At 38.5% G+C, this 57,671-nt stretch carries 47 protein-coding genes (1 of these 47 cut by a window edge); 34 read left to right on the top strand and 13 right to left on the bottom strand.

Going from position 1 to position 57,671, the window contains the following annotated elements; genetic code table 11:
• From G521_RS0115250 to G521_RS0115085, 31 genes are all read left to right on the top strand, one after another.
• On the top strand, positions 1–1,971 hold the 3' portion of the coding sequence (locus tag G521_RS0115250; protein WP_026899290.1) for a SusC/RagA family TonB-linked outer membrane protein. Its footprint begins 1,143 nt before the window's first position; 1,971 of the gene's 3,114 nt are visible here — the last part of the coding sequence; its start codon lies beyond the left edge, outside the window; it ends in the stop codon at positions 1,969–1,971.
• 16 nt (positions 1,972–1,987) lie between these two features.
• Positions 1,988–3,493, top strand: a complete 1,506-nt coding sequence (locus tag G521_RS0115245; protein WP_026899289.1) for a RagB/SusD family nutrient uptake outer membrane protein — start codon at positions 1,988–1,990, stop codon at positions 3,491–3,493.
• A 14-nt stretch (positions 3,494–3,507) separates the two neighbouring features.
• A complete protein-coding gene (locus G521_RS17925) occupies positions 3,508–4,935 on the top strand; it encodes a PKD domain-containing protein (protein WP_026899288.1) in 1,428 nt (475 codons plus the stop codon).
• A gap of 116 nt (positions 4,936–5,051) precedes the next feature.
• A complete protein-coding gene (locus tag G521_RS0115235) occupies positions 5,052–5,921 on the top strand; it encodes a glycoside hydrolase family 16 protein (protein WP_051189792.1) in 870 nt (289 codons plus the stop codon).
• Positions 5,922–5,930: 9 nt separating this feature from the next.
• Complete coding sequence (locus tag G521_RS0115230) at positions 5,931–7,382, top strand: glycoside hydrolase family 30 protein (RefSeq protein WP_026899286.1); 1,452 nt, start codon at positions 5,931–5,933, stop codon at positions 7,380–7,382.
• A gap of 32 nt (positions 7,383–7,414) precedes the next feature.
• A complete protein-coding gene (locus tag G521_RS0115225) occupies positions 7,415–9,169 on the top strand; it encodes a cellulase family glycosylhydrolase (RefSeq protein ID WP_026899285.1) in 1,755 nt (584 codons plus the stop codon).
• Between the two features lie 5 nt (positions 9,170–9,174).
• Positions 9,175–10,395 (top strand): cytochrome c3 family protein, encoded by a 1,221-nt coding sequence (locus G521_RS17470; RefSeq protein WP_051189791.1) that lies wholly within the window; start codon positions 9,175–9,177, stop codon positions 10,393–10,395.
• Between the two features lie 90 nt (positions 10,396–10,485).
• Complete coding sequence (locus tag G521_RS0115215; protein ID WP_026899284.1) at positions 10,486–15,780, top strand: Ig-like domain-containing protein; 5,295 nt, start codon at positions 10,486–10,488, stop codon at positions 15,778–15,780.
• Between the two features lie 255 nt (positions 15,781–16,035).
• Positions 16,036–17,643 carry a peptide chain release factor 3 gene (locus G521_RS0115205; protein ID WP_026899283.1) on the top strand — a complete coding sequence of 536 codons (1,608 nt, stop codon included), beginning with the start codon at positions 16,036–16,038 and terminating at the stop codon, positions 17,641–17,643.
• Positions 17,644–17,863: 220 nt separating this feature from the next.
• Complete coding sequence (locus tag G521_RS17465; protein WP_051189790.1) at positions 17,864–19,114, top strand: MFS transporter; 1,251 nt, start codon at positions 17,864–17,866, stop codon at positions 19,112–19,114.
• Positions 19,115–19,206: 92 nt separating this feature from the next.
• Positions 19,207–19,674, top strand: coding sequence for a DinB family protein (locus G521_RS0115195; protein WP_026899282.1), 468 nt, complete (start codon positions 19,207–19,209; stop codon positions 19,672–19,674).
• 78 nt (positions 19,675–19,752) lie between these two features.
• Entirely contained in the window at positions 19,753–20,847 is a 1,095-nt protein-coding gene (locus G521_RS0115190; RefSeq protein ID WP_026899281.1) for a VIT1/CCC1 transporter family protein, read from the top strand.
• 84 nt (positions 20,848–20,931) lie between these two features.
• The gene (locus G521_RS0115185) at positions 20,932–21,279 is read left to right on the top strand and encodes a hypothetical protein (protein WP_026899280.1); all 348 of its coding nucleotides are present in this window, start codon (positions 20,932–20,934) and stop codon (positions 21,277–21,279) included.
• Between the two features lie 306 nt (positions 21,280–21,585).
• On the top strand, positions 21,586–22,401 hold the full coding sequence (locus G521_RS0115175) for a sulfite exporter TauE/SafE family protein (RefSeq protein WP_026899279.1): 816 nt from the start codon (positions 21,586–21,588) through the stop codon (positions 22,399–22,401).
• Between the two features lie 155 nt (positions 22,402–22,556).
• Complete coding sequence (locus tag G521_RS0115165) at positions 22,557–23,957, top strand: MBL fold metallo-hydrolase (RefSeq protein WP_026899278.1); 1,401 nt, start codon at positions 22,557–22,559, stop codon at positions 23,955–23,957.
• A 118-nt stretch (positions 23,958–24,075) separates the two neighbouring features.
• The gene (locus G521_RS0115160; RefSeq protein ID WP_036679472.1) at positions 24,076–24,375 is read left to right on the top strand and encodes a DUF202 domain-containing protein; all 300 of its coding nucleotides are present in this window, start codon (positions 24,076–24,078) and stop codon (positions 24,373–24,375) included.
• A 202-nt stretch (positions 24,376–24,577) separates the two neighbouring features.
• Positions 24,578–24,814: a hypothetical protein gene (locus G521_RS0115155; protein ID WP_026899276.1), complete on the top strand. Its 237-nt coding sequence runs from the start codon at positions 24,578–24,580 to the stop codon at positions 24,812–24,814.
• Positions 24,798–25,025 (top strand): DUF6132 family protein, encoded by a 228-nt coding sequence (locus tag G521_RS0115150; protein WP_026899275.1) that lies wholly within the window; start codon positions 24,798–24,800, stop codon positions 25,023–25,025. The genes G521_RS0115155 and G521_RS0115150 overlap by 17 nt, the downstream gene beginning before the upstream one ends.
• A gap of 144 nt (positions 25,026–25,169) precedes the next feature.
• The gene (locus tag G521_RS0115145) at positions 25,170–25,481 is read left to right on the top strand and encodes a rhodanese-like domain-containing protein (RefSeq protein ID WP_026899274.1); all 312 of its coding nucleotides are present in this window, start codon (positions 25,170–25,172) and stop codon (positions 25,479–25,481) included.
• 114 nt (positions 25,482–25,595) lie between these two features.
• Positions 25,596–26,438 carry a universal stress protein gene (locus G521_RS0115140; protein ID WP_026899273.1) on the top strand — a complete coding sequence of 281 codons (843 nt, stop codon included), beginning with the start codon at positions 25,596–25,598 and terminating at the stop codon, positions 26,436–26,438.
• A gap of 2 nt (positions 26,439–26,440) precedes the next feature.
• Complete coding sequence (locus G521_RS0115135) at positions 26,441–26,998, top strand: YeeE/YedE family protein (RefSeq protein ID WP_026899272.1); 558 nt, start codon at positions 26,441–26,443, stop codon at positions 26,996–26,998.
• Positions 26,999–27,002: 4 nt separating this feature from the next.
• Complete coding sequence (locus tag G521_RS0115130; protein ID WP_026899271.1) at positions 27,003–27,416, top strand: DUF6691 family protein; 414 nt, start codon at positions 27,003–27,005, stop codon at positions 27,414–27,416.
• 189 nt (positions 27,417–27,605) lie between these two features.
• Positions 27,606–29,030, top strand: a complete 1,425-nt coding sequence (locus G521_RS0115125) for an OprD family outer membrane porin (RefSeq protein ID WP_026899270.1) — start codon at positions 27,606–27,608, stop codon at positions 29,028–29,030.
• Positions 29,031–29,036: 6 nt separating this feature from the next.
• Positions 29,037–29,666, top strand: a complete 630-nt coding sequence (locus G521_RS0115120) for a Crp/Fnr family transcriptional regulator (RefSeq protein WP_026899269.1) — start codon at positions 29,037–29,039, stop codon at positions 29,664–29,666.
• Positions 29,667–30,003: 337 nt separating this feature from the next.
• Positions 30,004–31,089 carry a c-type cytochrome gene (locus G521_RS0115115; protein ID WP_026899268.1) on the top strand — a complete coding sequence of 362 codons (1,086 nt, stop codon included), beginning with the start codon at positions 30,004–30,006 and terminating at the stop codon, positions 31,087–31,089.
• Positions 31,090–31,139: 50 nt separating this feature from the next.
• On the top strand, positions 31,140–32,870 hold the full coding sequence (locus G521_RS0115110) for a bifunctional metallophosphatase/5'-nucleotidase (protein WP_081675097.1): 1,731 nt from the start codon (positions 31,140–31,142) through the stop codon (positions 32,868–32,870).
• A 93-nt stretch (positions 32,871–32,963) separates the two neighbouring features.
• The gene (locus G521_RS0115105; protein ID WP_026899266.1) at positions 32,964–33,419 is read left to right on the top strand and encodes a DsrE family protein; all 456 of its coding nucleotides are present in this window, start codon (positions 32,964–32,966) and stop codon (positions 33,417–33,419) included.
• Positions 33,420–33,665: 246 nt separating this feature from the next.
• Complete coding sequence (locus G521_RS0115100) at positions 33,666–34,508, top strand: restriction endonuclease (protein WP_026899265.1); 843 nt, start codon at positions 33,666–33,668, stop codon at positions 34,506–34,508.
• Between the two features lie 78 nt (positions 34,509–34,586).
• On the top strand, positions 34,587–35,951 hold the full coding sequence (locus G521_RS0115095) for an MBL fold metallo-hydrolase RNA specificity domain-containing protein (RefSeq protein ID WP_026899264.1): 1,365 nt from the start codon (positions 34,587–34,589) through the stop codon (positions 35,949–35,951).
• Positions 35,951–37,450 carry a thymidine phosphorylase family protein gene (locus tag G521_RS0115090; RefSeq protein ID WP_026899263.1) on the top strand — a complete coding sequence of 500 codons (1,500 nt, stop codon included), beginning with the start codon at positions 35,951–35,953 and terminating at the stop codon, positions 37,448–37,450. Before G521_RS0115095 ends, G521_RS0115090 begins: the two co-directional genes overlap by 1 nt.
• Before the next feature lie 56 nt (positions 37,451–37,506).
• Complete coding sequence (locus tag G521_RS0115085; protein WP_026899262.1) at positions 37,507–38,382, top strand: ribose-phosphate pyrophosphokinase; 876 nt, start codon at positions 37,507–37,509, stop codon at positions 38,380–38,382.
• 35 nt (positions 38,383–38,417) lie between these two features.
• Here G521_RS0115085 and G521_RS0115080 read toward each other — a convergent pair whose 3' ends face one another.
• From G521_RS0115080 to G521_RS0115045, 8 genes are all read right to left on the bottom strand, one after another.
• Entirely contained in the window at positions 38,418–42,719 is a 4,302-nt protein-coding gene (locus G521_RS0115080; RefSeq protein ID WP_026899261.1) for a hybrid sensor histidine kinase/response regulator, read from the bottom strand.
• Between the two features lie 343 nt (positions 42,720–43,062).
• A complete protein-coding gene (locus tag G521_RS0115075) occupies positions 43,063–44,307 on the bottom strand; it encodes a hypothetical protein (RefSeq protein WP_026899260.1) in 1,245 nt (414 codons plus the stop codon).
• A 55-nt stretch (positions 44,308–44,362) separates the two neighbouring features.
• Entirely contained in the window at positions 44,363–44,701 is a 339-nt protein-coding gene (locus tag G521_RS0115070; RefSeq protein WP_026899259.1) for a hypothetical protein, read from the bottom strand.
• 83 nt (positions 44,702–44,784) lie between these two features.
• A complete protein-coding gene (locus G521_RS0115065; RefSeq protein WP_026899258.1) occupies positions 44,785–45,093 on the bottom strand; it encodes a winged helix-turn-helix domain-containing protein in 309 nt (102 codons plus the stop codon).
• 7 nt (positions 45,094–45,100) lie between these two features.
• Entirely contained in the window at positions 45,101–45,724 is a 624-nt protein-coding gene (locus tag G521_RS0115060; RefSeq protein WP_026899257.1) for a hypothetical protein, read from the bottom strand.
• Between the two features lie 154 nt (positions 45,725–45,878).
• Positions 45,879–46,490 (bottom strand): alpha-ketoglutarate-dependent dioxygenase AlkB family protein, encoded by a 612-nt coding sequence (locus G521_RS0115055; RefSeq protein WP_026899256.1) that lies wholly within the window; start codon positions 46,488–46,490, stop codon positions 45,879–45,881.
• Positions 46,491–46,513: 23 nt separating this feature from the next.
• Positions 46,514–47,107, bottom strand: a complete 594-nt coding sequence (locus tag G521_RS0115050) for a hydrolase (RefSeq protein ID WP_026899255.1) — start codon at positions 47,105–47,107, stop codon at positions 46,514–46,516.
• Between the two features lie 102 nt (positions 47,108–47,209).
• On the bottom strand, positions 47,210–47,881 hold the full coding sequence (locus tag G521_RS0115045; RefSeq protein ID WP_026899254.1) for a hypothetical protein: 672 nt from the start codon (positions 47,879–47,881) through the stop codon (positions 47,210–47,212).
• A gap of 235 nt (positions 47,882–48,116) precedes the next feature.
• On the opposite strand from G521_RS0115045, the gene G521_RS17920 reads away from it, so the two are divergent.
• Entirely contained in the window at positions 48,117–48,728 is a 612-nt protein-coding gene (locus G521_RS17920; RefSeq protein WP_026899253.1) for a PAS domain-containing protein, read from the top strand.
• A gap of 137 nt (positions 48,729–48,865) precedes the next feature.
• On the opposite strand, the gene G521_RS0115030 is transcribed toward G521_RS17920, so the two are convergent.
• A complete protein-coding gene (locus tag G521_RS0115030) occupies positions 48,866–50,536 on the bottom strand; it encodes a sodium/sugar symporter (RefSeq protein WP_026899252.1) in 1,671 nt (556 codons plus the stop codon).
• 217 nt (positions 50,537–50,753) lie between these two features.
• Here G521_RS0115030 and G521_RS18200 point away from each other — a divergent pair, with 217 nt between their 5' ends.
• Positions 50,754–50,909, top strand: coding sequence for a lmo0937 family membrane protein (locus G521_RS18200; RefSeq protein WP_155975826.1), 156 nt, complete (start codon positions 50,754–50,756; stop codon positions 50,907–50,909).
• 335 nt (positions 50,910–51,244) lie between these two features.
• A complete protein-coding gene (locus G521_RS0115020) occupies positions 51,245–52,051 on the top strand; it encodes a DUF1206 domain-containing protein (protein WP_036679467.1) in 807 nt (268 codons plus the stop codon).
• A 71-nt stretch (positions 52,052–52,122) separates the two neighbouring features.
• Here the strand turns inward: G521_RS0115020 and G521_RS0115015 are convergent, their stop codons facing one another.
• The 4 genes from G521_RS0115015 to xth all read right to left on the bottom strand — a co-directional run bounded on the left by G521_RS0115015 (position 52,123) and on the right by xth (position 57,390).
• Positions 52,123–52,539 (bottom strand): DUF1801 domain-containing protein, encoded by a 417-nt coding sequence (locus G521_RS0115015; RefSeq protein WP_026899250.1) that lies wholly within the window; start codon positions 52,537–52,539, stop codon positions 52,123–52,125.
• A gap of 71 nt (positions 52,540–52,610) precedes the next feature.
• A complete protein-coding gene (locus tag G521_RS0115010; RefSeq protein WP_026899249.1) occupies positions 52,611–52,979 on the bottom strand; it encodes an iron chaperone in 369 nt (122 codons plus the stop codon).
• A 141-nt stretch (positions 52,980–53,120) separates the two neighbouring features.
• Positions 53,121–56,294, bottom strand: a complete 3,174-nt coding sequence (locus tag G521_RS0115005) for a chemotaxis protein CheB (RefSeq protein WP_026899248.1) — start codon at positions 56,292–56,294, stop codon at positions 53,121–53,123.
• 319 nt (positions 56,295–56,613) lie between these two features.
• The gene (gene xth, locus G521_RS0115000) at positions 56,614–57,390 is read right to left on the bottom strand and encodes an exodeoxyribonuclease III (RefSeq protein WP_026899247.1); all 777 of its coding nucleotides are present in this window, start codon (positions 57,388–57,390) and stop codon (positions 56,614–56,616) included.
• Positions 57,391–57,671: the final 281 nt, after the last annotated feature.

The following is a 57,671-nucleotide window of genomic DNA, read 5'->3' as shown; positions in this document are numbered from 1 at the left end:
CCGTTAAGTTCTGTGATCAACCTTGATCCTATCACTCCAATTGTTATTACTGATCCGGCTGTGGCAGGAGCTTCTCCATACAGTACACAGCGGGTAGTTCGCGATGCCAACGGAAATCCTTATGGAATTTCACAGGCGGTGGGACAGGAAATGACCAATCCTTTTGCTTATATCCAAACACAACTGGGCAATTACGGATGGTCTGATAATATAGTAGGAAACGTATACGCAGAAGTAGAGCCAATTAAAGGTTTAAAGTTCCGTTCAACTGTAGGAGCTAAACTTGCCTATTGGGGAGGTGAAAGTTTCAGACCATTGTATTATTTAAATCCTGCGCAGCAAAGTAGCCAAACTGCTTTTAACCGCGACAGAAACCAGGCATTTAACTGGAATCTTGAAAATACAGCATCCTATACTCAAACTATAGATAAACATAATTTTACTGTATTAGCCGGACAAGGAGCTTATCGAGATAACAATTCAAGCGGAGTATATCTTTCCTTTTCTAATATTGCTGCAAATTCATTTGATGAAGCATCTTTTAACCTGAAAGTTCCAACTGCAAACAGAACTTCTGATGCTTACGAAGGAATTAATCATACTGTAAGTTCATTATTTGGAAGGGTTATTTATGATTACGGGGAAAAATACCTTTTCACAGGTATCATCCGTAGAGATGGTTCATCCCGATTCGGTAGTAATAATAAATACGGTTATTTTCCTTCTGCTTCTGTTGGATGGGTACCTTCACGTGAAGATTTCTGGGTAGAAAATAACGTTGTAAATACGTTGAAAATCAGAGGTTCTTATGGTATTGTAGGAAATGATAACTTAGGTGATTTCCGTTATATTTCTACCGTAGGTGCAAACCGTAATTATGTTTTCGGCTATGATAATTACTACATTGGTTATAGTCCGGATGCTCCGGCAAATCCGGATTTGAAATGGGAAGAAACCAGCCAGTTAAATATTGGTTTAGATGCGATTCTGTTTCAGAATTTCAACTTCACGTTCGACTGGTACAATAAAAAAACAAGCGGAATTCTGCAAACTATTGCACTTCCGGGTTATGTAGGCTCAACCGGTTCTCCATGGGGTAATGTTGCCGATATGGAAAACAGAGGTCTTGAATTCGAACTTGGGTATCAGAAACAACTAGGTAAATTAAACCTGAACGTACGAAGCAATTTATCTTTCCTTCAAAATGAAGTAACTTATTTAGGAGAAGGAAAATCCTTTTTAGATGGCGGTGCCAACATCCAAAACAGCGCATATCCAATCACACGGATCGCTGTTGGCGAAGCTATTGGTTCGTTCTATGGCTTTCAATCTAATGGAATATTCCAGAATCAGGCAGAAATTAATGCCTATACAGGAGCTAATGGTTTAATTCAACCAAATGCAAAGCCTGGTGATTTCCGTTGGTCGGATATTAATTCAGATGGAAAAATAGATCAGGCAGATCGTACTTTCATTGGAGATCCTACTCCAAACATTACTTACGGATTTACAATGAATGCAAACTGGAAAAATCTTGATCTGTTAGTTTTCGGTCAGGGAGTTTCAGGAAATCAAATTTTTCAGGGACTTAGAAGATTAGATATTCCGAATGCAAACTGGCAGTCTAAAGCTTTAAACCGTTGGTCCGGAGAAGGATCATCCAATACTTATCCGAGGTTAACTACCAATGATGAAAACAGAAATTTCTCAAATCCTTCAGATTTCTTCTTAGAGGATGGAGCATATTTCCGGATTAAAACATTGCAACTGGGTTACACCTTACCATCTTCACTTACCAGCAAAGCAGGATTAAGCAAGGCTCGTATCTATGTAAGCAGCAATAACCTGGTTACATTTACAAAATACACCGGTTTTGATCCTGAAATTGGAACCGGAGGAAGTTACGGAATCGACAGAGGTATTTATCCTCAGTCCCGCTCCTTCCTGTTCGGTTTAAATGTTGGATTATAATTTAATGAATAAACAAATGAAAAGATTTAACATTCAAGCAATCACAGCTGTAACAGCCGGTTTGCTAATTATAACGGCCTGTCAAAAAGATTTCCTGGAAGTAGATCCCAAAGGCACACTTCTGGAATCCACCTATTACCAAAATCCGGATCAGGCTTTTGCCGGATTGGTTGCTGCTTATGATCCAATGGGATTTGAAACCGTAAATACCTACCATAATTTCGGTGCATTAAACAGTGCGTCTGATGATCACGTTGCCGGTGGTGGCGGATCAGCCGATATGGAAACCTGGCAGGTTTGGAGTAATTATACTTTAGATCCGTCAAAGGGTCCGCAGGGCGATTACTGGAACAGAAACTTTACAGGGGTTTCACGCACCAATGTGCTGTTGTCTAAAATCGAAACCGGAATTCCCGGTCTTGATGCAGCCACTACAAGCAGATATACTGCTGAAGCAAAATTCCTCCGGGCTTATTACTATTTTGATCTGGTAAGATTATTTAAAAATGTGCCGCTTTTTACCGCACCGGTTTCTACTGATGAAATATACAATGCAACACAGGTAGCCCCGGAACTGATTTATGCGCAGGTTGAAAAGGATTTGGCAGATGCTATTCCAAATCTTCCGCTTACAGTACCGGCTGCAATGGAAGGCGGACGTGTTACGCAGGGAACTGCTAAAGCCTTATTAGGTAAAGTGTTGCTTTACCAGAAAAAATGGACTGCCGCTGCTCAGCAATTTGCTGAAGTAAATGGAACTCCGGGCGGAACAAGCAAGTATGGTTATAAGTTGTTAACTAATTTTGCCGATATCTTCAAACCAAATAATAAATTTAACAGCGAATCAATTCTCGAAATTGTGAAAACTACACAGGCCAATTCAGATTGGGGAAGCTGGGGTAGATTTGAAGGAAACGTAGCTGTAACCATGTTTGGCCCACGGGGTTATTCAGGTCCTATTTATGTTTCCGGATGGAGTTTTAATCCGTTTCTTACTGATTTTGTAAACATCATGAAAAAGGATCCTCGTTATCCGTATACAGTTGCTGATGTAGATAGTCTTGAAAAAATCGGGAAAGCATCTTACGAAAAAGGATACTTAAACAGCGGTTATTTCATTGAAAAATTTGCACCAAAGCTTGAGTATCAATCAAAAGGAGGTGGAATTCCTGAATTAAACTGGCCGAACGATTATATCGAGATTCGTCTTGCGGATACCTATCTGATGGAAGCAGAAGCATTGGTTCAGGGAGGTGGTGATTTAGTTAGAGCTGCCGCTTTATTAAATGCAGTTCGCTCACGTGTGGGTTTGAATCCTACCACAGCAACTCTGGATAATATTTATTTAGAAAGACGTTTGGAACTGGCCTCAGAAGGACATCGCTGGTATGACCTGGTAAGAACCGGAAGAGCAGCCTCTGTTTTAGCCTCAAGAGGATTTAAAGCAGGTAAACACGAAATTCTTCCTGTTCCGCTTTCAGAATTAACAAACACTAAACTGGTTCAAAACCCTGGATATTAAATCTATAAAGTATTATGAAATCTATAATCAAAATTTCAAGATTATATTATCTGGTCGCTGCTTTCGCAGGATTATTACTCGCTTCATGCAGTCCGGAGGAATTTAATGGCTCTTTAGGGCCGGTCCCTACTTCAGATCTTGTGAAGTTTAGCGTGAAGCCGGATGCAAGCAATCCAAACGTAGTTTCATTTGTGAATGAAACTCCCGGAACTATAACAGCAGTTTGGGATCTGGGTAATGGCAATACCGGCGACGGCGGACAAATAAACGGATCGTATCCTTTAAAAGGAACGTACACCGTTAAATTAACCGTATTTACCAAAGGTGGTTATACCTCCAATACACAAACTATCACCATCGCACAAACAAATGTTGCAATGCTTAATCGCGATGATTATAACATGCTTACCGGCGGAGCAGCTGCTGCAAATGGTAAAACATGGCGTATTGAAGGGGAAACCAAAGGACATCTGGGTGTAGGTCCGGCTGGTGCTTCCACTCCTGAATGGTATCAGGCCGGTGCTAATGATAAAGCCGGCGAAGGTTACTATGATGACCGGGTAACTTTTAACCTGAATGGCTTTAAGTTTACCAATAACAATAATGGTAATACATTTTCTAACTGGGAATTTGTTGGAGATCTTGGCGGTACTGCATCCGGAAGCAATGATTTAACAGTTCCATATACTCCATCAGCCAATTCGGCCTGGAGTATTATTGAAGAAAATGGCAAAAAATTTCTTGTCATTTCCGGAGGTGGTTTCATAGGATATTATTCCGGATCAACCCGTTATGAAATCTTATCATTAACACAAGATGAATTGTACATAAAGGGCAATTCTAAAAAACCTTCTGATGCCTGGTGGCAGCGTTTGGTACGTGAAGGTTATACCAGACCTATTGAAGCCAAGCCGATAAAATCAGAAGACATATTTGATAATTTTGATGTGGATGGAAATGTAACATGGAAAAAAGAGACCCTGACTTTAAATGAAAGTTATGATAATCCGCTTCCGCTTCCCATCAATGCCTCTGCTAAAGCAGCTATGTATATAAAGCAGGAAGGACCAGGCTTTATGTTCGCAAATATGTTTGCAGATTTTAATTACAAGTTTGATCTGACTACACGCAATAAAATCACCCTAAAAGTGTACATCCCGGGTTCGAACGACTTTACAACTGCCGCCGGTGAATCATGGGCTAATCCAAGATTATTAAAGCAGGTTTCTGTAAAGTTGCAGGACGGAACATCTGCGCAGCCATGGTCTAACCAGGTGGAAGTTGTTCAGCAGGTTACTCAAACAGATCGCTGGGTAGAACTTACCTTCGACTTTAGCGGAGCTGTCAGCAGAAAAGATCTGGACAGACTTGTGATTCAAATTGGAGGTGAAGGCAATCACATTGCCGGTCTCTTCTATATTGATGATATTAAATTACAGTAATAAGATTTCTTTCTTAAGCTTGCCGGAAAATTTCCGGCAAGCTTAATTGATTTATTAAAATACAATATTTACCCCTTACTCTTACTTCCTGATAAGTTTAATTTCTTTCATGTACCATGAAAACTCAAACCACTATGATTCCTACTTTAATTGCGAGTTGTTGCATACTTCTGTTTAATTCCTGTTCCAAAAGCGATACTCCAAAAGCATCTATCCCACCCCCGGTTACCACAATTCCGGTTGATAAAGGATGGGTTTTCGAAGCCACTCCGGTTTGGGCTGATGAATTTGACTACGCCGGTTTGCCCAATTCAAGCAAATGGGGATATGATATTGGTGGTGATGGATGGGGAAATAACGAGCTCCAGTATTACACAAACAGCTTGAATAATATCGCTGTAGAAAATGGCATTATGACCATCACTGCACGTAAAGAAAACATGAATGGCCGCGAATATACTTCGGCAAGGCTTGTTTCAAAAGGAAAAGGAGATTTCCTTTACGGCCGCTTTGAAGTAAAGGCAAAATTACCTTCAGGCAAGGGCACCTGGCCTGCTATATGGATGCTTCCAACAGAATGGGCTTATGGCGGCTGGCCAAAGTCTGGAGAGATTGACATTATGGAACACGTTGGTTATGATCAGAATAAAGTTCATATCACCGTGCATACCGAAGCTTATAATCATTCCATTGGCACGCAAAAATCCGCTACAAAAATAATTCCCGGTGCAAGTACAGATTTTCATACCTACAGGGTTGACTGGACACCTTATTCGGTTAAAGGGTTTATAGACGGCGAACAAATATATCAGTTCGTAAATGAAGGAAAAGGCTCTGCCGTTTGGCCATTTGACAAAAAATTTCATCTTCTGCTTAATGTTGCTTTCGGTGGAAACTGGGGCGGTGCTCAGGGTGTAGATCCTGCAGTTTTACCGCAAAAAATGGAAGTTGATTACGTTCGTGTTTATAAAATGATCGAGAAATAAGGATTATATATGAATATATTGAGTTGGAGATTTTTAAATCTGATAGTTCTGGTACTGCTAATTGCAGGCTGCACAAAGAAAACAACGGGTGGTGATACTCCCCCGGTAAATCCTCCGAAACCGGAGCCTCTTAAAACGGATGTATTATTTTATCTCACAACCCCCGATCGATCTGTTTTATTCAGTAAGCAAAACACAAGCCTGCTCTTTTCAAGTACTGCGAACCCGCTTCCTACTATTGAAATTGATGAATCAAAATCTTTTCAAACTATTGAAGGTTTCGGCTATACCTTAACTGGAGGAAGTGCATCGCTCATAAACTCATTAAATAGCAGCGCCAAAGATGCATTATTAAAAGAACTGTTCTTAACTGATAGTACTCATATCGGTGTTAGTTACCTGCGTATTAGTATTGGAGCTTCTGATCTGAGTTCTGTTCCATTTACATACAATGACATGTCGGCTGGCCAAACCGACGAAACGCTTAAAACCTTTTCACTTGACCGTGAAAGAACCGAACTGATACCTGTTCTGAAGCAAATAATTGCACTAAATCCGGATATTAAAATTATGGGATCGCCATGGACCGCTCCTGCCTGGATGAAAACAAACGGCAGTTTTATCGGCGGCAAGCTGAAACCCGAATATTACACAGTGTATGCAAATTATCTTGTAAAGTATATCCTGGAAATGAAAAAGGAAGGGATTATAATTGATGCAATAACCCCTCAAAACGAACCATTGCATGGTGGGAATAATCCTAGTATGCTCATGCTGGCTAATGAACAGGCTGCCTTTATTAAAGATCATTTAGGGCCGGCATTCGAAGCAGCAACTATTAAAACGAAAATAATAATCTACGACCATAATGCCGATAAGCCGGATTACCCGATCTCTGTTTTGAATGATCCGCAGGCTAAAAAATATATAAGCGGTTCTGCATTTCATTTATACGGCGGTGATATCAGCGCCTTAAGTACGGTGCATAACGCTCATCCCGATAAGGGCATTTATTTTACTGAACAATGGGTTGGCGGACCAGGCAATTTTGGCGGAGACCTTCAATGGCATATAAGTAATCTGATTATTGGCGCAACCCGAAACTGGAGCCGTAATGTTTTGGAATGGAACCTGGCAGCCGATGCTAATTACCGTCCGCATACAAATGGAGGTTGTACCAACTGTCTTGGCGCCATCAGCATTGATAATAATTCTATAACCCGCAATGTTGCCTATTATATTATTGCACATGCTTCAAAATTTGCCCGGCCCGGTTCTGTGAGAATTGAATCAAACAATATAGCCTCTTTACAAAACGTAGCTTTCAGAAATCCGGAAGGTAAAAAAGTGCTTATTGTGCTTAATTCCGGTAATAGCTCACAAACGTTTAATATAAAATCAGGTGGCAAAATGGTGAGCACAACCCTATTAAGCGGTGCGGTTGGAACATACGTTTGGTAATTAATTTGAATTAAAAACCTTCTTTCTTCATAATGAGACATTCAGCAAAACTATCTATTGGCGTTATAGCATGTTTACTTATTTTCTTTAATATAATCAATGCACATGCGCAGGGCTTTTTAGATGTTAAAGGAAAATATATTGTAAATGATAAAGGCGAAAAAGTACTTCTGAGAGGAATGGGATTGGGCGGATGGATGCTTCAGGAGGGTTATATGCTTCGCTTTCCTAAAGAAGGACAACAGCATCGCATTAAAGCCAGCATAGAAGAGCTCATAGGAAAATATAAAACCAACGAGTTTTATGCTGCATGGCTAAATAATCATACCCGCAAAGCAGATATAGATTCAATGAAGGCTTGGGGTTTCAATTCGGTTAGATTGCCGATGCATTTTAACCTGTACACCTTAGCCATAGAAGAAGAACCGGTCAAGGGTCAAAATACCTGGAAGGAAGAAGGTTTTGCCATGACCGACAGTTTGCTGGAATGGTGTAAAGCAAATCAAATGTATCTTATTCTCGATTTGCATGCTGCGCCGGGTGGACAGGGAAATGACAACAATATCTCAGACCGCGATCCGAACAAAGTTTCGTTATGGGATAGCGAAGAGAATAAAAATAAAATGATTGCTTTGTGGCGCAAACTTGCAGAGCGATATGCCAATGAACCATGGATTGGCGCTTATGATATTATCAACGAGCCCAACTGGGGCTTTATGGATCCGGAGGATAAAAACGGGCTCAAAGAATCGCAGAATATACCCTTGAAAAAATTAATGGTCGATGTAACTAATGCCATCCGGGAAGTTGATAAAAAACATATTATCATCATAGAAGGAAATGGCTGGGGAAATAATTACAATGGAATTTTGCCGCCATGGGATGATAAAATGGTGGTTAGTTTCCATAAATACTGGAATTATAACAACCAGGCCTCAATACAGCATTTCTTAGACATCCGCGATAAATATAATGTCCCCGTTTGGTTAGGAGAAACAGGTGAAAATTCAAACGTATGGTTTAACCAAGCAATCAGCTTAATGGAACGTAATGAGATTGGATGGTGCTGGTGGCCGCTTAAAAAAATGGGCATTAACAATCCTCTGGAAATAAAAGTTACTGAAGATTATCAGCAATTATTAAATTTCTGGGCAGGAAAAGGTCCCAAACCATCTGCCGAAGCTGCGTCTAAAACCCTGATGCAAATGTCTGAAAACACCAAAATCGAAAATAACATAATTCATTATGATGTACTGGATGCCATGTTCAGACAGGTAAATAGTTCTGCGGCAATTCCATTTAAAAAACATATCACAGGCAGACTTATTCAGGCTGCAGATTTCGATCTGGGCCGAAGCAATGAAGCTTATTACGATACCGATTCTACAGAATATTATATTTCAACAGGCACCGACCGCACCGGCTGGAACATGGGCAAAGCATATCGAAACGAAGGTGTTGATATTTATCCCGATTCTATTGAAAACAATAGCTTTTATATAGGTAAAATTGAAGATGGAGAATGGCTGAATTATACTGTTTTCTCAACCGAAAATGGCTCTTATTCAATTAAATTTAACGTTGCATCGGATAAAAGCGGAGGAAAACTAACACTTAAGGCAAATGAAACTCCGGCAAAATTTGTTGAAATTCCCGATACCGGAGGATCACAAAAATGGCAGACGGTGAGTTTAAATAATATAATCCTGAATAAAGGAAACAACACAATTCGTATTTACATGGAGAAGGGCGGATTCAACTTGAAATCATTTCTCTTTTCAAAATAATCAACATGTTAAACAGTACTGCCAAACGACCGCTTATAATCATCCTTATGATCGGGATTTTAGTAGTAGCCCTGTCCCAATGTTCCGGATTTAAAGAAGATAGTATTGCTGATAATAGAGGCCCTGCATATGCTGATCCAAAAAGCTGTGTAAAATGCCACAGTACTAAAAAATCCTTTTCTGAAACAGCACATTTTCATACCTCCGCCGAACTGGGCAGCGATCTGAAAGAATTTCCAAAGGCAAATACCACATTCGCTTTTAGCGATAGTTTAAAAGTTGTGATCGAAGAGCGGGATAAGCGCATGTACCAGGTTGCGTATTTCAATAATAAAGAAATTAACGCTCACAGGTTTGATATTGCTTTCGGATCAGGTGAAAAAGCCAGAACTTATGCTTATTGGGAAGATAACAGCCTCTTTCAATTACCACTCAGTTATTACAAACCAATTAACAAATGGATCAACAGTCCCGGATTTCCTGTCGACCGTATATACGATAAACGAGCTATTTTAAGCCGCTGTTTTGAATGTCATGGCTCATTTGCGGAAACAAAAATCGTCAAAACCGGCAGTTTATCGGTATCAGAAGAAATTGTTAAAGGATCGGCCATATATGGAATTGATTGTCAGCGCTGCCATGGTGCGGCAGCAGAACATGTGAATTTTCATACCGATAATCCAACAACAAAAGTTCCGAAATACATTACTGAGATCAATAAATTATCGCGGCAGCAAAAAATTGATATGTGCGCTGTTTGCCATTCCGGAAATGATCAGTTAACGCAGAAAGCCACTTTTACATTTAGTCCCGGAGATACTCTTTCAAATTATTATTATCCCCAATACAGCAGGAACAAATCAGAACCCGATGTACACGGCAATCAATATGGAATGCTTTCATCAAGCGCTTGTTTTATTAAAAGTGATATGGATTGTTCATCCTGTCATAACACGCATGTAACGGAAAAAAATAACCCTGTTCTTTATTCTCAAAAATGCATGAACTGCCATAAGACAGGTGCTCATCCTGAGATTAAAGGACTTGGTGCAAGCGCTTTAAGTACAGATTGCATCGATTGCCATATGCCGGTAGCCTCATCCAAACTGATCACTTTTCAACTTGCCGGAAAAAACGTTAAAACGCCATACTTATTACGAAGCCATCGTATTGCTATATATCCGGCGGAGGCAGAGAAAATTCTTTCCTATTTAAAATTAAAATAATCTGTTAAAACAAAGAGCAGCATTATCCGTAATACCCTTTTCCTATCTTTCCAAAAAAAATGTTTCTGTGGAATTGATGAGTTTTTGACTATGAAAAGAATACAGTTTTTGTTTATTTTGCTGATGCTCTGTTTTCAGGCATATTCACAAAACTGTACGCTTAATGTTAGTATAAATTCTTCAAATAATACAATTTGTTCCGGCATACCGGTAAGCCTGGCAGCAGTGGCCAGCGGAGGAAGTTCTTACACATATTCATGGAATACCGGTGAAACCACTCCAACAATAAGTGTAAACAAAGCAGGAACATACGCAGTAACTGTTATTGATAACGCATCAGGTTGTTCTCCGGGAATTACGCAAATTGAAATTACCAGTGCTGCAATTCCTGATCCACCCACAGTTTCGGGCGCCACAATTTGTATCAATACCACAACAACTTTAACAGCAACTGCACCGGGAGGAACCTACCAATGGTATGATGCGCCAAGTGGTGGAAATCTTTTGTACACAGGCAGCAGCTATACTCCTCCTCTGCTTACAGGGCCTGCTACTTATTTTGTTGAAACTTCTGTATCCGGATGTCCCAGCAGCAGAACTCCTGTAACTATATTCATAGTACCGGGACCAACTGTTTCGGGAGCTACCGTTTGTGCGGGATCTATTGCCAACATCAGTGCCGCAGGTGGTACCTCATATGAATGGTTTGATACCGCTTCGGGCGGAAGCCCAATCGCAACAGGATCAACGTATACGACACCACCCATTTTTGAAAGCAGGCAATATTACGTTCAAGCAATTGTAAATGGCTGCCTGAGCAACCGTCTTCCTGTTCAGGTTGATGTCATTCCGGTTCCGGATGCTCCAACGGCTTCAGGACAAACTATCTGTTCCGGAGAGTCAACCAATTTAACCGCTACCGGTCCCGGAGGAATTTACAGATGGTTTGATGTGCCCGAGGGCGGAAATCCCCTGATCATAAGTCCTGATTTTTCAACCCCGGTATTAACAGCTACTAAAACCTATTATGTTGAAACCAGCTTAAACGGCTGCATAAGTAAAAGAACAGCGGTCATTGTAAGTGTAAACCCAATTCCGGAAGCCCCGATTTCTGAAGGATTAACGATTTGTGCTAACTCTACCGCAACACTTATGGCAAGCGGTTCTGCGGGCAGTTTTGAGTGGTTTAGTAAAGCCAGCGGAGGAACAGCAATAGGTACCGGGGCATCTTTTACTACTCCCCCTTTACTAAGCTCCGCGACTTATTACGTTCAATCGACTGTTAATGGATGTGTAAGTCCTAGAATAGAGGTAATAGTTACTGTTAATCCTGCAACAGCCAACCCGTATGCAGCCGGTGTTCTGATCTGCTCAGGTTCTAATGCAACTTTAACTGCAACATCTCCAGGCGGAACATTTGAATGGTTTGACGAATCATCAGGCGGGAATTTACTTAGCAGTGAGGCCGTCTTCGTAACGCCGGCGCTGAGCAGTGTAACCACTTATTATGTACAAAACACCATAAACGGATGTACTAGTTCACGAACTCCGGTTACGGTTTCTATACTTCCTGTTCCGGAAGCTCCAGCTGCCAGCGGAGTTAATATCTGCGCCGGCAATCAGGCATCTCTTTCAGCTACTTCATCAGGAGGAAAAATAGAATGGTATGATGCAGCAGTGGGCGGAAATCGCTTGATCTCAAATTCGCTTTTTATTACTCCTGTTCTGAATTCAAGTACAACTTATTATGTTCAAACTGTTTTAAACAATTGTGCCAGCAGCAGGACAGCGGTTATTGTTGTGGTAGACCCATTGCCTGCGGTACCAGACGTAACCGGCGCTACCGTTTGTTCCGGATTAACAGCCAGCTTAACCGCAACATCAGCAAGTGGTATTATTGAGTGGTATGATGCTGCGACCGGAGGTACTTTAGTTTCGACCGGCAACTCATTTATAACTCCAGCTTTAAACGCAAACAGAACGTACTATGTACAATCAATTTCGGCGAATTGCACAAGTGCCAGAGTTCCGGTTACAGCTTCAATTTATCCTAAGTTTAATCCGGAATTTAAATATTCTTCAGGGACCTTTTGCAGTACAGCACCTAATGCAATCCCTCTGATAAATAATCCTGCGGGAGGAACTTTTTCTGCCTCTCCGGCGGGATTGCAATTTGTCAATACGTCTACAGGTGAGATTAATATTAGTGCCAGCATCCCCCAAACGTATGTTATCACCTTTAAAAATAATGGCCCTTGCGGAGAGGAAAGCAGCGCAACTCTAACAATAACTACCTTACTGGATGCCAGTTTTTCTTTTAACAATTCCTATTGTCCTGCCGAACCAAATCCGCGTCCCTTTTTTCCTGGTTCAGGTAGTGCGGGTTCCTTTAGTGCCAGCCCCGCAGGCTTAGTTTTCGTGAATACCAGTACCGGCGAAATTGATTTAAAAGCGAGTCAGTCCGGAAATTATACAATTACTAACACCATTGAAGCTAGCGGTACTTGTGGGGGAGATCAGAAAACTGCACTAGTCACAATCGATATTTTACCCGCTGTAAATGCCGGTCCTGATCAAATAGTTCCGGCAGGAAACAGTGCCACCTTAGCAGGTACTACAAGTAATACCGAAAGTTTTTTATGGACGGGAGGATTGGGAACTTTTTCAAATCCTGCATTACTAAATACTACTTACACCCCTGCAGCCGGTGAGACATCTGTTGTATTAACATTAACAAGCAATGATCCGGCGGGAAGTTGCGGACCCCAAACTGATAATGTCATAATTAATTTCAATGCTATCCCTCCCGCACCCACATCCTCAGACCAAACTATTTGCTCCGGCAATTCGGCCACACTTACAGCAGTTCCAGCCGGAGGTTCATATGCATGGTTCGATTCACCGGAAGATGGTAATTTACTTGGCAGAGGAGCAATTTTTAACACTCCTCCTTTAATAAGTAACACCTCATATTATGTTCAAAGTACATTAAACGGTTTAACAAGTGCACGAAAAGAAGTTAAAGTTATTGTAAATTCTATTCCTCCGCCACCAATAAGCGTTAGTACGAATATCTGTACCGGATCTGCAGCAAATTTAGCTGCCAGTGGTTCAACAGGTACATATCAATGGTTTGATGCCGCAAGCGGAGGAAATCTGCTGGCCAATACAGCTAATTTTACTACACCGGTATTAAGCAGTAATATTTCTTATTATGTTCAAACTATCGTAAATGAGTGTGTAAGCGACCGGACCGAAGTACAGGTAACGGTTAACCCATCACCTATAATAACAAGTGCTTCAATAGCTGATTTGTGCAGCAATTCTCCACAGAATTATGAAATTACATCTAACATTCCAGGCAGTTCTTTTAACTGGAGTCGTGCAACAGTCGATGGCATCAGTCAGCCGGGAGTTTCAAATCAAACATCAAACAATATCAATGAAACATTAACAAACACAAGTGCTGATCCCCTTGAAGTTAACTATATCATTATCCCGGAAAGTAATGGCTGTACAGGTACACCGTTTACTTACACACTTACGGTAAATCCAGTTCCGCAACCTCTTAATCTTTCGAGGGATACTATTTGTAATGGAGAGGCATCCAATTTTGCGGTGGAGTTTAACATACCCGAAACGATTTTTTTCTGGAGCAGAAATGCCGTTGAAGGAATCGGAAATCCGTCAATTTCAAATCAAATATCAAGCACAATTAAAGAGAATTTATATAACATAACTGATCGGCCGGTTGATGTCATTTATAATTTTTATTCACGCACCAGCGATTGTGAAGCTTCCGTATTTAATTACACAGTAACCGTTAATCCTTCGGCTTTGGTAACGAGTGCTCCTTTTAGTACCATTTGCAGCAGCGAAGATCTGAATTACAGTATTACTTCAAATATCCCTTCAGCTAGTTTTACATGGAGCAGACCGGCTATTGCCGATATAAGTAATCCGGCAGTATCAGACCAAAATTCATCAACTATTAATGAAAATTTATTAAATACCGGAGCGGCAGGTGTCTATGTTTCATATATTATTACTCCGTTTGTAAATGGCTGCGCAGGAATTCCGTTTACATATGTGGTGCATGTAAAACCAAGTCCGGTTATTCCTCCGATAAACAGTAATTCGCCGGTTTGCATTGGAAATTCCATCCAATTGATGAGTCTTTCCGTTACCGGAGCTACTTACACATGGAATGGGCCCGACAATTTTATATCCACCGAGCAAAATCCATTAATCAGTAGTGTGAGTCAGCGTAATGCCGGAACTTACACGTTAACCATGGAAGTTGACGGCTGTAAAAGCACTGCATCTATACCTGTAGAAGTAAATGAATTTCCTGTAGCCAATGCCGGAAGAAATCAGAGCGTTTGTATCAGTACAGACTCGGTAAGTTTGGCGGGTAGAATAAGCGGTGGCACCACAACCGGCGTTTGGACCAGCAGCGGAACCGGATTATTTTATCCTATAAATAACTTCTTAAATGCAAAGTATATTCCATCTGCAGAAGACAAGGCAGCCGGATCGGTGATCATGACTTTAACCTCAACAAGTAACGATGATTGTATTCCATCAGTTTCTACCATGAGAATCAACTTTCAGGATGTGCCGCTTGTAAGTGCCGGACAAGATCTGGAAGTTTGCGCTCAGGATGAAAACGTTAAACTGAATGGACAGGTAAATTTATCAGGTGCCGGAGTATGGAGCAGTTCAGGTTACGGAACTTTTAGCCCTTCAGAAAATGATTTAAAGGCAGTTTACATTCCTTCTCCTTCTGATGTGGAAAATGGTTCGGTTATCCTCACACTAAGCTCCAATATAAACAGTAGCTGCGATGTAGTTCAGGATGAACTTACAATCAGGTTTATTCCGCCACCAACAGTGGATGCAGGTGAAGATAAAATATTACTGAGAAACACTTCTTATACTTTAAATCCGACAGTTAATGAAACTGATGTACAGTATAGATGGTCGCCGAATATCAACATTAGTAATGCTAATATTAAAAATCCGGTAATAACTGCCAACGAAGAAATTACCTACACATTAACCGTTACAGATAAAAGAGGTTGTGTCACTGAAGATCAGATAAAGATTGAAGTGCTGGAGGCCTTAAAAATCTCGAATACATTTACACCTAACGGCGATGGCTTTAACGATTTCTGGGTTATTAAGGAACTGGTAGATTATCCGGATGTAAAAGTCAGCATATTTAACCGTTACGGCGAAAAAGTTTATTATTCTGACGGCTACGCCATTCCCTGGAATGGTACCAGAAATGGAGAAAACCTTCCGGTTGGAACGTATTATTACATCATTCAAACCCAACTGGAGGGAATGAAATTTTCAGGAAGTATTACCATTCTGCGTTAATTAGTATTTAAAAAACCTGTTTCTAAATACTGATTTCAATGCAATCTTATTGTAATTTGCACCATTTGGCAGCTCTTTTCTAAAATGATATATTTGCCGCAATAAAAACTGCATCTGTTCACTCTTTACCTACACCGCCTTAGATCCTGTTTTTCTTCCTGCGGAAGGCTTACACACAATGAAGAGCCTGATTTTAGAGCAATTTTTTAACATTTATTTATTAACCGGATTATCCTCCGGTCTCAAATTACTTTTATGATCAATCGTTCTGAAATTGACAGACGAAAAACATTCGCGATTATTAGTCACCCGGATGCCGGTAAAACCACCCTGACAGAGAAATTACTTTTGTTTGGTGGTGCCATCAATACTGCCGGTGCGGTAAAACGAAATAAGATAAACCAAACCTCTAAATCCGATTTCATGGAAATCGAAAAGCAGAGAGGTATATCCGTTGCAACTTCAGTAATGGCATTTAATTATGGCGATAAACGCATTAATATTTTAGATACTCCTGGTCACAAGGATTTTGCTGAAGATACTTACAGAACGCTTACTGCGGTGGATAGTGTAATCCTGGTGATTGACTCGGTTAAAGGTGTAGAAGAGCAAACTCAAAAATTAATGGAGGTTTGCCGGATGAGAAACACTCCGGTTATTATTTTTATTAATAAAATGGACCGGGAGGGTAAAGATGTTTACGACATTATGGAAGAAATCGAGAATATTCTTAAAATATCGGTTACTCCCCTAACCTGGCCTATCGGTCAGGGTCATTCATTTAAAGGTGTTTATGATATTTACAATGAGGAATTAAATCTTTTTGAACCAAACAAAACAAAAATTTCTGAACCTAAAATAAAGGTAAAAAATCTGGAAGTAAGCTCCTTATCAGAATTTCTTCCAATACCTTTAATTAATCACTTGCGTGATGACATAGAATTAGTGAAAGGTGTTTTTGATCCGTACAATACAGAACTTTATAATGAAGGACTGCTTGCCCCCGTATTTTTCGGAAGTGCTATCAATAACTTTGGAGTAAGCGAATTACTGGAAACATTTATCAATATTGCTCCCAGCCCTTCGAGTCATGAGGCCGTAGAGCGAACCGTTTTTGCTGATGAAGATACTTTTACCGGATTTGTATTTAAAATTCACGCAAATCTTGATCCCAAGCACCGTGACCGGATCGCTTTTCTAAGAATCTGCTCCGGAAACTTCGAACGTCATAAATTCTACTATCACAGCAGACTGGATAAAAAACTGCGTTTCAGTAACCCTCTTGATTTTATGGCCAATGAAAAAAATATCATTGAGACCGCATGGCCGGGTGATGTAATTGGTTTGTATGACAGTGGCAACTTTAAAATCGGAGATACAATTACTGAAGGTGAACCTTTACATTTTAAAGGAATTCCAAGCTTTTCTCCCGAGATATTTAAAGAAATGGAAAACAAAGATCCATTTAAAGCCAAACAGCTCGAAAAAGGTATTCGTCAGTTAACAGAAGAAGGTCTGGCGCAGCTTTTCATTCAGCAGCCGGGAAATCGAAAAATCATCGGAACTGTCGGAGAACTTCAGTTTGAAGTTATCAGTTTCAGACTGGAACACGAGTACGGCGCAAAATGTGATTTCAGACCATTGAATATCCATAAAGCTACATGGGTAACCGCACAATCCAAAAAAGAACTGGAAAATTTCGCTCAGCGCCGCTCCTCTTATGTGGCCCGCGATAAAGAAAACAGGCTGGTATTTTTAGCTTCAAACGACTGGGATCTGCAATCAACAAGAACTACTTTCCCGGAACTCGATTTTCATTTTACATCAGAATTAGAGAATCAGAAAAACAAAACTGTAAAGTAGCAAACAGATCTTTTAAAAAATTCTAAAAGGCTTTTATCCTTTATATTCAGGAATACCCGATTTTGACTTATGAGCCAGATCGGGTATTTTATTTTCATTAATTTTATTAGAAGGGTTCACTTAAGATTGTATTCACAAACCATATGCTTGCGTAACAATTGTTACCAATCTGATCCTAAAATTTTCCAAGATTTGAACTTATCAGAATAGTACTCAAACTATGGAAATAAAACTGGGACTGAAGGAAAACTGGAAACAGTTTACCATTCTGGTAATAATAAATGGATTTGTTGGAGGAATGATTGGTTTAGAAAGGACCATTTTGCCCCAGCTTGCTGAGCAGGAATTTGCAATGCTGGCAAAATCTGCAATCCTCTCCTTTATTGTTGTTTTTGGATTTACTAAAGCCATCACCAATTATTTTGCCGGAACACTTGCCAACAAAGTCGGAAGGAAAAATCTGCTTATTTACGGCTGGATTATCGCTCTTCCGGTTCCATTTCTGCTCATGTTTGGACCTACCTGGAACTGGATTATTCTGGCTAATATTTTATTGGGAATAAACCAGGGCTTAACATGGTCTTCAACAGTTGTAATGAAAATAGATCTGGTTGGAGAAAAAGACCGCGGCTTTGCCATGGGATTAAACGAGTTTGCGGGTTATTTAGCGGTTGCTTTAGTTGCATTACTGAGCGGATATATTGCCGGTACCTGCGGTCTAAGACCTTACCCTTTTATGATTGGAATAGGATTATCGGTTTTAGGATTACTGGCCACGATATTTCTTGTGAATGACACCCGTAAATTTGTTAGCAGCGAAAGCAATATCTCTCACATAAATCCACTTAAAAATATATTTCTGGACACTTCATTCAGGCATCCAAATCTATCTTCCATTAGTCAGGCCGGATTAATTAATAACCTTAATGATGGAATGATCTGGGGTCTGTTCCCGGTTTTATTAGCAAGCAAAGGATACAGTTTAGCAGAAATAGGCATTACTGTTGCCATTTACCCCGCCGTTTGGGGAATAGGGCAATTATTTACGGGCAAACTTGCCGACTTGATTTGCAAGAAAAAATTATTATTCTGGGGTATGCTGTTGCAGGGAATCGCAATCATTTTATTGGTTTATGCCTCCTCACAAATACACTATGCGTTAATTTCGGTGATTTTAGGCCTGGGAACCGCGGTTGTTTACCCGGCTTTTTTGGCCGCTATCGCGGATGATACTCATCCTGATCAAAGAGCAGAAAGCATCGGAATATTCAGATTGTGGCGTGATTCAGGTTATGCTTTCGGAGCAATCATTTCAGGCATTCTGGCAGATTCTCTGGGCATTAACTTTGCAATTGGGAGTATTGGGTTTTTGACCGTATTTTCAGCTATAGTAATCCAAATTCGCATGCGCTGCGGAATTATTAGTTTTAATTGTGCTTCAAAACTAAAACCAATGGTTGCTGCTCAATAAACTTAAGAATTTTTAAACTAACTTCAGACCCTTCCCGGGAAAAATTATACTTAATTTTAAGAGTACCTGATTTCTGTAATAATTAAAATTAAATGGATACGACACATCAACTGATTGCTTTATGGATAGAAGGCAGAACCCGGTTTTCCAATCAGCTAAATACTATTTCTGAGGCCGATTTACCTAAAACTCTTGCTCCGGCTCCAAATTCAGCGGGCTTTCTCATTCGCCATATCGGAGATGTAGAACTACTCTTTGCTAAAAATGTATTTAACGCTTTGGAGGTACAGGTTCATGCTCAAACAGTGATTTCTCAAAAAGACACCGGCCAATGGACCAATCTGCAGGATTTACTGAATTATGTGCAAAAATCATATGATGTTCTGAAAAACAGCATTCTGATGCAACCCCAAAACTCATGGGAGGAAATTATAACAACCAAAGAGTTTGGTACAAAAACCAAAATAGAAACCTTGGGCCGCATTACTACTCACACGGCTTATCATGCCGGGCAACTGGCGCTCATTGTAAAATACGGGCTAAAAGAACTCAGTATCTGAAACTTTTACCTATTTATATTCAGCACTTAGGTAGTTGTAATTAATTCTGTAATTAAACTTTTTAAACAAGTTATATTAATGAGGAATAAAAATATTCAGACCGAAATAGATGCAAGTTATTTGTACGATAAGCTTGCCGGGCATGAAGAAGATCCAACTATCGCCCATGTGTTTAGTCAGATGAGCGATATTGAAAAAGGTCATGCCGAAGCCTTTGCCAGGAAAGAAAACATCAGTTTAGAAAATTTAATGCAGCCCTCATGGAGAGCAAAAACCCTGAATTTTATTGGTAAAACGTTTGGATATGATTATGTTCTTGGTGTGTTAATGGATACCGAAAAAAGCATTTCTAATGCCATAATCAGTACAAAGCAAAAAAACAAACTCGCTATAACGGGCACTGAAACCACACACGTAAAAATTCTCCGCTCCATTCTTGAAAAAGAAGAAAAAGTAACGGGAATACAGCTTTCGAAATTTGAATCCCGGCATCGCTCTGTTGGAGGTAATGCTATCAGAGCGGCAGTTTTGGGAGGGAATGATGGACTGGTTTCCAATTTCAGTTTGGTGATGGGAATTGCCGGAGCAACTTCGGGCCAGGAAGGAGTTTTGCTGGCCGGAGTAGCAGGTTTATTAGCCGGTGCATTGTCTATGTCATTGGGAGAATGGATTTCGGTAAAAAGTTCGCAGGAGCTTTATGAAAACCAGATGCAGATAGAAATGGAAGAGCTGGAAACCAATCCCGAAGGAGAAATGAAAGAACTTGCCTTAATTTATATTGCCAAAGGTATTCCCACTGATCAGGCACATCAAATGGCTGCCGAAATCATGAAAGATACAACTACCGCACACGAAATCTTAGTAAGAGAGGAATTGGGAATTAATCCCGAGGAACTTAAGGGTTCAGCCCTTGAAGCCGCAGTTTATTCTTTTATTTTATTTGCCATTGGCGCTGTTATACCTGTAATACCTTTCATGTTTACCACAGGAATAAAAGCCGTTCTTATAAGTGTTGCCATAAGTGCGGCGGGGCTTTTTATAATCGGCGCTGCTATTACTTTATTCACCGGAAAGAATGTGTGGTTTTCAGGTTTCCGACAAGTTATATTCGGTCTGGCAGCAGCAGCAATTACTTTTGGAATTGGTAAACTAATTGGTGTTTCACTCAGCTAAGAAATCTGTAATTCAATCATTTATCTTCGTGATTTCTATCAGAGTTTAGTAAATGTGCTGGCTATAACTTTGATAAAAAAAATCATGGATCAAACGCATATTCACTTATTAATAACTCATCTTCCTATTTTCGGTTCGATCTTAGGCGGATTAGTTCTGGCCTATGGACTTTGGGTTAAAAGCAACCATACAAAAATTGCTTCCTATATTTTGCTCATCATTTCAGCTATGGGAGCGGGTATCTCCTACCTAACCGGTGAAGAAGCTGAAGAAACTGTCGAGAGACTTCAGGGGGTTTCAGAAAGTATAATTAAACAGCATGAGGATTTTGCATTATATGCTTTAATCGGGCTGGGTATAACCGGTTTCTTTTCATTAATATCAATGTATCTTACTGCAATCAATAGCTTATTAACAGAACGGCAGCGATAATCACATTAATAATAACATTGATAAGTTTTGGTCTGGTGGCCAGAACGGGTTACCTTGGCGGGCAGATAAGACATTCTGAAATAAGAAGTGGTGTACTAAATGAAACAAATAATCAGGATTATAACGATGATAATGATTAATTATTTATGATGCTGTGACCTCAAATCTTCTGCAATTTTTTTACATCCAAAAATTTTCTAAACCCGCTAAAATTACCATGATAATGATTTCCGGCAATGTAACTTTTGTAACCAATAAGAACTTTAACTTAGGTGACATTTGCATCCATACTAATTAAGAAATTAAATGGAAATTTTAGGTTTTATTCTGGCTGCAATTGTAGGTGTATCATTAGGATTAATAGGAAGCGGAGGTTCTATTTTAACAGTACCTATCCTGGTTTATATTATGGGAATTGATCCGGTTCTGGCTACTGCTTATTCCTTATTTATTGTAGGCTCTACCGCGTTAGTTGGCGGGGTACAAAGTGCAATACAAAAGCGGGTTGATTTTAAAACCGTTTTAATCTTTGGAATTCCTTCAATTGCCGCAGTTTATGCTACGCGAATGTGGCTGGTGCCGATGATTCCTCAGGAACTTTTCTCTATTGGCTCACTCGTTATTACCAAGTCTATTGCATTAATGCTGCTTTTCGCTGTCGTAATGATCCTTGCTTCGGTAAGTATGATCAGGCCGGGAACTACCAAAGAAGCAGATGAAAATACACCAATCACTTATAATTACCCGATGATCTTATTGGAAGGAACGTTGGTTGGTATGCTTACAGGATTAGTAGGCGCCGGCGGCGGATTCCTGATTATTCCGGCTTTGGTAATACTGGCAAGAATGCCTATGAAACTGGCTGTGGGAACTTCCCTTTTTATTATCGCCGTAAAATCATTAATCGGTTTTACCGGAGATTTACAGGGAGCTCAGGTAATAGACTGGAAATTATTAGGCGGTTTTACTGCTTTTGCCGTAATCGGCATATTTATAGGAATTGTATTGTCAAAGAAAATATCGGGTGATAAACTTAAAAAATCATTTGGATGGTTTGTTTTAATAATGGGAATCTACATTATTGTGAAAGAAATATTTTTTCCTTCAATCGGAGGACATTAAAAATAATTACACATAAAATTTTAAAAGCGAACTTGATTTAAGCCTGAAAAATTTGATACAAACCGCCATTTCAATGCAACTAATGTTACCATATTCAGCAAAAAATCATCGCATATTTGTACTATCAATAAATTAAAAAATAAAAAAAAATAATTATGTTTTTTCAACACATTTACGACAAAAGCCTTGCTCAGGCAAGTTATTTCATTGGTTGTCAGAAAGCCGGCGTGGCCGCAGTTATTGATGCTAAGCGGGATGTGGATACCTATCTTGAAATAGCGAAAGCCAATAACATGAAAATCACTCATATTTTAGAAACCCATATTCATGCCGATTTTCTTGCAGGTTCAAGAGAGCTTGCAGAACTCACCGGAGCGGATATGTATCTTTCTGATGAAGGCGGTTCTGGCTGGGAATATGAATTTCCTCATGTAGGATTAAAAGATGGCGATAAAATAAAAGTAGGAAATCTTACTATTGACGTATTGCATACTCCGGGTCATACTCCGGAAAGCATCAGCTTTCTATTAACTGATAATCCGGCAATTAACAAACCGGTTATGCTGTTCACCGGCGACTTTGTTTTTGTTGGAGATATTGGCAGACCTGATTTGCTTGAAAAGGCAGCGGGGATGAAAGGAACCCAGGATATTGGCGCTCAGCAAATGTATCAATCCATCAAAAAATTTGATGCCCTGCCTGATTTCATTCAGGTTTGGCCTGGTCATGGTGCCGGTTCGGCATGTGGTAAAGCCTTAGGTTCTGTACCTAGCACAACCGTAGGATATGAAAAATTAAGGAACTGGGCATTTCAATACGGGCAGGACGAAAAAGGCTTTGTCAAATATTTACTCGAAGATCAACCGGAACCGCCGAAGTATTTTGCGATGATGAAAAAGCTGAATAAAGTAGATCGTCCGCTTTTAACTGAAGTCCCAAAACTTAAAAAACTTAGCGCTGAAGAATTAAAAGCCAATATGGCTAAGGGAATGAAATTACTGGATGCACGCGTTAAAACCGATTTTGCAGCAGGCTTTATTCCGGGAAGTATCAACATTCAGGGAAATAATTCTTTCGCAACCTGGGCCGGATGGTTCTTAAAATACGAAGAGCCGTTTATGCTTTTAGCTGATGAAGGTCAACTAGATGATCTTACCAGGAAGTTAATGCGAATCGGACTGGATAAGATTGAAGGTTATGTACCTTCTACTTCTACATGGACCGAAGCTGGCGGTACATTGCAGAAAGCTAATGTAATATCTCTCGAAGAAACTAAACGACTGATTCAAAATAACGGAGTACAGGTGGTAGATTTAAGAGGCGCTTCTGAATTTAAGGCAGGCCATATAGCTAAAGCCGAAAACATATTTGTTGGAACTTTGCCGGAGAATTTAGATAAAATCAGCAAAGACAAAAAAGTAATTATTCATTGCCAGAGTGGAGACAGAGCAACAATCGGTTATTCCATCTTAGCAAAAAATGGATATACAAATGTTCTTAATTTCTCAGGAAGCATTAATGAATGGGTAAATGCCGGAGAACCGGTAGTTTCCTAAGTAATCAGACCATTGTATTAAAAGCTGCCCACACCCCCGGGCAGCTTTTATATTTATATTTCATCCCGGAGTTTGCAGCGATATGAATAATAAGGAATAAACTTAGTTGAAAATCATAATGAATGACTTAAACAAACAGATTAATAAAGACCTCATTTTGCGGGAACGCCTGGCAATTGAGAGAACTTCAATGGGTAACGACCGAACTCTTCTAGCATTCATCCGCACATCACTATATTTCTCTATTGCCGGAATGTCTGTAAACAATTTAATCGAGATTGATTATGGATTATGGTTTGAAATTGCATTCTGGATTATGGCAGTACTCATTCTGATAACCGGATTTTTTAAATATTTTAAACAGAAAAAAAGCTTAAAAGAAAGCGAAAAACACATTGGGAATTACCGCCTTCACTAGAATTCAAGCTCCCCGATGTTAATTATAAATAGTACCCTTCTGTATAGCTATCAGATTTAAGTGGTTTAATATTAATACTATCGCATAATCTTTCCCTGATTTTAAAAATCCCATTTGTAACCTTTGTTACCAATATTCTTTCTTTAAGCCTGTACTTTTGTTGTACCAAAACAAATTGGGATATATTTAAATCAGGAATACCATGAGACAAACTATTTTAACAAACTGGTCAATTATCCGATTCCTAAGACTGATGATTGGTCTGGCTATAATTGTACAGGCTTTCATTATCAGTGATGTACTTCTGGGTGTTGCGGGTTTATTGTTTAGCAGCATGGCCGTGTTTAATGCGGGTTGTTGCGGAACAGCCGTATGTGCTCCAAAAATTAGAAAGTCTTCGGGAACTATTAAAGATACCACCTATGAAGAAGTGGTTTAATAATAATATTTTATATCTAACAGGAGCAATAATCGGCGCCTTCACAGGATATTTTTACTGGCAGCAGATAGGTTGTACCTCCGGCACTTGCGCCATAACATCTCAACCGCTAAACAGCACAATTTATGGTGCGGCCATGGGAGCTTTATTGCTGGGCATGTTTAAAAAAGAAAACAAAAAGCAGTTTGCAGAAGAAAAAGTACAGGAATAAAATCAGGAAACTGATAATTCAAATCCAGGTAAGATCATAAATAATTTCACTTAATAAACGGCAAAGCCGGATGGATAAAGGGCCTGATTGGATAAACAGCATATATGATATAATTTACAATTCAACAATTTAAATTTTAAAAAAATGAACATATTTAAACAGATATTCGGTGGTTCAGAACCAGTAGATCTAAAAAACATTATTGAAGAAGGAGCATTTTTAGTGGATGTAAGAAGTCGGGGTGAATTTGCCGAAGGCCATGTACCAGGTTCAGTAAATATCCCTCTGGATATTGTACCCGCACAATTAGAGCAATTTAAAGACAAGAAAAACATTGTTGTTTTCTGTCGCAGTGGCAACAGAAGCGGCCAGGCAAAAGCAATTTTAGAACAGAATGGGTTTAAAAATGTAGTGAATGGCGGTACCTGGGAAGATATAAAGCAATTTGTTAAATAATACTCCCCGCTTTAAAAACATTACCGGAATATATTGACATCATCCGGATTTGAAAAAAGTCTGCTTAAGAATTGATGCTAATTTGCCATCAAATAATCTAAATCAACAAATTATATGGAAAGTTTAAAAATACTTATCCCTACCGATTTCTCAGTTCAGGCAGAATTTGCTTACCTGATGGTAAAAAAGCTTGAAGAAAAATCAGACATTGAAATTAACTTTCTACATGTTTTAGAAGTGCCTGACACCGTAACAATTGATGCTAATGGCGAAATCAGAACTTGCGGAGAAATTGACATCAACTACGTTTTAAAGCAAAAAGAAATAGCTGAAAGAAAATTAGCAAATCTGAAGAGCCTGTACGGAGATCAGATTCAAACCCATTTGGTACTTGGAAAAACAACAGATGCTATTTTAAAATTCTCAGAAATAAATCATTTTGATTTAATAGTAATGGGTACAAAAGGCGCATGGGGTTTAAAAGAAAAATTATCAGGATCAGAAACACAGGTGATAGCCCGCAAGTCTAAAACTCCATTGCTTTCCCTGATGTGCGATCGCTCGGATCTTATAATCAGCAATATTTTATTAGTATATAATTTCAGCAATCCGGTAAAAGAAGACATATCTCTTTTGCATAAACTGATCAATGCATTTGGCATCAAGCTACATTTGCTACAAATAACAAGCGGTAGTACACAGGGAGATTTGGCTACGGTTGAATCAAATATGAAAAAATTTGCGGAGCTTAATAATATTACAAATTACGAATGTCATTTGATCAATGATAAGGATGTAGAGAACGGCGTAATTCATTTTAACCAAATGAATAATATGGATCTGATTTGTATCGGTACACACGGAAAAGGTGGAATGTTCCATCAAAGTGCAACCGAAAAATTGATCAATCACTTGTTCAAGCCCATTATTTCATTTCATTTAAATAACACTAAATAATCATGATAGATATCATAACACAAACCTGGTCATGGTGGTTCTCAGGGGCTCTGATAGCCGGAATCATGTTTTTCCTTTTATATTTCGGACAATCATTTGGCTTTTCATCAAACTTAAGAACCATCTGTGCTGCAAGCGGCCTGGGTAAAAAGGTTAAATTTTTTGACTTTAACTGGAAATCACAAATCTGGAACCTGGTATTTCTGGTTGGTGCTATTATCGGTGGCTTTTTAGCCAAACATTATCTCTCTACCGATGCGCCGGTACAAATTTCGCAAGCAACAATAACAGATTTAAATCAGTTAGGCTTTGCTGCTCCTGCTTCATTACAACCGGCAGAATTATTCAGCATGGAGGCTGTTTTTTCACTGAAGGGATTTCTTGTTTTGGCTTTAGGAGGATTAATGGTGGGCTTCGGATCACGTTATGCGGGCGGCTGTACATCAGGGCATGCAATCAGCGGTCTATCTGACCTGCAGGTTCCCTCTCTTATTGCTGTAATCGGATTTTTTGCAGGCGGTTTAATAATGACATTTTTAATATTCCCATTAATATTTTAATACTATGAAATTTTTAAAATTTGGCTTACTCGGTATAGTCTTCGGCATTGCAATGGCTAAATCAGAAGCCATTTCATGGTTCCGGATACAGGAAATGTTCCGTTTTCAATCCTTTCACATGTATGGAATTATTGGTACTGCCGTAATTCTGGGCGTAATTGGCGTTGCGTTAATTAAAAAATATAAAATCAGGGATTTCCACGGTAACCCGATCGTATTTGCTCCAAAGGAAAAATCAGTTACACGCTATCTTTTAGGAGGATCAATCTTTGGACTTGGCTGGGCATTAAGCGGTGCCTGCCCCGGACCCATGGTCGTAAACATCGGCTACGGTTTCCTGTCCATGATTATTGTATTTTTCTTTGCGCTGGTTGGAACATATTTGTATGGATTATTGAGAGATAAATTGCCTCATTAATTTTCAAACTAATCTTTTCAGTCAGGAAATCAGCATCAAATATTGTTTATATATGGGGATCTCAAAAGCCCCATATTCCATTTTATTAACCTCCCGGAATTAATTCTGAAACACGGAGTATTGTTCCGGGATGTTTGTTTTCGGACCATGTTCTGTAAACATTCTTCCCTTTTTCTAAACTCGATAAAAATGAAAAAAATCATGTTAGCAGTAATGCTAATATTATTTACCGGCGGAACTATGCTCTTTGCACAAAATCAGGAAATTGCTGAGCAATCTGAAATTGAGAAAAGCGAAGGGCTTAAAAATGTAGACTCGACTTCTTTACTTTCGGCTTTAAAAAAGGCTCAGATCGATGGCCACTTCAGATACTTTTTTATGGCAACTGATAATAAAAAGGGCCTGACGGATTATTATGCAAATGCGGTTGGTGGCAGCATTCGTTATGAAACCGCACCCTTACATGGCTTTCAGCTTGCTCTAAGCGGATCATACATTTACAATATGGGCTCTTCCGACTTTACCTTAGCCGACTCTGTAACAGGGCAATTAAACCGCTATGAATCTTCTCTTTTTGATATTCAGGATCCGGCTAATAAAAAATTCATCACCCGTTTAGAAGAAGTACATCTCAAATACAATTATAAAAAATCTTCAGCAACTGCAGGCCGGCAGTTAATTAATACTCCTTTCATTAATTTACAGGATGGGCGAATGCGCTCTACAGGAGTAGAAGGTCTGTATATAGAATTCAACGAGATTAAAAATACAAAAATTGAGGGTGGCTGGCTCTACGCTATTTCTCCGAGAGGAACTACAAAATGGTATAACACAGGTGAATCAATGGGAATTTATCCGGCTGGTTTAAATACAGACGGAACAAAATCAGCATACCTAAATTCTATTGAAAGTAAATCTGCTGCTATTTTAGGAATTAGCACAAACATCAATAACTTAAAACTTCAGGCCTGGGACCTATTCTCCGAAAATGTTTTTAACACCGCTATGCTGCAGGCAGATTTGATGTTCCCTATTAAAAACAAAAGTTCAGTATTTGCTTCCGCACAGCTGATCAGACAGGATGCGGTGAATGATGGAGGAAATCCGGATGCTGCCAGAACCTATTTTGAAAAAGGAGGTAAAGCCGTTTCTTTAGGTACAAGAGCCGGTTGGAGAAATAAGATATTTGAAGCCAGCTTAAACTACAATCGGATCACAGCTCATGGACGCTATTTAATGCCCCGTGAATGGGGACGAGAGCCTTTTTTTACCTTTCTTCCAAGGGAACGAAATGAGGGATTTGGTGATGTTCATGCTTTTATGGCAAAAGTGAATTATAATATTCCCCGCTCAGGGATGAACACATCTTTGTCAGCAGGTTATTATCAAATGCCCGACGTAAAAAACTACAAGTTAAATAAGTATGGCTTACCTTCGTATACACAGATTAATGCCGATGCCCGATATTCTTTTACAGGAACGTTTAAAGGCCTTGAAGCTCAATTCCTGATTGCAGGAAAAATTAATAATGGTAAAACGTACGACAACACCCGTTTTGAAATTAATAAAGTAAATATACTTCAATATAATTTTGTGTTAAATTATCATTTCTAAGATCCTATGAATAATACAGCAACTTTCGATTCGACTTTTGAACCTGCGCTTGTTAAAGAAATGCAGGAGTTTGGTGAGTTAAAGCATTATAAAGAAGGTGATATTATCATGGATTATGGTAAATACATCCGTATGATGCCCATCATTGTCAATGGCAATATCAAAGTGCTGCGCATGGATGAAAACGGAAAAGAAATATTACTTTATTATTTGTCGAGCAACGAAAGCTGTTCAATGGCCTATAGTTGCTGCGTAGAAGCCAAAAAAAGTGAAGTAAAGGCAATTGCCGAAGATGATGTGGAACTGATCGCCATTCCGCATACTAAACTGGATGAATGGCTTTGTAAATATCCCAGCTGGAAAAACTACATTATGCGCAGTTTTAATGAACGTTTCTTAGAATTACTTAAATCAATTGAGAGCATTGCTTTTCATAAACTTGATGAACGGCTTATCTCCTATCTCAGAGAAAAACAGCGTCTTTCCGGCTCGAGTGTTATTAAAGTTTCTCATTATTTAATTGCCGATGAATTGGCCACATCAAGAGTAGTTGTTTCCCGTCTGCTAAAACAATTAGAAAATGATGGCAAAATTTTACTTTACCGGAACGAAATAAAACTCCTTAAAGAATTTTAATTAACTATTTTTTCTGTAGAGACCTGGATATGCAGAATTCCTAAGCGTATTTTCTATTCTTTTTCAAAAATCCATTGCTTAAATTTAAGCTAAGAAATTTATTTCTGTTGATTAAAGGCTTCAGTCAATTTTAGCAGAATTAGTTAAACAGATAAACCTATCTTTTAATTTAAAAATGAACATCTTCCGGGTTTGTTCAAATACCTATTCTTCGGTAACCTTTGCTATGTGACTTTTGTTACAAATGATTGTTCACGTGTATTATAACTTTATTTATATAATTCTGCATGAGTAAATAGAAATTTATAAGTGCTTTACATCTTAAGAATAATTCAAAATGCCTCACAATAAGCAAAATGAAGTTGAAAAAGCTATAATCAGCGTATCCCGCTCGGTAATAATCATTTCTGTACTTTTCTTAGTTGTTGCAGGTATTTTTATAAGTATCCTATTTGAGTCAGGAACGGATGAAAGATCAGCAGATCAATTGCAATCCACTCCTCAAGTTCCAGTTACTGAAGCCAGTTCTCCTGCAATAGAGAATACTAAAACTAATGTAGCAAGTGCGTTATGGACCGCCCCGGATGAAAGTACGCTGCCCTCGGGAACAGAAGGGGAAATAATCCTTTATGGTAAGGAATTAATTGCCCATACATCTACATATTTGGGTCCCAAAGGCAAAGTTGCCAGTATCAGCAACGGAATGAATTGTCAAAACTGTCATCTCGATGCAGGAACAAAACCCTGGGGGAATAATTACTCGGCCGTTTATTCTACGTATCCCAAATTCAGGGCCCGCTCCGGCACTAAAGAATCTACTGTAAAAAGAATTAACGACTGTTTTGAACGCAGTTTAAATGGGAAGGCGCTGGATAGTACAAGCAAAGAGATGAAAGCTATGCTTGCTTATATGAAATGGCTTGGAACCGGTATAGAAAAAGGTAAAATTCCGGCAGGTGCCGGCTTAGAAAAGCTTGCCTTTCTTGACCGGGCTGCAGACCCTAAAAAAGGTGCGGTAGTTTATTCCGGTAAATGTCAGTCTTGCCATGGTAAAAATGGTGAAGGCTTAGCCAATCCCGAGCAAACCGGATATCTCTATCCTCCCCTCTGGGGAAAAAATAGTTATAATGATGGCGCAGGTTTATTTCGTTTGTCCGGATTCTCTGGCTACGTGAAAAATAATATGCCATTAGGCGCTACTCACGAAAATCAGCAGCTAAGTGATGAAGAAGCTTGGGATGTGGCTGCCTATGTAAATTCTATGCCGCGGCCTCATAAAGATCAAAGCGGCGACTGGAAAGACACTTCAAAAAAACCGTTCGATTTCCCGTTCGGTCCATACGCTGATAAATTTTCGGCAAAACAACACAAATACGGCCCGTATGACCCGATTGTTAAAGCCTCGAAAACCGGCGGTAAATAATTCTAATTCTTCATGCAAATGCTGGTAATCAAATTTTAAAAAGATTAATTATGACTATGCCTAATTCCGAAACCTGCAATTGCCATACTGAGCGTCGCAATTTTATCAAAACCGTAGGCATGGCCGGCTTAGCCTTAAGCGGGTTACCGCAGGTTGCATCAGCAATAACCGGAGATATAAATCATGAACAGGAAATCCTGAAAAGTAAAACTTTGCAGCAAGGTAAAGCTAAACGCATTACTTTGCTTCATACGGCGGATATACATGCCCAGCTTTATACCCATGATGAATTCTTTTGGGAGAATGAGAAAGAAGTTTATAAAAAAAGAGGCGGATTTGCAGTTCTCAAAACTATGCTGCATACGCTTAAATCACAAAATCCGGATAACACGTTAATTATTGACGGTGGCGATTGCTTTCAGGGTGGCGCCGTTGCAGCATTGAGCGAAGGCAAAGCTATTGTGCCCCTGATAAATAATATTGGGTATGATCTGGTTTTGCCCGGAAACTGGGAAGTTGTATATGGGAAAGAAATAATGCGTGAGGATATGGGATTTTACCAGGCCCAAAAAATTTGCGCCAATATGTTCCACGATACAAAAGATAATGAGAATGGCGACTTAATGTATCCTCCATATTGGACAAGCAATATGGGCAGCTTAAAAATTGGATTTATAGGCTATAACGATCCTTTAACACCAAAACGTCAGTCTCCTGCGTACAGCGAGGGAATTAAATTTACCAAACCGGAATTAAACGTTGCAAAATATGTTCGTATTCTGAGAAAATATGAAAAATGCGAAATGGTTTTTCTTGTAACGCATATGGGTTTGGCTCAGCAGGTAGATCTGGGAAATAATCAGGAGATTGAGGGTGTGGATTATATTTTGGGTGCTGATACGCATGAACGTGTTCGAAAACCTATCGATGCCAGGTACACAAGGGTTACCGAACCGGGTGCTTTTGGCTCATTCATTTCCAAACTGGATATAGTTCTGGAAGACGGGAAAATAAAAGATCATAATTACCAGCTTTTAGATGTTGACCCGGAAATATATAAGCCCGATCAGGAAATGATGGATTTGGTTTTAAAAGCAAGAGATCCTTATAAAAAAGAACTGGATAAAGTAATTGGGAAAAGCAGGGTTCCATTGGTGAGGTATTACGTTTTAGAAAATCCAATGGATAATATGATTACCGATGCGATTATGTGGAAATTCAAACCGGATATAGCATTAAGCAACGGGTTTCGTTTTTGTCCGCCTTTAATTCCGGATGCGAAAACGGGTTTAGCAGAGATCACTTATGAATTTTTATGGAGCATGCTTCCTGTAGAAAGCATTGCAAAAGAAGGTGAAATTTCGGGTCAGCAATTATGGGAATGGCTTGAAAAAGAACTGCACAATGTGTTTGCCGATAATCCTGCGGAACGTTTCGGAGGATGGGTGGTACGATTCTGCGGCATGGAAATAAATTTTACGGCATATAATGAAAAAGGCAAACGGCTGAATTGGGTAAAAGTCAAAGGCAAAAAAATAGATAAGGAAAAAATGTACAGCATTGTGGCCTGCGAAAGAGAGGGCGATCCTGATGATACTTTATGCCGTGTGGAAAATGTAAAGAGTGCCAGAAAGCTAAATTCTTCGCTGCACCAAATCTTAACCGAGTATCTTGCGGTACATTCGCCGGTATCTCCAAAAATTGAAGGAAGAGTTACGGCAACAGATCAGCCGGCTGACTTATTATCTCAGTTAGAAGGTTACGATTATAAATTTATTTAGCATCTTGTGAATAAATAAACCACCTGATTTATTTATTATAACGCATCATTAAAATCATTCCCGTTTTATTAATTCTTACCAAATACTATTCTTATGAAGAAATTATCCATCCTGATAGTAACCGCTTGTTTTTTCATGTTTACTGCACCTGCATCTGCACAGACACAAAATCATGTTTTTACAGGAGCAGAAGCAACCCTTTCTAATTATAAAGCTTTATATGTCCTCAATAACGGTGATGAAAAGAAAATTTCCGGAATACTTAGGAATATTAAAAATGCAATGGCCGATCCCCGGTTGAAAGGTAAACTGGAAATTGAATTAGTTGCCTTTGGCGATGGAGTAAAATTGTTTGAAAAGAGTGGCCCATTTGAAGAGAGACTTACAGATTTGCTTACTAAAGGAGTTATCCTTGCCCAATGTGAAAACACATTAATTCAAAGAAAAATTGAAAAGAGTAGTTTATTCTCATTCATCTCCTACGTTCCCAGTGCTAACGGAGAAATAATTATCAGACACTCCCAGGGATGGGCAATACTGAATCTGTAAAAATCCTTTTTGTTTTAATCTTCATTATTAGTAAAACTCTACTCTTTATAACTATTATTTCTGCATTCGCAGTGATTAATATTTCACAGCGACCTTCGTCATCCCTTTCATTTCGCAGGTAAGGCATATTTATTTATAATCACGTTTTTAAATCATCGCATGTTATGACGATGGTCATCTTAGGCACAGTTTGATATGTAAATATTTGTATACCGGATTCCGCTCCTTTACTAAAGAAGTCTGCCTATGAAATCAAGCGACCTGATCATAACCAAAGCCAGCGGACTGAAAGTCACATTTTCTACCGAAAAATTTAAGCGATCACTGATAAATGCAGGGGCTGATGAAGAACAGGCCCAATTAATTCTAAATGAATTAAAGCCAAAATTGTACGAAGGAATTTCTACAAAAAAAATTTATCGTATTGCTCATAATCTTCTCCGGGAACGCTCGGGTCACCTGGCTGCAAAATATCATTTAAAAGGAGCCATTATGGAACTGGGGCCTTCGGGCTATCCTTTTGAAAAATTTATTGGGGAAATATTAAAACACCAGGGGTACTCCATAAAACTAGGGGAAATTGTAAAAGGCAAATGTGTGTATCATGAGATAGATGTAATAGCTGAAAAAGAAGATCATTATTTTATGATCGAATGCAAATATCATAATCAGCCCGGAATTGTTTGTGACGTAAAAATCCCGCTTTACATTCAGTCAAGGTTTAAGGATGTGGAACAAAAATGGATTCAGATTCCGGGTCATGCCCATAAAATTCATCAGGGCTGGGTGGTTACTAATACCCGGTTCACCCACGATGCAATCCAATATGGAATCTGTGCCGGGCTACAGATGCTTGGATGGGATTATCCCAAAAAAAATAGTTTAAAAGATCAGATTGACATGCTTGAACTATATCCGATTACCTGCCTTACTACGCTTTCCAAATTCGAAAAGCAGCAATTGCTGGATAAAAACATTGTTTTGTGCAAAGAAATCTGTGATCGAGAATATTACCTGAGTGACATCGGAATAAAACCTTCCCGCATTCCCCTGATTCTTGAAGAAGGTCATCAGCTTTGTCATAATTAACTTAAAAGCGGAAATAAAAATTAGGGAACTGATATCCTCAGTTTGTCATCTGTTCTGGGAATAACTAAAATAATATCTATGAATAATAACATTGAGATTAGTTTTTTAGGTGCCGCGGGAACGGTGACAGGCTCAAAATACCTTATTAAAACGCATCAGAAAAATATCCTAGTGGACTGCGGTTTATTTCAGGGAATCAAAAAACTCCGCTTATTAAATTGGGAAGAACTTGAGATAAATCCTTCACTCATTGATGTCATTCTCCTGACTCATGGCCATCTGGATCATGTTGGTTATTTACCAAAACTTGTTAATGCGGGTTATAAAGGTAAGATATGGGGGACTTCTCCAACCCTTGAAGTCGCAGAAATTATATTGCAGGATAGTGCCAGAATCCAGGAAGAGGATGCCAAAAGAGCAAATGAAAATGGATATTCAAAGCATAATCCCGCAAAACCATTATACACATCAGAAGATGTAAAAAATACAGTACCGCATTTTTCTCCTCAGCCTCCGGATGAATGGCTAAAAATAGATGATGACATTCATTGCCGGTTCAGATACAACGGACATATTATTGGATCCACTTTTATTGAATTGAAAATCGGCAAAAAATTACTTGTTTTTTCGGGAGATATTGGCCGGGAGGTTGACCCGCTGATGTATGCTCCCAAAAAACCTGAAGAAGCAACTGTTTTATTCATAGAATCAACCTACGGCGGACGCCTTCACCCCAGAAATTCTGAAGATAATTTAGCCTCGATAATTAATAATTCCTTTGAAAAGAAAGGAATTGTTATTATCCCGAGTTTTGCAGTTGAGCGAACCCAAATGCTCATGTACCTGATCTGGCAATTAAGAAAAACGGGTAAAATAGCAAACATACCGGTGTACATGGATAGCCCGATGGGAAATAAGGTCCTGGATATTTTTCTCAACAATACCAACTGGCACCGCCTCAGCGCCGATCAGTGCAAAGAAATGTGCCGGGAAATACGATGCGTAAAAACAGTTAAGGATTCTGTAAAATTAGTGGCGGATAATAGTTCGAAGATTGTTATTGCAGGCGGAGGAATGGGATCTGGCGGCCGCGTTCTTAATTATTTTCAAAAATATCTGGAAGATCCTTCAGCCACCATATTACTGGTAGGATTCCAGGCCGAAGGTACGCGGGGAAGGCAGTTGCTTGAAGGAGCAAATGAAGTGAAATTATACGGCAAATATTATACAGTAAATGCCAGCATCGAAAACCTGCAGGGTTTATCAGCCCATGCAGATCAAAAAGAGTTAATAGACTGGCTGAGTCTTTTAAAGCAAAAGCCCGAATATATTTTCATCGTTCATGGTGAGCCGCAATCTGCAGATTCATTAAGAGTAAAAATAAAAGATGTATATGGCTGGAACTCTATCATTCCTTCGTTAAATCAAAAAATTGACGTCTAATGAATAAACCGCAGCAATTAAAAGCAAAAAATATTGGGATTGATACCTATCGGGAAAATATCATTTTTATGCGGGCAGATTGCCAGGTATGTCTTTCTGAGGGATTTACCGCATTAAAAAGAATAGTTGTTCACTTTAATTCAAAAAGCATTATCGCAACGCTGAACGTAGTTCATTCTGATTTGCTTTCATCCGGAGAGGCAGGCTTATCTATGGAAGCTATGAAAAGGCTGGGTGTTAATGACGGGGAGTTAATCAGCGTTTCGCATTTAAAGCATATTAGTTCGCTGAGTCTGGTAAGGGCCAAACTATACGATAAAGAATTAAGCGAGCAGGAGTTTGCTGAAATCATTTCTGATATAGCGGCAGGAATGTATTCCAACATTGAACTGGCGGCATTTATATCGGCATGCGCCGGAGACAATCTTTCCAAAAACGAGATAATCGGCTTAACAAAGGCGATGATTAATACAGGTCAGAGAATTCAATGGAATAATAAAATTATCTTAGATAAACATTGCGTAGGCGGTCTTCCGGGTAACCGGACAACACCTATTATTGTGAGTATTGTGGCCGCAGCCGGATTAACCATACCAAAAACATCGTCAAGAGCCATTACCTCACCTGCCGGAACCGCAGATACAATGGAAACAATGTCTCCCGTAAATCTTAGTCTGGCAGAAATTAAACAGGTGGTTGGCCAGGAAAATGGCTGTATAGTTTGGGGCGGAGCCGTACAACTAAGTCCGGCTGATGATATACTGATTTCTGTGGAAAAAGCTTTGGAAGTAGATAGTGGCGGACAAATGATTGCATCTGTTTTATCCAAGAAAGTAGCTGCAGGTGCAACTCACGTATTAATTGATATTCCTGTGGGAGATACTGCCAAAGTCAGGTCTGCTGAAGAAGCGCTATTGCTTCAATCTTACTTCGAAGCTGTTGGAAATGCGATCGGCTTAAAAGTGAAAGTTGTATTAACCGATGGCTCCCAGCCGGTGGGCAGAGGAATTGGCCCTTCGCTGGAAGCTTTAGACGTACTTTCTGTACTTAGAAATCAGGAATTTGCTCCTATGGATTTAAAGGAAACTGCTATCTGGCTTGCCGGAGAATTACTGGAATTATCCGGTCAGTTTGCGGTTGGAACGGGAAAAAAGCAGGCAGAAACTATCCTGAAAAGTGGGAAAGCATTATCCAAATTTATATCCATTTGCCACAAGCAGGGAGGATTTAAAGAACCTGCGTATGCCCGGTTTAAACAAGATGTACTTTCAGAAAAAGGAGGAATTGTTAAAGCTGTTGATAATCGAAAACTTGCCCGGATAGCAAAATTGGCGGGTGCTCCCAGATCAGCTTCGGCTGGTATTTTATTTCATTCTCCGCTAGGGAAAAAAGTCAATAAAGGTGATGTTTTATTTACCGTTTACGCAGAAGCAACCGGAGAACTGAATTATGCTTTGGAATATATGAAAGACAATAATAATATTATTACCATTCAATAAACAGTAATAATAAACCTGAATCAATTTATATATTTTTAAAATAAGCTGATTGAAAAATGGATTATATTGTACTTGCCTTACCCGGGAATCAATTCTTTGCAGAAGAAATAGCCGGGTTTTTACAAACGAATTTGGGCAAATTAGTTATCAGTCATTTCCCCGACGGGGAAACCTATTTGCGGGTTGAAAGCAGTGTGGAAAATAAGAAAGCAATTATTGTTTGCACAATGGATTATCCGGATAAGAAAATAATACCCTTATATTTTCTTGCAAAAACGTTAAAATCATTGGGCGCAAATTCAATTTGCCTGGTTGCTCCATACCTGGCTTACATGCGACAGGATAAATCTTTTAAAACGGGCGAAGGAATTACTTCTGATTATTTTGCAAAACTTATTTCCGGCTTCGCCGATGAGCTAATTACCATTGACCCGCACCTGCATCGCAGAAATTCACTTTCTGAAATTTATTCAATTCCCTGTAAAGTAATTCACGCTTCTCCCCTAATTTCAGAATATATTAAAAGCCATATTTTAAATCCGCTACTCATCGGGCCCGATGAAGAAAGCGAACAATGGGTTTCAGAAATAGCAAAAAATGCCGCGGCTCCTTATCTCATTCTTAAAAAAATCAGGCTTGGTGACCGGGACGTACAAATTACCTTACCTGAAATCAAAAAATATAAAAACCATACGCCTGTTATTGTGGATGATATTATTTCAACTGCTGGCACCATGATCCAAACGGTGAGGCTTTTAAGAAAAACAGGAATGACTGCACCGGCTTGCATTGCTGTACATGCAATTTTTGCCGGGAATTCTTTTGATGAGTTGAGAAAAAACGGAGCCGGAGAAATAATTACTACCAACAGCATTGCTCATCAATCGAACCTCATTGACATTAGCCATTTACTGGCCAGGAATATTGATTAAAAGATATTTTAAATCTGAATAGTAAAACTATCAACTCAAATTTCTACTACGCAATTCTCGGTATTGATCAGCAAAGCTGTGTCCCGCAAAATATCAACTAATATTTCCAGATTAATGGGCTTAGAAATATAATTGTTCATCCCGCTCTGAATGCACGCTTCACGATCTTCGGGTAAGGCGTTAGCGGTCATAGCTATGATCTGTGGCTGATGATCCGATGTTTTTCTAATCATTGCGGTAGCCTCTAACCCATCCATCTCAGGCATTTGCATATCCATTAGAATAACATCAAAAGGAGTTTTTTTCAGCATTTCCACAGCTTCCAGCCCATTATTTGCAACAACAGTTTTGTAGCCGAGTTTGTACAAAATTCTGGTTGCCAGTTTTTGATTTATCAGATTATCTTCTGCGATCAGAATATTTAATGGATATAATTGTGCAAAATCTTCATTGAGAATGCTGCTGTTGGCCTTTATTTCGACAGGTTTTTTATTTTCGGATTGTAACTCTGATTGAAGCACAGCAAACAACTGACTTTCTTTAACCGGCTTGGTAAGTACAGCATTAAAAAGATCGGGATGTTTTGTTTTAGACTCGTCACCCACCGCACTTAAAAGAATAACAGGAATATGCGGTACTTTTATTTTCAACCTGCCTGCTAAACCCAAGCCGTCCATTTCGGGCATTTGCATGTCGGTTACGATAAGATCAAACTTTACATCCCGCTTTAAAATACCCAAGGCCATTTTAGCTGATGATGCAGTAATTACCTGCAAATGAATACTCTGAAGCTGCGATTTTAGAATAGAAAGGCTATTTACATTATCATCCACAAGCAACACACGCTTTCCTTTTGTGCATGTTAAGTCAAGCTGATCATCTGGAAGAACAGAATTTTCTGCCAGCTTACTTTTGATTGTAAAGCTAAAAGTAGTTCCCACACCTTCCTTACTGCTCACTTCTACCTTACCACCCATTAAATCTATAAGTTTTTCGCTGATAACTAATCCCAGGCCTGTTCCGCCATATTTTCGGGTGGTAGAAGAGTCAACCTGAGAAAAAGCTTTAAAAAGACGTGAAAGTTTATTTTCAGGAATACCGATACCTGTATCTTTAAGAACAAATAAAATACTGAGATCGCCTGTTGAATTATCCTGAAGTTTTACCTGCAAACACACCTCACCTTTATGCGTAAACTTTAATGCGTTGCCAATAAAATTAATGAGAATTTGTCTCAGCCTGAAACTATCTCCTTGAATTATAACAGGCAACTGACGATCCAGATCGTAAATTAAATCGATTTGCTGCTTTGCTGCTTTATCTGAAAATACGTCCATCACATTTTCAATACAGTGACGTAGATTAAAATCCTTGTATTCAATTTCCATGCTCCCGGACTCGATTTTAGAGAAATCAAGAATATGGTCGATTACTCCGATCAGAGCTTCACCGCTGGTATTGATAATTTTTACATATTCATCCTGTTCTTCGCTTAAATCAGTCCCTGCAAGAAGTGAAGCCATACCAATCACACCGTTCATCGGTGTTCTTATTTCATGACTCATGGTAGCCAGAAATACACTTTTTGCCAGGGTAGCCTTTTCTGCATCCTGCCGAGCTTTATATTCCTGTTCTTTTTGAGAAATTAATTCCTCATTAAGCACCTGCAAATGCGTGGATTGAGAATGAAGCTCCTCTGACTGTGTTTGCAATTCTTCTGACTGGCAAAGTAATTCTTCGTTTAAAGATTGCAAATATTCAGACTGCTCCCATATTTTTTCAGTTCTTTCTTTAACCTTTTTCTCAAGTTCGTCATTATGCTTTTGAATGGCTCTTATCCTATATAAATTGTAATAATAAGCTCCTCCAAAAATTAATAATACTGTCAAAACTTTGAAATACCAGGTTCCCCAAAAAGGCGGATTAATTACCAGCTTTACAGAGCTACCTTCTTCATTCCATATGCCGTCGTTATTAGAAGCTTTAACCATAAAAGTATATTCTCCCGGATCGACATTGGTGTACGCAACAGTTTTTTTGGTGCCGGCATAAATCCAGTCTTTGTCAAATCCTTCGAGCTTGTATGCATATTGGTTGTTGTCTGATTTGTAAAAATTTAAAGCCGCAAATTCAAAAGCTATGGATGATTGAAAATAAGGAAGAACAATTTCTCTGGTTTCTGTAATGGCCTGTGATAAAGGGGAATTTTTATCTCCTACCGTAATATCTTTGTTAAATATTTGAAAATTGGTGATGAAAACCGGAGGCAGGAACTGATTATCTTTAATTTTATCAGTGAAAAAAGCGTTTAAACCATTACTTCCTCCAAAAAACATTTCCCCTGAAGAACTTTTGAAAAACGAGCGGCGCTTAAATTCATTTCCCTGCAATCCATCGCTTTTATTATAATTTCTGAAGATTTTAGATTTGATATTGAATTTAGAAATCCCCTTATTGGTGCTGAGCCAAAGATTTCCTTTTCCATCATCCAAAATTCCCTGCACCACATCATTTGGCAAACCGTCTTTAACCCGGAAAGCCGAAAAAGTCCTGGAAACTTTGTCGAAAAGATTTAATCCTTTATTTGTGGCAATCCAGATATTACCTTGCTGATCTTCAACAAAAGCATTAATCTGACCTCCGCTTAAACTGTTATGATTTTGACGATTAGGAGAATAGTTTGTTATTGCCCCGGTTTTTTGATTGAGCACGCTCAGACCATTTGCTTCGGTACCAATCCAGATATTTTGTGATCTGTCTTCGTAAATTGAGAAAATTATATTTGATTTGATGGAATATTTTGAACGCTTTCCATTTTCAGCTAAACTATAAGTTTTACTACTTTTATTAAGGGGGTCATAGTAAATTAACCCACCGCCCCAGGTTCCTATCCATAATTTACCCTTGCTATCAGCATACAAAGTCATTGGAGACGATAGCTTTCCCGGCCCGAATTCTGGCCAGTCGATATTTAATTTGTTAAATGAATTTGAATTTGCCGGTTTCAGCATTACACCGTTGTCCAAAGTTCCAATGTAAATAGTTCCGTTCTTATCCTCCGCTAAAGAAAGAATTACATTATCTTTTATCGAATGAGAATCCTGATCATTTCTTTTAAAATGTTTGAAAGTATTGTTTTTACGGTCGAATCGATTTAAACCTCCCCCATCCGTACCGATCCACAAATAACCTTGTTTATCTTCCAGAACTGACAGAATTTCATTGTGACTTAAACTATTTACTCTGGTGGGCAGCGTTTTTATCAAGTCGAAATTTTCTTTAAAATCAAAATGAATATTTACTCCGCCGGAATAGGTACCTACCCAAATATTATCAGAATGATCGCGATAGAGCGAATGTATAGAATTGCTGTTTAGTGAGGTTGGATTCGAATCATCTTTCTGAAGATTTGTAAAATTCAAATTCTGATCGAGAATGTCTAAGCCGCCGTTCCTGGTTCCGATCCAAATATTGCCTTTACTGTCTTCTATCAATTCCGTAACATCATTCAGAATCAGGCTATTTGGATTTTTATCCTGATGAAGAAACCGGGTAAATGAATTGTCTCCCCGGTTAAGACGATTAAGCCCGCCGCCCTGATCCAACCCAACCCACAGATTGCCCCGGCTGTCTTCTAAAATTGCATTTATTTTTAGGCTGGCCGAACTCTTTTCAGCACCAAAAGCATAATGGTTAAAATTTTTCTTTCGCGGATCAAAGCGATTTAAGCCATTACTTGTACCGATATAAACAGCTCCGCTTTTCTCCTGATAAATGGCATTAACCCGGTTATCACTTAAACTATTAACAACACCCTGTTGATTTTTAAAATTTGTGAAAGTATTTTTTTCGGGATTTAAAACGCTGATGCCGGCATCATTGGTGCCAATCCAGATATTTCCGTTTTGATCCTCAAAAATTGTTTTAATGTTATTGCTGCTTAACCCATTTACTTTTTTTGAATCAAACTCGTAATGCCTGAATTCATTCTTTTTACGATCAAATTTATTTAATCCTCCGCCCTGAGTTGCGACCCATAAATTTTGGTGCTTATCTTCCAGGAGTGCTGTTATATAATTTGCACTTAGACTGGAAGGCTTATCTGGATTATTTCTGTAAATTTTAAATTTTGAACCATCGTATTTATTCAGTCCATCCTGTGTACCCAACCAGATAAAACCCTGAAAATCCTGCAGCACGCAGGTTACATTACTTTGTGAAAGGCCCTCATCTGTACTGAGGTAAGAGAATGTATATTTACTTTTCTGCTGGGAAAAAACATTATTTATCCCAGCTAAAAGCGTAAACAGTAAAACTGCTTTTTTAAGAAATCCCATTTAATCCCCTGATATTTTTTAGTAATTCTTAATCTTATACGCTATTATGAATACGAAGTTCAAGTAAAGAATTGTCAGTAATACTATGAAAAAACTAGAATAGTTATTAATTTAAAATTAACTAATTCTTAATTATCGGAGAAGATATTGATAGTGAGGAAAGTATTCTGTATAATTCACTGAAATATCGAAAATCTGTTGAAAGAAATTCCAATAAAATCAGTAATTACTTAATCCATCCACCTTTCATTAACTCCTAAATCTTCAGTCCGATACTTAATTTTAAAAATTAGTTTATTCTGGTTTTTCTTCAGAATCGCATACGGATTAGGAACGGCTTAAGTTATTTAAATCCAAATATTAATGGGAAAATAAAAGTGACGATTATGGTCCACAGGAAATAGATGGGCAGATAGGATGCAATGGATTTTCCGACTTCGCTAATACCGGCTTTTTTTGAAAGTACTCTATAAAGTTGTGCTGCTACCAGGAAGAGATTTACCAGAATTAAAACATTGCTACCCAAAACAGCAGCCCTGTTTGGGGTAATTCCCCATTCTGCAATTCGGAACAAAATGGCTGACAAGGCAATGCCGTTCACCAAAATGGTTACGATTGAAAGTAGAAAAAGAATCCAGACTTCCGGTTTACTTTTAACTGATTTGGATGTTTCGGCAACAGAAAAGAATATAATGGCCATTACCCCAATCAACAAAGCATTAAAAATCAATAAAAACTCCCGGTCATTGTACGGATCTTTTCCTGAATAAACCATTGCCACCAGATAAATTACCAGCATTACTAATACAAGAGGACTGAAAATTTTTGCAATTACGGGCGAAACTTTACCTACCAGCTGAGGATTACTTTGAGTAAGATATGTGCCTATTATTGGGGCAGCAGGCAGGCCGAAAACAACAATATTTTTAAAATAAAATTCTTCAATATTAAACCCGATTAATGAGAAAAGACCAATAGTAATCCCGGTAAGAATTGCTCCAGCTATAACAATAAGTGTGGTTATGACTAAAAGATCACCATTATATTTTAAATAGCCGAGACGCCTGTCATCACTATTTTTGATCGAACCCACAAAAGCAAATCCAAGTATCGACCATAGAAATAAGAGTAAATGAATGCATGATAAAATTAAGGTATCGCTTTTTTTAACATCTGGAAGGGAATTGATGAAAATTAAAGCAAGAACCATTAAACCTGCAATAAGTCCAATTTTCATTTTCGATAAATTATTCTTCCAGGCAAAAAAGGCAGCTAGCACCGGAAAAATAATAAAACCTATATTTCTGGGATAAAAATAATCTTCATTTATATTTAAATACACAGGAAGTTTTGCAATAGTGCCGGCGAAAAGCACAGCAACAATCACAAATATTAAATCTCTGCCAGAACCCCAGCTGATTTCATCATTTTCGTAATTCAGTCTCTCGTTCCAGAAACTGGCGACTAGATTGCCTTTAAGTTCCGGATATAGTATTCCAAACTCTCTCTTAAAAGAGGCTTTGCTGCTGCGGTAAAGTTTTTCAAGTTGACCTGGGTCGTTCAGATTATTTAAGATTTCGTCTTTCATGATTTTTATATTTTAATTGGTTTTTAAGTTCTTAATATCATTTAATTAGTTCCGCTTAATCCCACAGAGTACCGTTTAGCCCCAACACAATACCGAGCCACAGCACAATGAGGTACACAATCAGGCTCAGTATATTAGCCACTGTTTTTCTCAGGGCACCTTCATTACGCAGGTGATCCATGTTATAAAAAAATAAACCACCTAAAGCACCTGATAAGGAAACTATAATAAGAGGTTTAACAACCCATAGCTCTGACCAATCCTCATCAATATCCCGTACCGAGATCAGGAAAACTGAGATTAGAAGTAAAGCGACCCCTGCTCCCTGCAGCATTCGTTTACCCACTGAAGCCGGATGAACAGGCTTTGTCTTAAAATTCTTTGTAGGTATCATGACATTTAATTTATTTATTTTTTTAATAACTCAATTAGCAATAAAAAGTACTTTGAAATGCAAAGTTAAAAGGTAAAAAAATATCAGCTTTCTTTCCTGTTATTTAAAATAAGTTGTTCCAGTGCATCCAAATGACTTTTGAAAGCTTCCCGACCCCTATCAGTTGCATGGTAAGTTGTATTTGGTTTTCGGCCTACAAACTGTTTTTCTACCTGTAAATAATTTGCTTCTTCCAGGGCACGCAGGTGGCTTGCCAGATTTCCATCTGTTAATTTCAAGACATCTTTTAAAGAACTAAAGTCTATTTTATCATCCACCATTAACACCGACATAATGCCCAAACGTGCCCTGCTCTCAAAGGCTTTATTTATATTTTCAAAATAATCTTTCACAGCGATTTTAGCGTTCGTATTTAAAGTAAACCAGCGCACCATACACTACATGCAACAGGCCAAATCCTACTGTCCAGGCTATTAATCCGTAACTAACAAAAAAGCTTGCAAGTAATCCCAGAATAATTTCTAAAATACCCAGATATCTGATATCGCCGAGCGTATACTTACTTGCATTTAATAAAGCGCAGCCATAAAAAATAAGCATGACAGGAGCCACAAGAAATAACAGATTGTGGTAAATAAGAACTGCAGAAAAAATCCCCCCCGCTGCAAGCGGAATAAACAGATTGACAAGCATTCTTTCGGTCTTGCTGTCCCAAATACGATGATTGTTTCTTTTGGCATTTCGTGCGGTAAAATACGTTGCCGAAGAAAGTGCAAGAATAAAAACGAGAACCAGCACCGAAATGAGAAACAAAATAGTTTCGCGTGTAAAGTTCTGACCAAGCGTTTGGGAATAATCAATTTCATGTGTAACCAGATACCATTTGATAATAGCAGCACCGATAAACGCAGAAAATCCGGCTGCAATACCAGAAAGGCCACTCAATGAAATAAAGCGTGAAGAACGATCCATGATATTCCGGATCTCATGCAATGTTGCTAACTGGTCTTGCTCCTGACTCATTTTAAAAGTACTTTGTATAACAAAGCTAAAAATAATTTATTGACTTCCAAGCAATTTTATAATTATTTAAGTACTGCATCTGTTGTTCGGAAAACATACTGCCACCCACAACGCTTTTAGCTTTTGCGTGGAAATTTTACAATTTTAAATTTGCCTACAGACCCATGAATGTTCTAAAAGTCAGGTTAATTCTTGGCCTGATTATTTTTTTGCTGGGTGGCAAACGATGCAGCCAGTTACTTTGGGTAGAATCTTTCATTAACAGTAAACTCCCATGCTCCAGCATAAGAGAGATTACTTCTTTACTCAGCTTATTTTTAAATGCAAATTTGCGTGAAGCACCGAAGCTAAACGAAGCGATGCTTGTATTTTTCCCCAATGATTTCTCATCATCGCTGTGCCAGGCCATTCCCTCCTCTCCGCTGTGATACAAATTAAGCAGGCAGGAATTATAGGTACTGCCGGTTTTCTCTTCAGCAATTTGTTTGAGCTCAATCAATTCTTTAGTCCAGGGTAAAGCAATTTTTGTGGTATTAGAATATGTATAAGCATAATGGCTGTCACCATACAAGGCGGCTTTCCGTTTAGTAATTATATGTTTCCCGAAAATAATTGCTTCATCATTCTTCCATTGAATGGTGTTAAGCAATGCAGTATAATATACGTCGGCTAACTGAGGATTTAAAATTCTTCCGTAGTAATAAACGGTGCCTCCTTCCGGCAACAAATTTGAAGGTTCAGTACCTTCATTCTCAAAAAAATCCATTTGTAATATATTAACCTGAAAATTTAACCCTTTTGCCGTTCAATCACAAAGAGAATGAGCTCATCTAAAAGAATTCCGGCTTTTTGGCAAGCATCGCTTATATCTTCGCGGGAAACACTTGCGGCAAAGGTTTTATCTTTCAGCCTTTTTTTCACACCTTTCAGCTCCATATTATCGTATCCATCAGGCCGCATCAGAGAATATGCATGAATAAATCCGCTCAGTTCATCAAAAGCATACAACATCTTATCCATTTTTGTAACAGGTTCAACGCCAAAATAAGCCGGACCATGTGATGCAATTGCATGAATAATCTCCGGATCAACCTGCCTTGATTCCAGCTCTTCAATAATCTTTTTACAGTGCAGTTCGGGCCATTGATCCCAGTCTGCATCATGTAATAGTCCTGATAATTCCCAGCGCCACTGATCGGCATCATTTAATCCCTCCTTTTCTTTGGCCCATAATCTCATCAGAGATCCCACCTGTTTCATGTGAAGCTGCAAACGTGAATTAATAACCCATTCGTTTAATAATTCATTTGCCTCTTCGGGCGATAAAACATTTCCGGAATTTGCAGGATCGCCAAAGGAAGTACGGTTAAGCTGAAGATTCATGTTTAAAGTTTAAAGATTGATAAGTTTTAATTATAAAGGATAAATTTCATATCCATTAATCTAATTATTGTTTCAAATTCTATGATAAGTAATTATCCTTATCTATCTGAAATTACAGCTGAGCCCGCTCCACAAACTGCTAATCTTTGCATCTTTTCCGCTTCCGTCAAAAATTCCGTATAATCCTGAAGTGGTAGAGAATTCATAACCGAGGGTAGTCTTAGATACATCAATAACATATGCACTTTCCGTTTCACTTCTTGAAGAACCAATGCCAATGCCAGCCATGGTTGTTAATTTTGATGAGCTTCCGGGTGACACCCCCATGTACCAGCCAGAAAATTCCCAATCGCTACTGCCTCTTTTTTTCTGCGAAACCAGGGTTAGGCCATTGCTCCATGAAGCCATTTGCAGTGGGCCTGCACCGCATTCCTGGTTGATACCTAAATTTGCAGGTTTCATACCAAGAACTTTACTAATAGTTTCGATCATTTGTTTCGATGGAATCCCGAATGATAACTCTTTTGAAGATCCGGACTGCTGATCTACGAGCTGTAAAGCACCCGATGTTAAAACCAGCAATTGCCTGTTTTTTGAACTCACTAAGATAGAATCTGGTCTATCGCTGATGGAATTTCTCCCGGAATTGAGATGGTTGTCCACCGGTTTATTTACCTGAACTGAGTCTTTATCCTGACCGGGCTCAGTAATATTTTTACAGCCCCCTATAACCAAAGCAAGAAAGATATAAATCGGATAAAGTTTGTTGTACATGTCAATCAAATTAACAGGCAAGCTAAAAAGATATTTTCGCACCTGCTAAAAAATCCTCGATATCTTTAACTAATTCAAATTTATAAAGCTGGTAAAGATCCCGGAAGCTTAAATTCATCATATCAATTATTTTTAATACAATTAAGAAACTTTTCTTAAAGGAAATCGTTTCCATCAATTAAATCAATTTATCATACATTGCTCCTAATAATTTATCAGGAGAATAATACAGTTCATGAACCACCTTACAGAAACCAGGCAATTACTGGAAAACTCAACGCTCTATTATATTATATGTTCAAATATGGAGGGCAAGTATTCATACATTAACAACAAATACAAAAGGGCTTTCGGTAATATTCATGGCGAAATTATTGGACAACCCTATTACACAACCATACACCCTGATGATACCGAAATTTGTCACCGGGTTTCAGCCCAGTGCTTTGAATTTCCGGAAAAGGTTTTTCCCGCCACCATCCGCAAACATGATGGTAAAGGCGGGTTTGTGTTTACGCAATGGGAATACAAAGCGATGATTAATGAGCAGGGAGAGCCGGAAGGAATATTTTGTTTGGGTTATGACATCACAGAATTCAGAAATAACTCTATGGTATTATCCGAATCTTTGAAAACGCTGGATGAGAAAGAAGTTATTTTAAGAGATATCGCATTCAATCAATCTCACATAATCAGAAAACCGGTTGCCAATATTTTAGGCTTAGGACTTATTTTACAACACATGGAAATGGACCCCAATCTAAGGAATGTTATTTCACTCATGCTGCAAAGTGCCGAAGAGCTGGATGTCGCAATAAAAACCATCGTAGATAAAGCAAATGCCTGAGTTAGATTGAAGCTTATTACATGAAGTATTCTATTTCAAAAAAAATTACAGGAAGCGGAATTAACAAATTCTGTTTTATATAATCAGATTCTGAAATCTTATTAAATGTATTAAACCCGCTGGCATCCTTTATAATTCTACCAATAAATCGAATACAGGGCAACGATCAATCCAAGTACAATCAAAGCTCCCACCGTAAATCCGGGTGCTGTTTTGAACATGCTTTTATCAATTTCAAGTCCTTTGGGATTTGCTCCGTTACGCGTTTCGTATACACTGATGAAATACATTACAATCACGCAAATAAGAAAAACGAAACCCATACGATCTATGAATGGGATTTCATAAATCCCTTCTGCATTTGCAACAGCAAAACCCATTGGTTCCAGAAATGATAAATCTGTATAATTAGGGAGAACCTTAAATACGACCGATAAAATAAAACCTCCTATCGTGGCGAACAGCGCCGCATTGGAGGTAGTTTTCTTCCAGAAAAATCCCAGAATAAACATGGCGAAGACTCCCGGAGATACAAATCCGGTATATTCCTGAATGTACTGAAAACCTCCTTTTTTATCAATTCCAAGATAAGGCGCAATCAGGATTGCCATCAACAGGGAGACAATAATGGTGATCCGGCCAATATTTACCTGACGGTTTTCACTGGCCTCTTTATTAATAATCTTTTTGTAAATGTCAAGCGTGAAAATAGTGGCAATACTATTGGCTTTACCGGCTAAAGATGCGACAATTGCGGCGGTTAAAGCTGCGAAAGAGAGTCCTTTTAAACCTGCGGGAAGAAGGTTGAGCAATACAGGATAAGCTCTGTCCGGATTTACTTCAGCACCCTGAAGCATCTCATTCTGGAAATTTCCTTCCTGATATAGTACATACGCAGCAATACCCGGGATTACCACAATTAAGGGCATTAGCAATTTTAAACAGGCTGCAAATAACAGTCCTTTTCTTGCAGTTTGCAGATCAGCGCCCAGGGCTCTTTGAGTAATATATTGATTACAGCCCCAGTAGTTAAGATTTACAATGAGCATACCTCCTATCAGCACGCTTAATCCGGGCAGATCAGAATAATTGACATTTTCCTTTTTAAAGATCATATGAAAATGATCATTGGCCTTTTCTGTTAATAAATTGAACCCGTTTAAAACTCCTGATGAACCAAAATGTGAAGCTACCAGATCCAAAGCGAGGTAAGTAGTGGCCAAACCTCCCAATATCAGAAAAAACACCTGAATCACGTCGGTATATCCGATTACTTTCATCCCGCCAAGGGTAATAACAATTGCAAAAATTGCCAGCAAATACATACAGGCAGTTAAATTAATACCCGAAATGCTGTTGATGGCCAATGCGCCCAGATATAAAATGGAGGTTAGGTTAACAACTACATATAATAACAGCCAGAAAACTGCCATGATCATGGATACTGTTGAATTATACCGCTGATTCAGAAACTGAGGCATGGTATAAATTTTGTTTTTGAGGTAAACCGGAATAAAAAACACGGCAACTACCAGCAGGGAAAATGCTGCCATCCACTCATAAGTGGCAATGGCCAAACCCATTTTAAAACCTGAGCCGCTCATGCCGATAAATTGTTCGGCTGAAATATTTGATGCTATAAGAGAAGCGCCGATAGCCCACCAGGTAAGACTGTCTTTAGCAAGGAAAAAGTCCTTTGAACTTTCTTTTTTAGATTGCTTTTGCTTATAAACCCACCATCCGTATGAAGCTACAATAATGAAGTAGATCAGGAAAACAACATAATCGGCGGTGCTAAGTCTGTTCATATTTAAATGCTAAAGAATATCGTAATTAATTTTGCATTGAAATTAAAATTAATTCTTTTTTACAAATATTATCTAATTATATGTCAATAGATTAAGTGTGTAATGAAAGATAATACCTGAAGCTTTATTTAAAATTCTTTAAGCAGGTCAAAAATCATGGAATGATTTTGGCATAAGTAGTTTTGAACAAGAATTTATAAACTAAAACAAAAAAATCATGGGCAACTTACTTTACATAATCGCAGTAATTTTAATCATCGTATGGATTTTCGGATCATTTGTTTCTCCATTCGGCGGAAACCTGATTCATATTCTTTTAGTAATTGCTATCATCGCAATCTTGCTGAGAGTAATACGTGGAGGAAGAGTTTAATCACTAAATCCTTTTAAAAATCCGCTTTAAAATTTTTAAAGCGGATTTTTTTATCCTAAAATTTTACCGCTCCGGTAAAATTTTCTGAATAGAATATCAGGATCACAAAAATCATTGAAATCTTAAATACAGACCGTAATGATTATTCTATTTAACATTTTAAAAATCTCTTCAACAGCTTTTACTTATTGTAGAATAATAACTGATTAGAACTTTCAATTTATTCTATTTTCAAACAATCTCTATTGTGGTTGTTATAGTATGTGCCGTAGTTTAATTAGCTAAATTGAATCAACACGTTATTCATTTTCATTACTCAATTCTTTATTTGCAATATGTCAATAACTAAAACACTTAAATCCCGGGAAAAACCTATTGCACAGGCTGGGTTAACAGCTAAAGGAATTGTTTACTGCCTGTTGGGCACACTTGCTTTTATGGCTGCATTCAATATCAACGGCCGCTCAGCAGAGAATACCGATAAATCCGGAGTTTTTGATTTTGTATACCAGCAAACGGGAGGAAAAATCATGCTGGCTATTATTGCCTTAGGATTAATCAGCTATACTTTATGGCGCATTATGCAAGCTTTGGGCGATACTGAAAAGAAAGGCAGCGACGCAAAAGGCCTGTCTTCCAGAGCCAGATATTTATTTAGCGGCCTGGTTTACGGATCAGTTGCGGTAGCTGCAATAAAGGTTTTATTATCCAAACCTTCTGGTTCCGGAGATGATCAGCAGAATCTGGCCCAGGAACTTTTATCAAAACCTTTCGGACAATGGATGGTGGGAATAGGTGCGGCAATATTGCTTGCTGTTGGTGTTTACCAGATTTGGTACGGACTTTCAGAAAAATACAAAAAACATGCTCAAAAAGCTTCTTACAGCAGCAATAAGGAAATCCTGTTAATGGCCGGAAAGATTGGATATGTAGCAAGAGGAGTTGTTTGGCTGGTTATTGCATGGCTTTTCTTCAATGCTGCCATCCATTCAAATTCATCGGAAGCAGGAGATACCTCCGAAGCTTTCAGTTTTCTTGAAAATGCTGCTTATGGAACATATTTGCTGGCGGCGGTTGGACTGGGTTTAATCTGTTACGGGACTTTCAATTTTATCAGGGCCAGGTACGAAAACTTCAATTAATCATTTAATCAGAACTTAATTTTGATTTGATTTTACACGCAGTGCGAACATAAACCCCGGGATTTTTTTAATTATTTCTCCACCAATTTCAGCCATTCTCTGATTACAAACTGCAGATCTTTTTCTTTCATTTTCACATCCTCTAAGGTTCCGAATTTGGCAATTTTTCTGCTATCCTTAAATTTTCCTTCTAAAAGACCGGTTGAATCATTTACAATTCCTCCGGTTGGAAATACGAGTAAGACTGAATCTTGTTTATAAAGGTTAAAAACCACAATATCTCTTTTGTACTCTTTAGGATTAAAGGCTGTCATTTCTCCATTGTAATAAAAGCAGGCTGAGTTCCACTTTATTTGCTCCGCAATCTCTGTATCTGTTAAAAGAACAATTTCTCTTAAAGCCTGCACAATGGTTTTTAAAGGATGATTCAGCCTGCGGAAGTAATCTGCTACAAGTTGTTTTTCGGTTTGTTTTGTAATGTCGGCCATATTCAACTTAATAATTTATCCTGATTAGTTTACTCTGCTTTTTAACAATCATTAATCTGATGAAGATAATTTTAAGTTTTTAAGATTTTTTTCGAGCCATGTTTTTCCAGATTTTCCTGAACTCTGAAATTTACAATTTTAGAGATCAGCTCAAGCGGGATTTCCTTATCAAGCGGAAACTGAACGGCCCCTTTTGAATTCCGGAAGCCTGAGATTTCAGTTTTAAATTTCACTATTGCTGAAGGTGAGGGGTAAAACCCGATGTGTTTTTTATATGCCGCAAAATGAACCAGGTTTCCCATCAATACATAGGTGGGCATTTGATATTTAATAGTTTCTTCCGCTGCCGGTGCTGCTGTCTGAATTGCAACCCGGATTTTTTCCAGAAGTACCTGAGTTTCTTCCGGAAATTTGCTGATGTACTGATCTATGGCGTTCATAAAATTAAATCAATATGAATGATCGATCGCTTAATAAGTTTATCACCCTTTAATAATTTATGAAATTCCGGCTGTAGCAAATTGCTAATTAGGTTAGGAAGTACTGAGATTATCGGAAGTATTTACTTCCCGGGCTTGTAGTTATGCATTAAAATAAATTTTAAAATTACTCCCTATACCTTGTTCACTCTCTACAACAATTTTTCCTCCGGTAGAATCTATTAATTTTTTTGCAAGATATAAGCCAATTCCCTGTCCTTCTATATCGAGCTGGAGCCTGCCGTACATATTAAAAATTTCACCTAATTTTTCTTTAGGAATTCCGATTCCATTATCCTCTACTGATAAGATTACAGTATCTCCCTCTTTGAAAGTTCTAATGTGAATAGTACAAGGCTGTTCTCTTTTAAATTTAACGCTATTTGAAATCAGATTATATATAATGCTTCTTAAATTCTTTTTGGAAAATGGAAGTTGTTTAACCTGCAGGTCTCTGCTAATCTCAACATCCGATGTTTTAATTTTATTCTCCAAGCTCCATTCAACGTCATTAATTAATTCATTTAAGTCAACCATTTCTGTAATCATCATTCCACTTTCTAATTTGGCAATGGAAGAGAGATCTTTTACCAGATTTCGGAATTTTTTAACAGATGAATTGATAACCTGTAAAAATTCATTAAGCTTCGGATCGGTTACTTTTATCTTATTCATCACGGCAATACTTCCTTCTATATTGCTAAGTGGTGCCAGAAGATCATGAGAAGCCGCATATACAAAATTATCCAGATCGGCATTTATACGAAGCAAACTTTCATTTTTCTTGTCCAGCTCAAGTTGGGTTTTTTTCAATTTAGTGATGTCATTAAAAGTTATGATAGCACCTGTGACCTTATTATCTGCTTGTTGAAGATAAGGCATAGTCATTATCTGGTACCATTTCCCATCATCAGTTTCAATTTCCTTATCAATGATGCTTCCTTCTTTAAGAACCTTTTTAATATCTTCCAAAATAGTTTCAAATTTAATATTGGTAGAAATATTACTTAAAGGTCTGCCTACATCCGATGGCAGGAGATTAATCTGCTTTACCGTTCCCGGAGAAAATCTCATCAGTTCCAGATCATTGTTCACAAATAGCTGCCCGTTTACATTACTTCTGAAGTAATTATTCAGATCGTCATTTAATTCGAGTAACTCTTTGTTCTTTAGCTGGTAGTCAGCATTAATGGTATGCAGCTCCTCATTTACAGATTGCATTTCTTCATTGGTACTTTGCATCTCTTCATTTGCAGAAAGCAGTTCCTCATTAAAGGATTGCATATTCTCATTGGAAGCATCCAGCTGCAGGTAAGTAGAATTAAGTTTGTCTTTTAAATCAACCAATTCCTCCTCCAAATTTATTACATATTGATCTAAATAAATTTTTTCATCAAATACAGCCTCTTCATGTTGCGTTGCGACCAGAGACTTATCTTCACTAAGAGTAACCATCCGGAATTTTTGCATTCCTTTTTTAATGATGAGAGGATTTATCGACAAACAGACTTTAATAACCAGTTTATCATGTTTAATTTTTATCCCGCAAACGGAAGCTTTTTTGCCTGATTCTACAGCAGTTTTACTAAGCGTATTAAACGCTATAGCAAGTGGTCGTGGTAAAAGCTCAGTTAAGTTAGAATTAAAATTCTTCTGAAGAAGATATTTGGTAGTGTCGCCATAAGATTTAACAACCTGATTATTTTCATCAATACATATTACCAGGGAATCAAGCTGTTCGACCAAAACTCCATTCACTGCTTCCTCCACCGTATTTACATTTTGTGAAGAATCTTCCCTTGAGGGTGATGAAAGAGTTTGCTTTTTATCAATCAGCAGAGGCAAAGAAAATGCATCAAAACGTACCACCCGGTTAGATTCCAGATTTTTATAAATCTTCCATTTTTTATCTATTACTTCCAGGTTTTGAATAATAGGCATCGGGTTTTCGCTGGAGCCTAAAAATAAATAACCATCCTTTTTAAGTCCGAAGAGCAGCATTAAATATATTTTTTTTTGCAGAATCGGGGTCATGTAAATAAGCAGATTCCGGCAGCTTACAAAATGCATATTGCAATACGGAGGATTTTTTACCAGGTCATGCTGAGCAAAGATCACCATCTTACGGATCTCTGGTTTAACCCGGTAGCTTTCACCTTCTTTTATAAAAAATCTGTCAAGCCTTTTCTGAGAAACATCTTTGGTGATTCCTGAAGTATAAATACCTTTTCCGGCATGAACCAACGCCGGGTTATCAATATCCGTTGCAAATATTTTTACTACAACATCTTTAAATTTACCGGTTAACTGCTCGCGTAAAAGTATGGCAAGTGAATAAGCCTCTTCCCCGGTAGCGCAACCCGCTACCCATAATTTTAATTCTTCATCCTTACTTAACTTATCAAGTAAATCAGGTAATACTTTATTTTGAAGCATTTCATATGCTTCTTTATCTCTAAAAAATGAAGTTACGCTGATCAGAAAATCCTGCGCCAGGGTAGCCACTTCATCTGGTGTTTCATTCAGAAAATGGAAATAGCTGGACAGATTAGTAAAGTTATTGTAAGATGCTCTTCTTTTAATTCGTCGTAGAATAGTTGATTTTTTATAATCTGAAAAATCAAGGGGCAGGCGCTCTTTTATTAAATTAATAATATCTTCCAGATTTTTGTCATCATCCTTGGTATTTGCATCTATCTTACCTTCGTTCATTACATAATCTTCAATCGCATCGGGCATTAATTGGGGTTCCATAACAAAATCAACCATCCCTGTAGCAATGGCATTGGAAGGCATGCTGCCAAATTCTGAGGTTTCGGGATTCCGGGCCATAACCATCCCCCCCGCTTTTTTAATATCTATTATGCCTTTAGTTCCATCAGAACCTAAGCCTGAAAGAATGATCCCTATAGCCTTGCTTCCGCTGCATTCCGCAAGAGAAGTGAAAAATTTATTAATGGTTAAATGAGGGGCTGGTTCTTCATTCTTATCTGTTAAATATAGCCTCCAGTTACGGATGGTCATAAATTTATCATTGGGAATTAAATAAACCTGGTTAGATATTACGGTCATTCCATCTTTCGCTTCCTTAACTAAAAGTTTGCTATGCCTGGCGAGTAATTCGACCATCCTGCTTTTAAAATCCGGAGATAAATGCTGTACAATTACGTAAGAAACGCCATCTAAGGGTGTATGATCAAAAAAGGTGTTTATCTCTTCCATTCCACCGGCAGAGGCGCCAATAGCAATGATGTGGTGTGGTTCGGTCACTAACATAGTATTTTAAAAACTTCTTCAGTCCACTTTGAGAATTCGCAAAAAGATGTGTAAAAATGTCTTATCAAACATACCACTAAATAATAACAGTACATCAAATCCTTTTGAAGACCTCAAAAGCAAATAAATATCAATTTGCTCTGAATATGCAATATTTACTTTCCTGATTCATCTGCCAGCAAGAATATTGTGCTTACGGATTGCAATTTCTTTTCATGTAAAACCCGTAACTGACTGAAATCAATTTAAACTCTTGAGTATTATAAATATCAATGCTGGCGTCTAAGTTCAGCACTGTTCTTAACCTGACTGACAGCTCCTAGCCTTCTCCTAATTCAATCCAAACCGGCGCATGATCGCTGGTTTTTTCCCATCCCCGAACATGTCGATCAACACCGGCAGCCCGTAACCGCTCATCAAAATGCCGACTTAACAAAAAATGATCTATGCGCAAACCGGCATTTCGTCCGTATGCGTTACGGAAATAATCCCAAAAAGTATAAATAATCTCCTCCGGATAAAGCTTCCGGATTGCATCCGTCCATCCCTGTTCGGCCAATTCTTTAAAAGCAGCACGAGTTTCGGGGCGGAAGAGTGCATCATTAACCCAGCGTTCCGGTTTATACACATCTATTTCCGCAGGCATCACATTAAAATCTCCGGCCAGAACCACAGGAATATCCAGTGAAAGAAGTTCTTTGGAATGAAGCTGAAGACGTTTAAACCAGTCAAGCTTATAATCAAACTTCGGTCCGGGTGCTGGATTTCCATTAGGCAAATACAGGCAGACAAGCCTGATACCATTGACATTGGCTTCAATAAAACGACTTTGCGTATCTTCATCATCACCTGGAAGGGCTCGATGAACTTCTTCAATATCACCGTCTTTTGAAAGAATTGCTACACCGTTCCAGCTTTTTTGTCCATGCCAGATAGCTTTATATCCTGCATCAAGAATAGCCTGTTCAGGAAATTTTTCCTGCGGTGCTTTCAGTTCCTGAAGGCAAACTACGTCAGGAGCGCTTTCTTCCAGCCAGCGAAGCAATACCGGAAGCCGTCCGTTAACTCCGTTAACGTTGTATGTAGCTATTTTCATGATTAATATTTATTTAAATCTAAGGTTCATTTTTATATTTTGTTTAGCAGAATATGGATAAAAATTGATTTTCAAGACATGGAACATTTCTATCAGGTTTCTTTCCTGAAGAGGATTGTAAAGTATCGCCATTGTTATCAAATGAACCCTGAAATTCCTACGGAGCACTTTTGACCGGCCTCACAGGATTAGCGTTAAAAAAGATTTGAAAACTGCCTGCAGATTCTTAAATATTGCAGTTGAAAAAGCAATTCGGAGAAGTGTTGAAGAATCTTTGAATT

It is taken from the genome of Daejeonella oryzae DSM 19973, assembly GCF_000422945.1.
Lineage (GTDB): Bacteria > Bacteroidota > Bacteroidia > Sphingobacteriales > Sphingobacteriaceae > Daejeonella > Daejeonella oryzae.
The sequence above is the reverse complement of the archived record's forward strand: the minus strand, read 5'-3'. Positions and strand labels throughout refer to the sequence as shown.

Excerpts from the sequence above, each read along its gene's own strand:
- G521_RS0115165 (WP_026899278.1), top strand. The coding sequence starts at position 22,557 with ATGTTTTTTCAACACATTTACGACAAAAGCCTTGCTCAGGCAAGTTAT.
- G521_RS17470 (WP_051189791.1), top strand. The coding sequence starts at position 9,175 with ATGTTAAACAGTACTGCCAAACGACCGCTTATAATCATCCTTATGATC.
- G521_RS0115070 (WP_026899259.1), bottom strand. The coding sequence starts at position 44,701 with ATGATACCTACAAAGAATTTTAAGACAAAGCCTGTTCATCCGGCTTCA.
- G521_RS0115245 (WP_026899289.1), top strand. The coding sequence starts at position 1,988 with ATGAAAAGATTTAACATTCAAGCAATCACAGCTGTAACAGCCGGTTTG.
- G521_RS0115055 (WP_026899256.1), bottom strand. The coding sequence starts at position 46,490 with ATGGATTTTTTTGAGAATGAAGGTACTGAACCTTCAAATTTGTTGCCG.
- G521_RS17465 (WP_051189790.1), top strand. The coding sequence starts at position 17,864 with ATGGAAATAAAACTGGGACTGAAGGAAAACTGGAAACAGTTTACCATT.
- G521_RS0115190 (WP_026899281.1), top strand. The coding sequence starts at position 19,753 with ATGAGGAATAAAAATATTCAGACCGAAATAGATGCAAGTTATTTGTAC.
- G521_RS0115140 (WP_026899273.1), top strand. The coding sequence starts at position 25,596 with ATGGAAAGTTTAAAAATACTTATCCCTACCGATTTCTCAGTTCAGGCA.
- G521_RS0115115 (WP_026899268.1), top strand. The coding sequence starts at position 30,004 with ATGCCTCACAATAAGCAAAATGAAGTTGAAAAAGCTATAATCAGCGTA.
- G521_RS0115235 (WP_051189792.1), top strand. The coding sequence starts at position 5,052 with ATGAAAACTCAAACCACTATGATTCCTACTTTAATTGCGAGTTGTTGC.
- G521_RS0115100 (WP_026899265.1), top strand. The coding sequence starts at position 33,666 with ATGAAATCAAGCGACCTGATCATAACCAAAGCCAGCGGACTGAAAGTC.
- G521_RS0115135 (WP_026899272.1), top strand. The coding sequence starts at position 26,441 with ATGATAGATATCATAACACAAACCTGGTCATGGTGGTTCTCAGGGGCT.
- G521_RS0115105 (WP_026899266.1), top strand. The coding sequence starts at position 32,964 with ATGAAGAAATTATCCATCCTGATAGTAACCGCTTGTTTTTTCATGTTT.
- G521_RS0115155 (WP_026899276.1), top strand. The coding sequence starts at position 24,578 with ATGAGACAAACTATTTTAACAAACTGGTCAATTATCCGATTCCTAAGA.
- G521_RS0115185 (WP_026899280.1), top strand. The coding sequence starts at position 20,932 with ATGGATCAAACGCATATTCACTTATTAATAACTCATCTTCCTATTTTC.
- G521_RS0115205 (WP_026899283.1), top strand. The coding sequence starts at position 16,036 with ATGATCAATCGTTCTGAAATTGACAGACGAAAAACATTCGCGATTATT.
- G521_RS0115175 (WP_026899279.1), top strand. The coding sequence starts at position 21,586 with ATGGAAATTTTAGGTTTTATTCTGGCTGCAATTGTAGGTGTATCATTA.
- G521_RS0115125 (WP_026899270.1), top strand. The coding sequence starts at position 27,606 with ATGAAAAAAATCATGTTAGCAGTAATGCTAATATTATTTACCGGCGGA.
- G521_RS0115060 (WP_026899257.1), bottom strand. The coding sequence starts at position 45,724 with ATGAGTCAGGAGCAAGACCAGTTAGCAACATTGCATGAGATCCGGAAT.
- G521_RS18200 (WP_155975826.1), top strand. The coding sequence starts at position 50,754 with ATGGGCAACTTACTTTACATAATCGCAGTAATTTTAATCATCGTATGG.
- G521_RS0115090 (WP_026899263.1), top strand. The coding sequence starts at position 35,951 with ATGAATAAACCGCAGCAATTAAAAGCAAAAAATATTGGGATTGATACC.
- G521_RS0115030 (WP_026899252.1), bottom strand. The coding sequence starts at position 50,536 with ATGAACAGACTTAGCACCGCCGATTATGTTGTTTTCCTGATCTACTTC.
- G521_RS0115095 (WP_026899264.1), top strand. The coding sequence starts at position 34,587 with ATGAATAATAACATTGAGATTAGTTTTTTAGGTGCCGCGGGAACGGTG.
- G521_RS0115145 (WP_026899274.1), top strand. The coding sequence starts at position 25,170 with ATGAACATATTTAAACAGATATTCGGTGGTTCAGAACCAGTAGATCTA.
- G521_RS0115225 (WP_026899285.1), top strand. The coding sequence starts at position 7,415 with ATGAGACATTCAGCAAAACTATCTATTGGCGTTATAGCATGTTTACTT.
- G521_RS17920 (WP_026899253.1), top strand. The coding sequence starts at position 48,117 with ATGAACCACCTTACAGAAACCAGGCAATTACTGGAAAACTCAACGCTC.
- G521_RS0115080 (WP_026899261.1), bottom strand. The coding sequence starts at position 42,719 with ATGGGATTTCTTAAAAAAGCAGTTTTACTGTTTACGCTTTTAGCTGGG.
- G521_RS0115015 (WP_026899250.1), bottom strand. The coding sequence starts at position 52,539 with ATGGCCGACATTACAAAACAAACCGAAAAACAACTTGTAGCAGATTAC.
- G521_RS0115085 (WP_026899262.1), top strand. The coding sequence starts at position 37,507 with ATGGATTATATTGTACTTGCCTTACCCGGGAATCAATTCTTTGCAGAA.
- G521_RS0115075 (WP_026899260.1), bottom strand. The coding sequence starts at position 44,307 with ATGAAAGACGAAATCTTAAATAATCTGAACGACCCAGGTCAACTTGAA.
- G521_RS0115020 (WP_036679467.1), top strand. The coding sequence starts at position 51,245 with ATGTCAATAACTAAAACACTTAAATCCCGGGAAAAACCTATTGCACAG.
- G521_RS0115215 (WP_026899284.1), top strand. The coding sequence starts at position 10,486 with ATGAAAAGAATACAGTTTTTGTTTATTTTGCTGATGCTCTGTTTTCAG.
- G521_RS0115110 (WP_081675097.1), top strand. The coding sequence starts at position 31,140 with ATGACTATGCCTAATTCCGAAACCTGCAATTGCCATACTGAGCGTCGC.
- G521_RS0115050 (WP_026899255.1), bottom strand. The coding sequence starts at position 47,107 with ATGAATCTTCAGCTTAACCGTACTTCCTTTGGCGATCCTGCAAATTCC.
- G521_RS17925 (WP_026899288.1), top strand. The coding sequence starts at position 3,508 with ATGAAATCTATAATCAAAATTTCAAGATTATATTATCTGGTCGCTGCT.
- xth (WP_026899247.1), bottom strand. The coding sequence starts at position 57,390 with ATGAAAATAGCTACATACAACGTTAACGGAGTTAACGGACGGCTTCCG.
- G521_RS0115195 (WP_026899282.1), top strand. The coding sequence starts at position 19,207 with ATGGATACGACACATCAACTGATTGCTTTATGGATAGAAGGCAGAACC.
- G521_RS0115130 (WP_026899271.1), top strand. The coding sequence starts at position 27,003 with ATGAAATTTTTAAAATTTGGCTTACTCGGTATAGTCTTCGGCATTGCA.
- G521_RS0115045 (WP_026899254.1), bottom strand. The coding sequence starts at position 47,881 with ATGTACAACAAACTTTATCCGATTTATATCTTTCTTGCTTTGGTTATA.
- G521_RS0115160 (WP_036679472.1), top strand. The coding sequence starts at position 24,076 with ATGAATGACTTAAACAAACAGATTAATAAAGACCTCATTTTGCGGGAA.
- G521_RS0115120 (WP_026899269.1), top strand. The coding sequence starts at position 29,037 with ATGAATAATACAGCAACTTTCGATTCGACTTTTGAACCTGCGCTTGTT.
- G521_RS0115150 (WP_026899275.1), top strand. The coding sequence starts at position 24,798 with ATGAAGAAGTGGTTTAATAATAATATTTTATATCTAACAGGAGCAATA.
- G521_RS0115010 (WP_026899249.1), bottom strand. The coding sequence starts at position 52,979 with ATGAACGCCATAGATCAGTACATCAGCAAATTTCCGGAAGAAACTCAG.
- G521_RS0115005 (WP_026899248.1), bottom strand. The coding sequence starts at position 56,294 with ATGTTAGTGACCGAACCACACCACATCATTGCTATTGGCGCCTCTGCC.
- G521_RS0115230 (WP_026899286.1), top strand. The coding sequence starts at position 5,931 with ATGAATATATTGAGTTGGAGATTTTTAAATCTGATAGTTCTGGTACTG.